55 protein-coding genes and 1 pseudogene (2 of these 56 cut by a window edge) are annotated in these 56,033 nt (G+C 60.4%); 24 read left to right on the forward strand and 32 right to left on the reverse strand.

Features of this window, described 5'->3' with window-relative positions; translation table 11 throughout:
* The 4 genes from coxB to KW062_RS01100 form a co-directional block, all read left to right on the forward strand.
* Positions 1–251 carry the final stretch of a cytochrome c oxidase subunit II gene (gene coxB / locus KW062_RS01085; protein WP_105753504.1) on the forward strand. 877 nt of this gene lie to the left of the window's left edge, so the window shows 251 of its 1,128 coding nt (coding positions 878–1,128); the start codon falls outside the window, past its left edge; it ends in the stop codon at positions 249–251.
* A gap of 82 nt (positions 252–333) precedes the next feature.
* The gene (gene ctaD, locus KW062_RS01090; RefSeq protein WP_027616622.1) at positions 334–1,926 is read left to right on the forward strand and encodes a cytochrome c oxidase subunit I; all 1,593 of its coding nucleotides are present in this window, start codon (positions 334–336) and stop codon (positions 1,924–1,926) included.
* Positions 1,927–1,947: 21 nt separating this feature from the next.
* Entirely contained in the window at positions 1,948–2,505 is a 558-nt protein-coding gene (locus KW062_RS01095) for a cytochrome c oxidase assembly protein (RefSeq protein ID WP_027616621.1), read from the forward strand.
* Positions 2,506–2,538: 33 nt separating this feature from the next.
* Positions 2,539–3,426 (forward strand): cytochrome c oxidase subunit 3, encoded by an 888-nt coding sequence (locus KW062_RS01100; protein WP_027616620.1) that lies wholly within the window; start codon positions 2,539–2,541, stop codon positions 3,424–3,426.
* Positions 3,427–3,432: 6 nt separating this feature from the next.
* On the opposite strand, the gene KW062_RS01105 is transcribed toward KW062_RS01100, so the two are convergent.
* Positions 3,433–3,636: a twin transmembrane helix small protein gene (locus KW062_RS01105; RefSeq protein WP_027616619.1), complete on the reverse strand. Its 204-nt coding sequence runs from the start codon at positions 3,634–3,636 to the stop codon at positions 3,433–3,435.
* Between the two features lie 71 nt (positions 3,637–3,707).
* Here KW062_RS01105 and KW062_RS01110 point away from each other — a divergent pair, with 71 nt between their 5' ends.
* From KW062_RS01110 to KW062_RS01130, 5 genes are read left to right on the forward strand one after another with little or no spacing between them, the layout of a single operon-like run.
* Positions 3,708–4,448, forward strand: a complete 741-nt coding sequence (locus tag KW062_RS01110; protein ID WP_027616618.1) for an SURF1 family protein — start codon at positions 3,708–3,710, stop codon at positions 4,446–4,448.
* Entirely contained in the window at positions 4,414–5,004 is a 591-nt protein-coding gene (locus KW062_RS01115) for a hypothetical protein (protein ID WP_027616617.1), read from the forward strand. The genes KW062_RS01110 and KW062_RS01115 overlap by 35 nt, the downstream gene beginning before the upstream one ends.
* A gap of 10 nt (positions 5,005–5,014) precedes the next feature.
* Positions 5,015–6,094, forward strand: coding sequence for a COX15/CtaA family protein (locus KW062_RS01120; protein WP_027616616.1), 1,080 nt, complete (start codon positions 5,015–5,017; stop codon positions 6,092–6,094).
* The gene (cyoE, locus tag KW062_RS01125) at positions 6,082–6,981 is read left to right on the forward strand and encodes a heme o synthase (protein WP_027616615.1); all 900 of its coding nucleotides are present in this window, start codon (positions 6,082–6,084) and stop codon (positions 6,979–6,981) included. The genes KW062_RS01120 and cyoE overlap by 13 nt, the downstream gene beginning before the upstream one ends.
* The gene (locus KW062_RS01130) at positions 6,978–7,613 is read left to right on the forward strand and encodes an SCO family protein (protein WP_105753503.1); all 636 of its coding nucleotides are present in this window, start codon (positions 6,978–6,980) and stop codon (positions 7,611–7,613) included. Before cyoE ends, KW062_RS01130 begins: the two co-directional genes overlap by 4 nt.
* A 68-nt stretch (positions 7,614–7,681) precedes the next feature.
* On the opposite strand, the gene KW062_RS01135 is transcribed toward KW062_RS01130, so the two are convergent.
* The 3 genes from KW062_RS01135 to KW062_RS01145 all read right to left on the reverse strand — a co-directional run bounded on the left by KW062_RS01135 (position 7,682) and on the right by KW062_RS01145 (position 10,199).
* Positions 7,682–8,455: a MetQ/NlpA family ABC transporter substrate-binding protein gene (locus KW062_RS01135; protein WP_027616613.1), complete on the reverse strand. Its 774-nt coding sequence runs from the start codon at positions 8,453–8,455 to the stop codon at positions 7,682–7,684.
* A gap of 62 nt (positions 8,456–8,517) precedes the next feature.
* Positions 8,518–9,192, reverse strand: a complete 675-nt coding sequence (locus tag KW062_RS01140; RefSeq protein ID WP_027616612.1) for a methionine ABC transporter permease — start codon at positions 9,190–9,192, stop codon at positions 8,518–8,520.
* Positions 9,192–10,199: a methionine ABC transporter ATP-binding protein gene (locus KW062_RS01145; protein ID WP_105753502.1), complete on the reverse strand. Its 1,008-nt coding sequence runs from the start codon at positions 10,197–10,199 to the stop codon at positions 9,192–9,194. The genes KW062_RS01140 and KW062_RS01145 overlap by 1 nt, the downstream gene beginning before the upstream one ends.
* A 172-nt stretch (positions 10,200–10,371) precedes the next feature.
* On the opposite strand from KW062_RS01145, the pseudogene katE reads away from it, so the two are divergent.
* A pseudogene (gene katE / locus KW062_RS01150) lies at positions 10,372–12,570 on the forward strand (catalase HPII); the annotation flags it as partial.
* 27 nt (positions 12,571–12,597) lie between these two features.
* On the opposite strand, the gene KW062_RS01155 reads toward katE, so the two are convergent.
* Genes KW062_RS01155 through zur form a run of 4 tightly spaced genes read right to left on the reverse strand, consistent with a single transcriptional unit; the run spans position 12,598 to position 15,394 of the window.
* On the reverse strand, positions 12,598–13,308 hold the full coding sequence (locus tag KW062_RS01155) for a PA5502 family lipoprotein (RefSeq protein ID WP_105753500.1): 711 nt from the start codon (positions 13,306–13,308) through the stop codon (positions 12,598–12,600).
* A gap of 37 nt (positions 13,309–13,345) precedes the next feature.
* The gene (gene znuB / locus KW062_RS01160; RefSeq protein WP_027616608.1) at positions 13,346–14,134 is read right to left on the reverse strand and encodes a zinc ABC transporter permease subunit ZnuB; all 789 of its coding nucleotides are present in this window, start codon (positions 14,132–14,134) and stop codon (positions 13,346–13,348) included.
* Entirely contained in the window at positions 14,127–14,912 is a 786-nt protein-coding gene (gene znuC, locus KW062_RS01165; protein WP_027616607.1) for a zinc ABC transporter ATP-binding protein ZnuC, read from the reverse strand. Before znuC ends, znuB begins: the two co-directional genes overlap by 8 nt.
* Complete coding sequence (gene zur, locus KW062_RS01170; RefSeq protein WP_027616606.1) at positions 14,912–15,394, reverse strand: zinc uptake transcriptional repressor Zur; 483 nt, start codon at positions 15,392–15,394, stop codon at positions 14,912–14,914. The genes znuC and zur overlap by 1 nt, the downstream gene beginning before the upstream one ends.
* A gap of 57 nt (positions 15,395–15,451) precedes the next feature.
* Here zur and znuA point away from each other — a divergent pair, with 57 nt between their 5' ends.
* Positions 15,452–16,381 (forward strand): zinc ABC transporter substrate-binding protein ZnuA, encoded by a 930-nt coding sequence (gene znuA / locus KW062_RS01175; protein WP_105753499.1) that lies wholly within the window; start codon positions 15,452–15,454, stop codon positions 16,379–16,381.
* A 90-nt stretch (positions 16,382–16,471) separates the two neighbouring features.
* Here znuA and KW062_RS01180 read toward each other — a convergent pair whose 3' ends face one another.
* Entirely contained in the window at positions 16,472–17,422 is a 951-nt protein-coding gene (locus tag KW062_RS01180; protein WP_027616604.1) for a homoserine kinase, read from the reverse strand.
* A 60-nt stretch (positions 17,423–17,482) separates the two neighbouring features.
* Positions 17,483–17,773: a DUF2782 domain-containing protein gene (locus tag KW062_RS01185; RefSeq protein ID WP_105753498.1), complete on the reverse strand. Its 291-nt coding sequence runs from the start codon at positions 17,771–17,773 to the stop codon at positions 17,483–17,485.
* Between the two features lie 74 nt (positions 17,774–17,847).
* On the opposite strand from KW062_RS01185, the gene polA reads away from it, so the two are divergent.
* Complete coding sequence (gene polA / locus KW062_RS01190) at positions 17,848–20,649, forward strand: DNA polymerase I (RefSeq protein ID WP_027616602.1); 2,802 nt, start codon at positions 17,848–17,850, stop codon at positions 20,647–20,649.
* A gap of 418 nt (positions 20,650–21,067) precedes the next feature.
* On the opposite strand, the gene yihA is transcribed toward polA, so the two are convergent.
* A complete protein-coding gene (gene yihA, locus KW062_RS01195) occupies positions 21,068–21,700 on the reverse strand; it encodes a ribosome biogenesis GTP-binding protein YihA/YsxC (RefSeq protein ID WP_027616601.1) in 633 nt (210 codons plus the stop codon).
* Between the two features lie 191 nt (positions 21,701–21,891).
* On the opposite strand from yihA, the gene KW062_RS01200 reads away from it, so the two are divergent.
* From KW062_RS01200 to KW062_RS01230, 7 genes are all read left to right on the forward strand, one after another.
* On the forward strand, positions 21,892–22,182 hold the full coding sequence (locus tag KW062_RS01200; RefSeq protein ID WP_027616600.1) for a c-type cytochrome: 291 nt from the start codon (positions 21,892–21,894) through the stop codon (positions 22,180–22,182).
* A 46-nt stretch (positions 22,183–22,228) separates the two neighbouring features.
* Complete coding sequence (locus tag KW062_RS01205) at positions 22,229–22,834, forward strand: c-type cytochrome (protein ID WP_027616599.1); 606 nt, start codon at positions 22,229–22,231, stop codon at positions 22,832–22,834.
* 199 nt (positions 22,835–23,033) lie between these two features.
* The gene (locus KW062_RS01210) at positions 23,034–23,663 is read left to right on the forward strand and encodes a thiol:disulfide interchange protein DsbA/DsbL (protein ID WP_105753497.1); all 630 of its coding nucleotides are present in this window, start codon (positions 23,034–23,036) and stop codon (positions 23,661–23,663) included.
* Between the two features lie 12 nt (positions 23,664–23,675).
* Positions 23,676–24,554 carry an endonuclease/exonuclease/phosphatase family protein gene (locus tag KW062_RS01215; RefSeq protein ID WP_027616597.1) on the forward strand — a complete coding sequence of 293 codons (879 nt, stop codon included), beginning with the start codon at positions 23,676–23,678 and terminating at the stop codon, positions 24,552–24,554.
* Complete coding sequence (locus KW062_RS01220) at positions 24,551–26,452, forward strand: GGDEF domain-containing protein (RefSeq protein ID WP_105753496.1); 1,902 nt, start codon at positions 24,551–24,553, stop codon at positions 26,450–26,452. Before KW062_RS01215 ends, KW062_RS01220 begins: the two co-directional genes overlap by 4 nt.
* 90 nt (positions 26,453–26,542) lie before the next feature.
* Positions 26,543–27,322 carry an N-acetylmuramoyl-L-alanine amidase gene (locus KW062_RS01225; RefSeq protein WP_105753495.1) on the forward strand — a complete coding sequence of 260 codons (780 nt, stop codon included), beginning with the start codon at positions 26,543–26,545 and terminating at the stop codon, positions 27,320–27,322.
* 73 nt (positions 27,323–27,395) lie between these two features.
* Positions 27,396–29,012 (forward strand): EAL domain-containing protein, encoded by a 1,617-nt coding sequence (locus KW062_RS01230; RefSeq protein WP_027616594.1) that lies wholly within the window; start codon positions 27,396–27,398, stop codon positions 29,010–29,012.
* A gap of 7 nt (positions 29,013–29,019) precedes the next feature.
* Here KW062_RS01230 and KW062_RS01235 read toward each other — a convergent pair whose 3' ends face one another.
* Entirely contained in the window at positions 29,020–30,807 is a 1,788-nt protein-coding gene (locus tag KW062_RS01235) for an ATP-binding protein (protein WP_105753494.1), read from the reverse strand.
* Positions 30,808–30,817: 10 nt separating this feature from the next.
* Positions 30,818–32,164, reverse strand: a complete 1,347-nt coding sequence (gene algB, locus KW062_RS01240) for a sigma-54-dependent response regulator transcription factor AlgB (protein WP_105753493.1) — start codon at positions 32,162–32,164, stop codon at positions 30,818–30,820.
* Between the two features lie 441 nt (positions 32,165–32,605).
* On the opposite strand from algB, the gene KW062_RS01245 reads away from it, so the two are divergent.
* From KW062_RS01245 to KW062_RS01260, 4 genes are all read left to right on the forward strand, one after another.
* Positions 32,606–32,893 carry a hypothetical protein gene (locus tag KW062_RS01245; RefSeq protein WP_027616591.1) on the forward strand — a complete coding sequence of 96 codons (288 nt, stop codon included), beginning with the start codon at positions 32,606–32,608 and terminating at the stop codon, positions 32,891–32,893.
* 71 nt (positions 32,894–32,964) lie between these two features.
* On the forward strand, positions 32,965–33,129 hold the full coding sequence (locus KW062_RS01250; protein WP_002555679.1) for a DUF1328 domain-containing protein: 165 nt from the start codon (positions 32,965–32,967) through the stop codon (positions 33,127–33,129).
* A 784-nt stretch (positions 33,130–33,913) separates the two neighbouring features.
* Entirely contained in the window at positions 33,914–35,245 is a 1,332-nt protein-coding gene (gltP, locus tag KW062_RS01255; protein ID WP_027616590.1) for a glutamate/aspartate:proton symporter GltP, read from the forward strand.
* 98 nt (positions 35,246–35,343) lie between these two features.
* Positions 35,344–36,573: a nucleoside recognition domain-containing protein gene (locus KW062_RS01260; RefSeq protein ID WP_027616589.1), complete on the forward strand. Its 1,230-nt coding sequence runs from the start codon at positions 35,344–35,346 to the stop codon at positions 36,571–36,573.
* Between the two features lie 34 nt (positions 36,574–36,607).
* Here the strand turns inward: KW062_RS01260 and KW062_RS01265 are convergent, their stop codons facing one another.
* From KW062_RS01265 to KW062_RS01305, 9 genes are all read right to left on the reverse strand, one after another.
* A complete protein-coding gene (locus KW062_RS01265) occupies positions 36,608–37,246 on the reverse strand; it encodes an ABC-type transport auxiliary lipoprotein family protein (RefSeq protein ID WP_027616588.1) in 639 nt (212 codons plus the stop codon).
* On the reverse strand, positions 37,243–38,181 hold the full coding sequence (locus KW062_RS01270; RefSeq protein ID WP_027616587.1) for an MlaD family protein: 939 nt from the start codon (positions 38,179–38,181) through the stop codon (positions 37,243–37,245). Before KW062_RS01270 ends, KW062_RS01265 begins: the two co-directional genes overlap by 4 nt.
* Position 38,182: 1 nt before the next feature.
* On the reverse strand, positions 38,183–38,986 hold the full coding sequence (locus KW062_RS01275; RefSeq protein WP_027616586.1) for an ABC transporter ATP-binding protein: 804 nt from the start codon (positions 38,984–38,986) through the stop codon (positions 38,183–38,185).
* Positions 38,983–40,128 carry an ABC transporter permease gene (locus KW062_RS01280; RefSeq protein ID WP_033865956.1) on the reverse strand — a complete coding sequence of 382 codons (1,146 nt, stop codon included), beginning with the start codon at positions 40,126–40,128 and terminating at the stop codon, positions 38,983–38,985. Before KW062_RS01280 ends, KW062_RS01275 begins: the two co-directional genes overlap by 4 nt.
* 54 nt (positions 40,129–40,182) lie before the next feature.
* On the reverse strand, positions 40,183–41,226 hold the full coding sequence (locus KW062_RS01285; RefSeq protein ID WP_105753492.1) for a DUF5924 family protein: 1,044 nt from the start codon (positions 41,224–41,226) through the stop codon (positions 40,183–40,185).
* Positions 41,227–41,301: 75 nt separating this feature from the next.
* The gene (locus KW062_RS01290) at positions 41,302–42,681 is read right to left on the reverse strand and encodes a M16 family metallopeptidase (RefSeq protein ID WP_027616583.1); all 1,380 of its coding nucleotides are present in this window, start codon (positions 42,679–42,681) and stop codon (positions 41,302–41,304) included.
* Between the two features lie 79 nt (positions 42,682–42,760).
* Positions 42,761–44,419 carry a Na/Pi cotransporter family protein gene (locus KW062_RS01295; protein ID WP_027616582.1) on the reverse strand — a complete coding sequence of 553 codons (1,659 nt, stop codon included), beginning with the start codon at positions 44,417–44,419 and terminating at the stop codon, positions 42,761–42,763.
* A 216-nt stretch (positions 44,420–44,635) separates the two neighbouring features.
* Positions 44,636–45,403, reverse strand: a complete 768-nt coding sequence (locus KW062_RS01300; RefSeq protein ID WP_027616581.1) for a TerC family protein — start codon at positions 45,401–45,403, stop codon at positions 44,636–44,638.
* An 86-nt stretch (positions 45,404–45,489) separates the two neighbouring features.
* Positions 45,490–46,797, reverse strand: coding sequence for a CitMHS family transporter (locus tag KW062_RS01305; RefSeq protein WP_027616580.1), 1,308 nt, complete (start codon positions 46,795–46,797; stop codon positions 45,490–45,492).
* Positions 46,798–47,119: 322 nt separating this feature from the next.
* Here KW062_RS01305 and KW062_RS01310 point away from each other — a divergent pair, with 322 nt between their 5' ends.
* Entirely contained in the window at positions 47,120–47,521 is a 402-nt protein-coding gene (locus KW062_RS01310) for a GFA family protein (RefSeq protein ID WP_105753491.1), read from the forward strand.
* A gap of 9 nt (positions 47,522–47,530) precedes the next feature.
* Here the strand turns inward: KW062_RS01310 and KW062_RS01315 are convergent, their stop codons facing one another.
* The 10 genes from KW062_RS01315 to KW062_RS01360 all read right to left on the reverse strand — a co-directional run.
* Entirely contained in the window at positions 47,531–49,492 is a 1,962-nt protein-coding gene (locus tag KW062_RS01315; RefSeq protein ID WP_105753490.1) for a DUF7844 domain-containing protein, read from the reverse strand.
* The gene (locus KW062_RS01320; protein ID WP_027616577.1) at positions 49,489–49,809 is read right to left on the reverse strand and encodes a DUF2388 domain-containing protein; all 321 of its coding nucleotides are present in this window, start codon (positions 49,807–49,809) and stop codon (positions 49,489–49,491) included. Before KW062_RS01320 ends, KW062_RS01315 begins: the two co-directional genes overlap by 4 nt.
* A 28-nt stretch (positions 49,810–49,837) precedes the next feature.
* Complete coding sequence (locus KW062_RS01325) at positions 49,838–50,146, reverse strand: DUF2388 domain-containing protein (RefSeq protein ID WP_105753489.1); 309 nt, start codon at positions 50,144–50,146, stop codon at positions 49,838–49,840.
* 103 nt (positions 50,147–50,249) lie between these two features.
* Entirely contained in the window at positions 50,250–50,567 is a 318-nt protein-coding gene (locus KW062_RS01330) for a DUF2388 domain-containing protein (RefSeq protein WP_027616575.1), read from the reverse strand.
* Positions 50,568–50,742: 175 nt separating this feature from the next.
* A complete protein-coding gene (locus KW062_RS01335; RefSeq protein WP_027616574.1) occupies positions 50,743–50,952 on the reverse strand; it encodes a DUF1127 domain-containing protein in 210 nt (69 codons plus the stop codon).
* Between the two features lie 270 nt (positions 50,953–51,222).
* Positions 51,223–51,438, reverse strand: coding sequence for a DUF1127 domain-containing protein (locus KW062_RS01340; protein ID WP_027616573.1), 216 nt, complete (start codon positions 51,436–51,438; stop codon positions 51,223–51,225).
* Positions 51,439–51,757: 319 nt separating this feature from the next.
* A complete protein-coding gene (locus KW062_RS01345) occupies positions 51,758–53,251 on the reverse strand; it encodes an acetyl-CoA hydrolase/transferase family protein (RefSeq protein WP_027616572.1) in 1,494 nt (497 codons plus the stop codon).
* Between the two features lie 180 nt (positions 53,252–53,431).
* Complete coding sequence (locus tag KW062_RS01350) at positions 53,432–54,868, reverse strand: NAD(P)(+) transhydrogenase (Re/Si-specific) subunit beta (protein WP_027616571.1); 1,437 nt, start codon at positions 54,866–54,868, stop codon at positions 53,432–53,434.
* On the reverse strand, positions 54,868–55,191 hold the full coding sequence (locus KW062_RS01355; RefSeq protein WP_003187010.1) for an NAD(P) transhydrogenase subunit alpha: 324 nt from the start codon (positions 55,189–55,191) through the stop codon (positions 54,868–54,870). The genes KW062_RS01350 and KW062_RS01355 overlap by 1 nt, the downstream gene beginning before the upstream one ends.
* A gap of 15 nt (positions 55,192–55,206) precedes the next feature.
* Positions 55,207–56,033 carry the 3' portion of a Re/Si-specific NAD(P)(+) transhydrogenase subunit alpha gene (locus KW062_RS01360; protein ID WP_027616570.1) on the reverse strand. It continues 295 nt past the right edge of the window, so 827 of the gene's 1,122 nt are visible here — the last part of the coding sequence; its start codon lies beyond the right edge, outside the window; the stop codon is at positions 55,207–55,209.

The following is a 56,033-nucleotide window of genomic DNA, read 5'->3' on the forward strand; positions in this document are numbered from 1 at the left end:
AAGGCCAGGGTCTGCCGCCGATGTTCCCGGCACTCAAGGGCTCGAAAATCGCCACCGGTCCGAAGGACGCTCACCTGAGCATCGTCTTCCACGGCAAACCGGGAACCGCCATGGCGGCGTTCGGCAAGCAGCTGTCGGAAGTCGATATCGCCGCCGTCGTTACCTACGAGCGTAACGCCTGGGGTAACAACAAAGGCGATATGGTCACGCCGAAAGACGTGCTGGCCCTGAAACAGGCGGAAAGCAAATGAGCCGCTCGATTGCATGTTCCCGTGAACGCCTGGGGCTCAACCCCCCAGGCCGCCCAGCCCATTGGTTTGCAGGAGAAAGGACATGAGCGCAGTGATCGATGACCATGGTCATGCCGGCCATGACCACGCCCATGGTCCCGCCAAGGGCTTGATGCGCTGGGTGCTGACCACCAACCACAAGGACATCGGCACCCTGTACCTGTGGTTCAGTTTCATGATGTTCCTGCTGGGCGGATCGTTTGCCATGGTGATCCGCGCCGAGCTGTTCCAGCCCGGGCTGCAGATTGTCGAACCGGCCTTCTTCAACCAGATGACCACCATGCATGGCCTGGTGATGGTCTTCGGTGCGGTGATGCCGGCGTTTGTCGGCCTGGCCAACTGGATGATTCCGCTGATGATCGGGGCGCCGGACATGGCCCTGCCGCGGATGAACAACTTCAGTTTCTGGCTGCTGCCGGCAGCCTTCCTGATGCTGGTCTCGACCTTGTTCATGCCCGGTGGCGGACCGAACTTCGGTTGGACCTTCTACGCACCGCTGTCCACCACCTACGCCCCGGAAAGCGTGACCTTTTTCATCTTCGCCATCCACCTGATGGGTATCAGTTCGATCATGGGCGCGATTAACGTCATCGCGACCATCCTCAACCTGCGCGCCCCGGGCATGACCTTGATGAAGATGCCGCTGTTCGTCTGGACCTGGCTGATCACCGCCTTCCTGCTGATCGCGGTGATGCCGGTACTGGCCGGTTGCGTGACGATGATGCTGATGGACATCCACTTCGGCACCAGCTTCTTCAGTGCCGCCGGTGGCGGTGACCCGGTGTTGTTCCAGCACGTGTTCTGGTTCTTCGGTCACCCCGAGGTGTACATCATGATTCTGCCGGCGTTCGGCGCCGTCAGCTCGATCATTCCGACCTTTTCGCGCAAGCCGCTGTTCGGCTACACCTCGATGGTCTATGCGACGGCGAGCATCGCTTTCCTGTCGTTCATCGTCTGGGCGCACCACATGTTCGTGGTGGGCATCCCGTTGGTGGGTGAGCTGTTCTTCATGTACGCCACGTTGCTGATCGCGGTGCCCACTGGGGTAAAGGTGTTTAACTGGGCCAGTACCATGTGGCAGGGATCGCTGACGTTCGAGACGCCCATGCTGTTCGCCGTGGCGTTCGTGATTCTGTTCTCGATCGGTGGCTTTTCGGGGTTGATGCTGGCGATCGCTCCGGCGGACTTCCAGTATCAGGACACCTACTTCGTGGTGGCGCACTTTCACTACGTGCTGGTGCCGGGCGCAATCTTCGGGATCTTCGCCTCGGCCTACTACTGGATGCCGAAGTGGACCGGCCACATGTATGACGAGACCCTCGGCAAGCTGCATTTCTGGCTGTCCTTCATCGGCATGAACATGGCGTTCTTCCCGATGCACTTCGTCGGGCTGGCGGGCATGCCGCGGCGGATCCCGGACTACAACCTGCAGTTCGCCGACTTCAACATGGTCTCGTCGATTGGCGCGTTCATGTTCGGCGCCACGCAGATTTTCTTCCTGTTCATTGTGATCAAGACCATTCGCGGTGGCCCACCCGCCCCAGCGAAACCCTGGGATGGTGCCGAAGGCCTGGAGTGGGAAATTCCATCGCCAGCGCCGTATCACACCTTCACTACACCGCCAGATGTGAAGTGAACGGCGCGGAGGATCGACACCATGGCTGACTCGATCTCGATGAAAAAACTAGTCACCCGGCTGTTGCTGGTGGTGGTGGCGATGTTTGTCTTTGGTTTTGCCCTGGTGCCGATTTACGACGTGATGTGCAAGGCGTTGGGCATCAATGGCAAGACCGGTGGCCAGTACACGGGTGAGCAGCAGGTGGATGCTTCGCGCCAGGTGCGGGTGCAGTTCCTGTCGACCAATGCCATCGACATGGTCTGGGATTTCTATCCCAAATCCGATGACATCGTGGTCCATCCGGGGGCGGTGAACGAGATGATCTTCATCGCGCGTAATCCCAGTGACCACCCCATGAGCGCCCAGGCGGTGCCGAGCATTTCGCCCAGCGCTGCGGCGATGTACTTCCACAAGACCGAATGCTTCTGCTTTACCCAGCAAGTGCTGCAGCCCGGTCAGCAGATCGAGATGCCGGTACGTTTCATCGTTGACCGCGATATGCCCAAGGATGTGAAGCACCTGACGCTGGCTTACACGCTGTTCGATATCACTGCACGTCATCCGCCCGTGGCCGTCGCCGAGAAGACCGGTGGCTAGACGTTCAAGCGTGCCCGATAAGGAGAACAATAAATGGCAACTCATGAGCACTATTACGTACCCGCCCAGAGCAAATGGCCGATCATCGCCACCATCGGCATGTTCGTCACGGTGTTCGGCCTGGGCACCTGGTTCAACGACCTCAAGGCGGCGCGCCCGGAATCCCACGGCCCGCTGATCTTTTTCGTCGGCGGTCTGCTACTGGCCTACATGCTGTTTGGCTGGTTCGGCGCGGTGATCAAGGAGAGTCGTGCGGGGTTGTACAGTGCGCAACTCGATCGCTCATTCCGCTGGGGCATGAGCTGGTTTATCTTCTCCGAAGTGATGTTCTTCATCGCCTTCTTTGGCGCGCTGTTCTACGTGCGCCATGTCTCGGGTCCGGCGTTGGGTGGTGAAGGCACCAAAGGCATCGCCCACATGCTCTGGCCGAACTTCCAGTTCGTCTGGCCGCTGCTGGAAAACCCGGACTCCAAACTGTTCCCGCCACCCAAGGACGTCATCAGCCCCTGGGGCTTGCCGCTGCTCAATACAGTCATTCTGGTGACGTCCAGTATCACCGTGACCATCGCCCACCATGCTCTGAAAAAAGGCCATCGCGGCGCGCTGAAAATCTGGTTGGCCCTGACCGTATTGCTGGGCTGCGCGTTCCTCGGCTTCCAGGCTGAAGAGTATATCCACGCTTATAAAGAGCTGGGCCTGACCCTCGGTTCGGGCATCTACGGCGCGACTTTCTTCATGCTCACCGGTTTCCATGGCGCCCACGTGACCATCGGCACCCTGATTCTGTTCGTGATGCTGATGCGGGTCCTGCGCGGGCATTTCGATGCCGAGCACCAATTCGGCTTCGAAGCCGCGAGCTGGTACTGGCACTTTGTGGACGTGGTGTGGATCGGCTTGTTTGTCTTCGTCTACGTGCTTTGAGGCCGTTTACCAGGGGGCATGAGAGACCAGCTGGCCGCTGAAGAAGCCCCAGGCGATCAGGCCGACGGTGACGGCGGCCAGGCCAACGCGAACACTCAGGGCGATCACCAGGCGATGTGAGCTGCTGTCGTCCTTGACCAGAAAAAACAGGCCGCTGAACAGGCTGACAACCGTGGCAATCAGCATCAGGACGATGGCTGCTTTGAGCATGGGGACACTCCGGGGGAAACGCGTATGCATTTGAGTATAGCCAGCTCGCCCGCTGACTTTCTGGCGCGGCCATGAAGCATTTCCGCCCGGGTCTCGTGCCGAGCCTGGTGGTGGCGCTGTTGCTGCCGCTGCTGGTCTCGCTCGGCTTCTGGCAACTGGCCCGTGGCGAGCAAAAAAAGCTGCTCATGGACAGTTACGCCGAACGCCGGGCGGGCGAGCCAGTGGCCGTCGCTGAGTTGCTGCACAGCTCTGATCCGGCCTTCAGGCGGGTCAGCCTACACGGCCATTTCGACGTCGAACACAGCGTGCTGCTGGACAACCGGCAGCGCGATGGCAAGGTCGGCGTCGAGTTGCTGCAGCCATTTCTCGATCAGGCCAGCGGCCAATGGCTGTTGGTCAATCGCGGTTGGTTGCCGTGGCCGGACCGGCGCACACCGCCGGCATTCAGCACACCCGAGCAGGCATTGAGCCTGACCGCGTGGGTCTATGTCGCTCCCGGTACCACCTTTCAACTGCATGCCGATCCCCTTCAGGCCAACTGGCCGCGGCTGGTGACGGCGATCGCCCCGCAAAAGCTCTGGGACGAACTGGGTCGCAGCGGTTTCGCCTACGAAATTCGCACAGAAGCCGGGCCTGCGGCCTACCAGGCCGACTGGCCAGTGGTGTCCATGGGCCCGGAAAAACACCTCGGTTATGCCGTGCAGTGGTTCGCCATGGCGCTCGCACTGTTCGGCCTCTATCTCTACCTCGGATGGCACAACGCAAGGGAGAAAAACCATGGGAGCGGCCATGAATCCACCCAACATGTCTAATGCACAGGCGCCTCAACGGCGGCGTGGACGTTGGCAGTTGATCCTGATTGTGCTGATGGTGATCGGTCCGATGATCCTCGCCACCGGCATGTACAAATTGCAGTTCTGGGTGCCGGACGGGCGCAGCTATCACGGCGAACTGATCGGCAATGGCCAGGGGCGCGCCGACCTGGGGGTGCAGGCGGACGAGCAGCGCTGGCAGATGCTGGTGACGGCGCCGAAGGAGTGTTCGGTCGATTGCCAGCAACTGGTGTACCTCGCCCGGCAGATCCAGGTCGGCCTGAACCGTGATGCTGCCCGCGCCAGTCACGCCCTGGCGGTCGCCCAGCCGTTGAGTGCCGATTACGACGCCAAGCTCAAGCGCGAGTACCCACAACTGCAGCGCTATCCGCTGGACCTTGGGACCTACAACAAAGCCGTGGAAGGCAAAAGTGCGGCGCAACTGTGGATCATCGATCCCCACGGCAACCTGGTGCTGCGCTACGGCCCCACCGTCAAAGGCAAGGACCTGCTCAACGACCTGCGCCACCTGCTGAAACTGTCGAATATCGGATAAGGGCATCGTCATGGCCAAACCTGGATTTCGCCTCGCGCTGTTTGCCACCTTGCTGGCGCTGATTGTCGTGTTGCTGGGGGCCTACACTCGGCTGACCCATGCCGGCCTTGGCTGTCCGGACTGGCCGGGGTGCTATGGGTTTATCAGCGTACCGAAAAGCGAAGCCCAACTGGCCCATGCCGAATTGCACTTTCCAGATACCCCGGTCGAGGCCCACAAGGGCTGGAACGAGATGATCCACCGTTATTTCGCCGGGACCCTGGGCCTGCTGATCGTGTTGCTGGCGGCGCGTGCCTGGACTCACCGCAAGCATCCCGATCAACCGCTGAAACTGCCGTTGTTCCTGATGGCGGTGGTGTTCGCCCAAGCGGCGTTCGGCATGTGGACCGTGACCCTCAAACTGTGGCCGCAGGTGGTGACCGGGCATTTGCTCGGCGGCTTCGCCACCCTGAGCCTGTTGTTCCTGTTGACCCTGAGGTTGTCTGGCGTGTTGCCGGCGCTGATCGTGCCGCGCCGCTTGCAGTATTGGGCAACTGCTGGTCTGTTGCTGGTGATCGGTCAGATCGCCCTGGGTGGCTGGGTCAGTTCCAATTATGCGGCGGTGGCGTGCATTGATTTCCCGACCTGCCATGGTCAATGGCTGCCACCGGCGGACTTCGCCAACGGCTTTCATCTGACCCAGCATATCGGCCCCAATTACCTCGGCGGACAGCTCGACAGTGATGCGCGCACCGCCATCCACCTGACCCACCGCATCGGCGCCTTGCTGGTGACCCTGGTGTTGCTGGGCCTGGCCTGGCAACTGAAAGTGGTCGGCATGACTCGCCTGGCCGGCCTGGTGTTGCTGGCGCTGGCCACGCAGATCACGCTGGGCATCAGCAATGTGCTGTTTCACCTGCCCCTGCCGGTGGCCGTGGCACACAACGCCGGAGGCGCGGCGCTGTTGCTGACCCTGGTGCTGGTCAACTACCACGCCCGCACCAGCCTGGTCCGGGTCGAGCAACAGGCGCTCGGACGCTGGCGCTTCAGCCCGCGTAAACATGCGGCTGGGCCGATAACCATAAAAGGAGAAATGCCATGGCGACTCTGATCGGCGAACGGCCCCGGCAGGCAATCTGGCGTGACTACCTGGAGCTGACCAAGCCCAAGGTGGTGGTGCTGATGCTGATCACTTCGCTGGTCGGCATGTTCCTCGCGACCCGGGCCGGCGTGCCGTGGACGGTATTGATATTCGGCAACCTGGGCATCGCCTTGTGTGCCGGCGGCGCGGCGGCGGTCAATCATGTGGTAGATCGGCGAATCGACGCCGTCATGGCCCGCACCCACAAACGGCCATTGGCCGAAGGCCGGGTCTCACCGTTCGGGGCCTTGACCTTTGCCCTGGTGCTGGCACTCAGTGGGCAAGCCCTGCTGCTGGCCTTCACCAATCCGCTGACGGCTTGGCTGACCCTGGCTTCGCTGTTGGGCTACGCGGTGATCTACACCGGCTTCCTCAAGCGCGCCACCCCGCAGAACATCGTGATCGGCGGGCTGGCCGGTGCTGCCCCGCCTTTGCTGGGCTGGGTCGCCGTCACCGGGCACCTCAGCGCTGAGCCGCTGCTGCTGGTGCTGATCATTTTCGCCTGGACCCCGCCACACTTCTGGGCGCTGGCGATTCACCGCAAGGAGGAGTACGCCAAGGCCGATATCCCGATGCTGCCGGTGACCCATGGCGAGCACTACACCAAGGTGCACATCCTGCTCTACACCTGCGCCCTGCTGGCAGTGAGCCTGATGCCCTATGTGATCCATATGAGCGGCCTGTTGTACCTGGCCTGTGCACTGGGGCTGGGAGCGAGGTTTCTGCAATGGGCCGTGGTGCTGTACCGTGGCACTCGGCCGCACGCGGCGATCAACACCTTCAAGTACTCTATTTACTACTTGTTCCTGCTGTTTATCGCCCTGCTCGTAGACCACTATCTGATGTTGAACCTATGACCCGAACCCAGAAAACTGTCTTCATCCTTGTTGCCCTGATTGCCCTTGTCCTCGGGCTGACCATCAACAAGGTCCTGTCCGGCAAGGGCCAGGGAGATCCGACCGCGCTGATCGATGCCGGGATCATCCTGCTCCCGCAAAGCCGCAACCTGCCGGACGTGCAGATGACCAACCAGGACGGCCAGCCGGTCACCATCAATGAGTTGAAAGGCAAGTGGAGCCTGCTGTTCTTCGGCTACACCTTCTGCCCGGACATCTGCCCGACCACCCTTGCCCAACTGCGTCAGATCAAGAGCGAGCTGCCGGCGGATGCGGGCGACAAGCTGCAGATCATCTTGGTCAGCGTCGACCCTCATCGCGACACACCGCAGCAGCTCAAGCAATATCTGGGTTACTTCGATCCACAGTTCATCGGGCTGGCGCCGAAATCGGTCGAAGAACTGCAGACCGTGGCCAACGCGCTGAGCATCCCGTTCATTCCGGCGGATACCAGCAAGCCCAACTACACCGTCGATCACAGCGGCAATTTGGCGGTGATCGGCCCGGATGGCACCCAGCGCGGATTCATCCGTGCGCCCTTGAACAACGTCAAGCTGGTGGCGCAGTTGCCTGTGATGGTCAGCCGTCAGTAATCGAGTCGTTTATCAGGCACAAAAAAGGGGCGCATTGAATGCGCCCCTTTTTAGTTGTATCGCTCAGATCAGAACGCCGGCACTACCGCACCTTTGTACTTCTCCAGGATGAACGCTTTGACTTCCGGGCTGTGCAGGGCAGCTACCAGTTTCTTCATGGCGTCGCTGTCCTTGTCGTCCGGGCGGGCAACCAGGATGTTCACGTAAGGCGAGTCCTTGCCTTCGATGACCAGCGCATCCTTGGACGGATCCAGTTTGGCTTCCAGCGCGTAGTTGGTGTTGATCAGCGCCAGGTCAACCTGGGTCAGCACGCGCGGGATAGTGGCGGCTTCCAGCTCGCGGAATTTCAGGCCCTTGGTGTTCTCGGCGATGTCCTTGACGGTCGCCAAGATATTCTTCGAGTCCTTGAGCTTGATCACGCCGGCGTGGTCCAGCAGCAGCAGGGCACGGCCGCCGTTGGTGGCGTCGTTCGGAATGACCACGGTGGCGCCACCTGGCAACTCGGCCAGCGACTTGTACTTGCTGGAGTATGCACCCAGGGGCTCGATGTGCACGCCGGCCACGCTCACCAGGTTGGTGTTCTTGGCCTTGTTGAATTCATCGAGGTACGGCTGGTGCTGGAAGAAGTTGGCATCCAGGCGCTTTTCCGCGACCTGAACGTTCGGCTGCACGTAGTCGGTGAAGACCTTGACCTTGAGGTCCACGCCCTCTTTGGCCAAGGCCGGTTTCACGAACTCAAGGATTTCTGCGTGCGGTACCGGGGTGGCGGCAACGGTTAGGGTTTCTGCAGCCTGGGCGGAGAACGCAGCAACGGCTGCGAACGCGACGAGTAGTTTTTTCATCCAGCAAACTCCTTGTGAAGCGCCCTTTCGGGCGCCTGCCGGCGTAATGCCGACGATTGCATTTATTTTCGGGAAAAGTGCACCACCAGCTTATCGCCGACGGTTTGCAGTACCTGGACCAACACCAGCAACAACACCACGGTCACCACCATGACGTCGGTCTGGAAGCGCTGATAGCCGAAACGGATGGCCAGGTCACCCAGGCCTCCGGCGCCGACCACACCGGCCATGGCCGTGTAGGACACCAGCGTGATGGCCGTCACCGTGATCGCCGCGAAGATGCCCGGACGGGCTTCCGGCAACAGGGCATTTGTAATGATCTGGCGTGTCGTGGCGCCCATTGCCTGGGTCGCCTCGATGATGCCGCGATCGACTTCGCGCAGGGCGGTTTCCACCAAGCGGGCAAAGAACGGTGTAGCACCGACCACCAGTGGCGGAATCGCCCCGCCGACGCCCAGCGAGGTGCCGGTGATCAGTACGGTGAACGGAATCATCACGATCAGCAAAATGATGAACGGCAGCGAGCGCAGAATGTTCACGATCAGCGACAGCAGCGCGTAGACACCCTTGGCTTCAAGCAATTGGCGTGGGCTGCAGAGGAACAGCAGCACACCCAGTGGCAGTCCGAGTAATACGGTGAACAGCAGCGAGCCGCCGAGCATCAGCAAGGTGTCGCCGGTGGCCAGCCAGATTTCGTACCAGTCGATATTGGCGAAGAAACTTGTCAGCAGTTCCATTAGCGCAGCACCTCCATATGGACTTCGGCCGCAGCAAAGAGGGCGAACGCCGCTTCCATGTCACCCCCGGTGATGGCCAGGGTCAGTTGCCCGTAAGGGACGTCTTTGATGCGGTCGATGCGACCGGCGAGGATGCTGTAGTCGACCCCCGTTTCGCGGGCGATGGTGCCCAGCAGCGGCGCATAGGTGGCATCACCCTGGAAGGTCAGGCGCACGATACGCCCCGGCACGTGAGCGAAATCATCGCGCTGTTCGCCTTCGTCGACCTGCTCGTCTTCCTGGACGAAGCGCTTGGTAGTCGCATGCTTGGGATGCAGGAACACTTCGGCCACCGGGCCCTGTTCGACGATCCGGCCGGCGTCCATTACCGCAACTTGGTCGCAGACCCGGCGAATCACGTCCATTTCATGGGTGATCAGCACGATGGTCAGTTTCAACTCGCGGTTGATCTCCGCCAGCAGTTGCAGGACGGATGCAGTGGTTTGCGGGTCGAGGGCGCTGGTGGCTTCGTCGCACAGCAGGATTTTCGGTTTGGTCGCCAAGGCGCGGGCGATACCGACGCGCTGCTTTTGACCGCCGGACAGTTGCGCCGGGTATTTTTTGGCGTGGTCGGACAAACCAACTCGCGCCAGCAACTCGGCCACACGGCGGTCGATGTCGCTGCGCGAGAGTTCGCCGGCCAGGGTCAGTGGCAACGCGACGTTGTCGGCAACCGTCTTGGAGGCCAGCAAGTTGAAGTGCTGGAAAATCATCCCGACTTGCTGGCGGAAACGGCGCAGGGCCGTGGCGTCGAGCGCAGTGATTTCTTCGCCGTCGACGGTGATTTTGCCGCCACTGGAGTCTTCCAGGCGGTTGATCAGGCGCAGCAGGGTGCTTTTCCCGGCGCCGGAGTGGCCGATCAGGCCAAACACCTGACCGTTATCAATCGTCAGACTGGTCGGATGCAGGGCGGGAATATCCTTACCGGCGACGCGGTAGGTTTTATGGACGTTTTGAAACTCGATCACGTAGCGAACCTTGTGGGGCGCGTTGGAAAAGGATCAGCGGTTAGCCGGGGGGCGCATTTTAGCCTGTCCGTATAGAGGTTCTTAGCATTTATTTCGTAAACAACCTTTCATTTGGCGATAACGCGATCAAAGGTCATAAAAAAGGAACGGTGCCGAAGCCCGTCAGTCACTACTTCAGCAACTGAAAAACGCCCGCTGTCGACGGGCATCCCAATCGAGGAGTTCAGGACTGATGAGTAGTAAAAAACCGGGTGCCGACCAAAGCCAGCTGGCGGGTACCCATACCCCGGATCGCGCCAACAGCAATGCCAAGCTGCAAAGCTTGGAAACCTTCCGCTCTGATGCCACCGAGCAGGCTCTGCGTACTAATCAGGGGGTCAAGGTCGCCGATAACCAGAATAGCTTGAAGGCCGGCGCACGCGGGCCGTCGTTGCTCGAAGACTTCATCATGCGTGAGAAGATCACCCATTTTGACCATGAGCGAATCCCCGAACGCATCGTGCATGCCCGCGGCACAGGCGCCCACGGCGTCTTTCAGTGCTACGAGAACCATGCTGAATTGACCAAGGCCGGTTTCCTGCAGGACCCAGGACAAAAAACGCCGGTGTTCGTGCGCTTTTCCACGGTGCAGGGGCCGCGCGGGTCCGGCGATACGGTGCGCGATGTCCGGGGCTTTGCGGTGAAGTTCTTCACCAAGCAAGGTAACTTCGACCTGGTCGGCAACAACATGCCGGTGTTTTTCATTCAGGATGCGATCAAGTTTCCTGACTTCGTCCATGCGGTAAAACCCGAGCCGCACAACGAAATTCCTACGGGTGGCTCGGCTCACGATACCTTTTGGGATTTCGTATCGTTGCAGCCGGAGTCGGCGCACATGGTGATCTGGGCCATGTCCGACCGGGCTATCCCGAAAAGCCTGCGCAGCATGCAGGGCTTTGGCGTGCACACCTTTCGCCTGATCAATGCCGAGGGCAAGGCGCGCTTCGTCAAGTTCCACTGGCGGCCCACTGCTGGCACCTGCTCGCTGGTCTGGGATGAAGCGCAGAAGCTCGCCGGCAAGGACACGGACTACCACCGCCGCGACCTCTGGGAAGCCATCGAAATGGGTGATTATCCCGAGTGGGAGTTGGGAGTGCAGGTCATCGAGGAGGAAAACGAGCACGCCTTCGATTTCGACATCCTCGACCCGACCAAGCTGATCCCCGAGGAGCTGGTGCCAATTACCCCGCTGGGTAAGATGGTGCTCAACCGCAACCCTGACAACTTTTTTGCCGAAGTCGAGCAGGTCGCGTTCTGCCCGGGCCACATCGTGCCCGGCATCGATTTCTCCAACGACCCGCTGTTGCAAGGCCGGCTGTTTTCCTACACCGATACCCAGATCAGCCGGCTTGGCGGGCCGAATTTTCATGAGATCCCGATCAATCGGCCAATCACGCCTGTGCATAACGGACAGCGTGATGCCCTGCATCGCACCACCATCGACAAGGGGCGCGCCTCCTACGAGCCGAATTCGATTGATGGCGGCTGGCCGAAAGAAACCCCGGCGGCTGCGGTCGACGGCGGATTCGAGAGTTCTGCCGAACGGATCGATGCGAACAAGATCCGCCAGCGCAGCGAGTCATTTGGCGATCATTTCTCTCAGGCCCGGTTGTTCTTCAACAGCATGAGCGAGCATGAGAAAGAGCACATCATTGCCGCCTACAGTTTTGAACTGGGCAAGGTCGAACGCGAGTTCATCCGGGCGCGGCAGGTGAATGAGATCCTGGCCAACATCGATCTGGATCTGGCGGCACGCGTGGCGCAGAACCTAGGGTTACCGGCGCCGAAAACCGGGACTGTCGAGGTTCGCGAGACTTCGTTGGAGCGCTCGCCGGCGCTGAGTCAGGCCAACCTGTTGCCGGAAACCATCAAGACGCGAAAAGTCGCGATTTTGGCAGCGAACGGAGTCGATGCGGCGGCGATCAGTGCCATGAAGAAGGCGCTGGAAGCTGAAGGGGCGCACGCCAAACTGTTGGGGCCGACCTCGGCGCCGGTGACTTCGGCGGATGGCAAGGCGCTGGCGGTGGATGCGTCGATGGAAGGCATGCCTTCAGTAGCCTTCGATGCGGTGTTCGTCCCGGGTGGTGCGGCGTCGATTAAGGCGTTGAGCACCAACGGAGTGGCCTTGCACTACGTGCTGGAGGCTTACAAGCACTTGAAGGCCATTGCGCTGCAAGGTGAAGCCAAGCAGTTGCTGGATGTATTGAAGTTAGAGGTCGATGCCGGGCTGATCGTCGGGGCGGATGCCAAGTTGACCAAGGCATTTTTTGCCGCCATTGGCCAGCATCGGGTCTGGGATCGCGAGGAGAAGGCCAAGGCCGTTCCCGCCTGACTCAGCCATTGCCCTCGATTGCCACGATTAATCCTTGCGCGGTGTTAACACCATCTGCGCAGGGATGTGGCGCAGGATCTGCCGCTGGATCTTCAGGTCGAAGTCGGGGTCGAGTTTTTTCACCCGCTTGGTCAGCAGGGTTGCGAGCCACGGGTAATCTTCGGTGCGCGGTGCCTGAATGCTGACGGCGCATTGATAATTCACCACATCGGCGGCGATCGCGTCCAGTTGTCGCCGAAGTTTTGGGCTATCGGTGATGTTCAGCGCAACGGTGGTGCTCTCGGCGGTCGGGTCGATGACCTTGGCCTTTGGCTTGGCGGCGGCGGCCTCAAGGGCGGCCTCGGCCTGCTCCAACTCAGCCCTGCGCGCTTCGGTAATGGCGCCGTTAACACCGCCGGTCAGCGCCGGTGCCTTGGGCATGAGTGCGCGAGCGCGGCTTAGGGCCGTCGCGGCAGCGTTCACATCACCCTTTTGCAGGACGATCTGACTGCGCTGCAGGTAAGCTTCGGCCAATTGACGCTGATACTGCTCCAGCGAGGGATCGTCGGGTGTCTGCGCTTGCAGTGCCGCCAGTTGATCTTCGGCAGTCGCCAGCTCACTGCTGGCCAGGCTCTGTTGCAACTGGGCAATCGCCGTCGTCCGAGCGTCCGGGACTTCGGGGGCGGGGGGTGTGCTCTGGCAGGCGCCCAGAAGTACAAAGGCAACAAGGAGCAGATAACGGGAGGCGAACGGCTTCATTCCTGCGACTCTCTGATTGCGCAAAAAACGAGCAAGTCTACACCCCTCGACGGGGCAGGACAAAACTCAGCAGAAACAGCGCGGCGGCGGCGACCACAATCGACGGGCCGGCCGGCGTGTCCTTGAACCAGGACAACGCCAGGCCACCGCAGACCGCGAGTATACCCAGCACGCTCGCACCAAGGGCCATTTGCTCCGGCGAGCGAGCGTGGCGTTGTGCCGCAGCGGCCGGAATGATCAGCAAGGACGTGATCAACAGCACTCCGACGATTTTCATCGCGACCGCGATCACCACGGCAATCAGCAGCATCAGGGTCATCCGCAGAGCGGGTACCGGCAGGCCTTCGACCGTTGCCAGCTCTTCATGCACCGTAATCGCCAGCAGCGGTCGCCACAGCGCGGCCAGCAAAATCAGCACCGCCGCGCTGCCGCCGAGGATCCATGCCAGATCGTTTGGGCTGATCGCCAGCAAGTCGCCAAACAGATAAGCCATCAGGTCAATCCGCACTTCATGCATGAAGCTTAGTACCACCAGGCCGAGGGAGAGCGTGCTCGGCGCAAGAATCCCCAGCAAGGTGTCGGAGGCCAGTGGTTGGCGCTGCTGCAGGGTTACCAGCAGGACGGCGAGCAACAGACAGCCAACAGTCACCGCAATGGTCGGACTGACATCCAGCAAAAAGCCCAATGCTACGCCCAACAAGGCGGCGTGGGACAGGGTGTCGCCGAAATAGGCCATGCGCCGCCAGACCACGAATGATCCCAGCGGGCCGGCAACGATAGCGAGGGCGAGGCCTGCGAGCAGGGCGTACAACAGAAAATCAGCCATGCTTGCAGCCATCTCCATGAACGTGGGTATGAGCGGCGGGCGCCGCGCTGACGACCGAGCCATGCAGGTCATGGGCGTGGTCGTGATGGTGGTGGTAGATCGCCAGGCTTGGCGCATTCTTGCCAAACAACTCGACGAATGCCGGGTCGCCGCTGACCTGTTCCGGATGCCCGGAGCAGCACACGTGACGGTTTAGGCAGACCACCTGATCGGTGGTGCTCATCACCAGGTGCAAGTCATGGGACACCATCAACACGCCGCAACCGTGGCGATCGCGCAAGCGGGTGATCAGGCTGTACAGCTCGGCCTGGCCGGCGACGTCGACCCCTTGCACCGGCTCGTCGAGCACTAGCAACTCAGGTTCGCGCAACAGCGCACGGGCCAGCAGCACGCGCTGCATTTCGCCGCCGGAAATGCTCTGCACCGGGCTATCAATCACCTGCTCGGCACCGACTTCGCCGAGTGCCGCGAGGGCACGCGTGCGGTCGACACCGGGGACCAGGCGCAGAAAGCGCAGGACTGACAGCGGCAGGGTCGGGTCAACATGGAGTTTTTGTGGCATATAGCCAACCCGTAGCTTTGGCTTGCGCCACACGCTGCCGCTGTCGGGCTTGAGCAGACCCAGCACGGCGCGCACCAGGGTGGTTTTGCCAGCGCCATTGGGGCCGATCAAGGTCACGATCTGACCTGGCTCGACGCTCAGCTCGATATTGTCCAGTACGTTTTGCCCGGCGAAGGTCACTGCAACCTGGTTCAGGCGAATCAATGCAGTGCTCATCAGGCCCCCTGGCAACCCGCGCAGAGACCAACGACCTCGACGGTCTGGCCTTCGACCACGAAACCGACGTCGCTGGCGCTGTGGATGATCGCGTCGCTGATGGATTTCTGCTCCAGCTCGATGGCTGCATGGCATTCGCGGCAAATCAGGAACTGGCCCTGATGGGCGTGGCCCGGATGGTTGCAGCCGACAAAGGCGTTGAGCGACGAAATGCGATGCACCAGGCCGTTGTCCAGCAGGAAATCCAGGGCGCGGTACACAGTGGGCGGCGCGGCGCGGCGGCCGTCCTGCTCGCTGAGTACCGCGAGGATGTCATAGGCGCCCAGCGGCTTGTGGCTCTGCCAGACCAACTCCAGCACGCGCCGGCGCAAGGCGGTCAGGCGCAGGCCCTGGCGTGCGCAAATGGCATCGGCCTCGGACAGCGCGGTGTGCACGCAGTGCGAATGGTCGTGGGGGCGGCTGGCGAGCGGTGTTTTAGGCATGAGCGGCGACGAGTTTTGTGAGAGACGTTATTATGTTACCCGTTCTCGCCTCTTTGAGTGGTCATCGTGTCCAGACTTTTTGCCATCCTTGTCACATTTACTGCCAGTTTCCTCGCGATCAGTGCCGCGCAGGCCGAGGTCAAGGTGCTGACCAGCATCAAGCCGGTACAGTTGATTGCTGCAGCGGTGCAGGATGGCGTCGGCGTTCCCGAGGTGCTGCTGCCACCGGGTGCGTCGCCGCATAATTACGCCCTGCGACCTTCCGACGTACGGCGCGTGCAGTCGGCTGACCTGCTGTACTGGATCGGCCCGGACATGGAAGGCTTCCTCCCTCGCGTGCTCAAGGGGCGCAATTTGCCATCGGTTGTGTTGCAGGACCTGCCGGGTCTGAAGTTGCGCCGGTTTGCCGAAGACAGTCATTCCCATGCAGAAGAGGCCGACGACCACGATCACGACCATCGTCCGGGAAGTCTCGACGCTCATTTATGGTTATCACCAGTCAATGCGCGGGTAATTGCCGGCAAAATCGCCAACGATCTGAGCGCTGCCGATCCGGCCAATGCCGCGCGCTATCAAAGCAACCTCAAGGCCTTCGACGAGCGCCTCGATGCGCTGGACCTGCGGTTGAAGGCGCGTTTGGCAGCCATTGAAGGCAAACCCTACTTCGTCTTCCACGAAGCTTTTGATTATTTCGAAGACGCCTACGGGCTCAAGCATGCGGGGGTGTTCAGCGTGGCTGCCGAAGTGCAGCCGGGCGCCCAACATGTGGCGGCGATGCGCGCGCGCCTGCAGGAAGTCGGCAAGACCTGCGTGTTCAGCGAACCGCCATTGCGCCCACGCCTGGCCGAGACCCTGGTGGCGGGCTTGCCGGTGAAATTGGCTGAACTGGATGCGCTGGGTGGCTATACCCCGGCGACTGCCCAAGGGTATGAGCAGGTGCTGGAAAAGCTTGGGAATGATCTGGCGGGGTGTCTGGAGTCGCTATAACGCTGGAATCGGCGTCGCCGCAATCGCGAGCAGGCTCGCTCCTACAGGTGATCGACACAACCCCCTGTAGCGAGCCTGCTCGCGATGCTTTTAGAGGGCAAACGGCAACGGCGTACTGACCTGCTGACGCTGAACTAAACGCTGTTCAAATTCCATCGGGTCGTGAATCAGCACATCCTGACCGGCAAAAGATTCGGCGGCGATCAGGCGCGACAGCCAGAAGCGCACGCAGGCAACGCGCAGCATGGTCGGCCACAGCTCGGCCTCGGCCGCAGTGAAGGGTCGCAGCGCGGCATAAGCCCCCAACAAAGCCCGCGCTCGTGGACCATCAATCTGGCCGTCGTCGTCCGAGCACCAGTCATTCAGGGCGATGGCTACGTCATACAGCATCGGACCCGAGCAGGCGTTATAGAAGTCGATCAGTCCGGTCAGGTGCGTGCCTTCGAACATCGCATTGTCGCGGAACAGGTCGGCATGGATGTTGGCGCGAGGCAACGCGAGGATTTTGCTCTTCTGCTCGCTGATTTCGTCCAGTGCCCGTTGCAGCAGTTGCCGCGACTCATTGCCCAGGTGCGAAAGCAATTGCGTGCCTTCTTGCTGCATCCAGTCCAGGCCGCGGTCGGTCTTGCGTTTGATCATCTTGTCCTGGGTGGCCAGGTGCAGATGCGCAAGCAACTCGCCGACTTGGGCGCAATGCTGTGCATTGGCAACCTTGATGTGCTTGCCCGCCAGCCGCGGCTGTAGCAACGCAGGTTTGCCGGCCAGCGTGCGCAGGGCGACGCCGTCAGTGGTGCGCAGAGCGTAGGGAACGGGCAGATTGGCATCGTGCAGGACATCGAGCAGTTCGATGAAAAACGGCATCTCCTGCACCGGCCCGCGCTCGACCAGGGTCAGGACAAACTCGCCCTGCTCCAGGCTGATGAAGAAATTGGTGTTTTCACTACCAGCGGCAATCCCCTGGAAATCGAGCAGGCGGCCGAGCCCGTACGGGGCGAGAAAGGTTTCCAGCTCGGGCCGAGCCAGGGGGGTGAACACAGACATGGTTAAAAACTGCTCAGTTCGGGCGCGGCGATCAAGCCAGCGCCGATTAAAATTAAGAAACTACTTCCACTCAAAGATCTTCCACGCCGGGATCAGCATATCCGGCTGATCCGAGCGTATGAAGCTTGCATCCGTGCCGTCCGAGCGCACCAGGAAGTACGGCTTGCCGCCCTTCGGAGTGACCTTGATCGCGTACAGGAAACCGTTTTGGCGGTACTCCTGAATGGTCTTGTCGCCTTCGGTGCGGATGGTCACTTCCGGATCCGGAGTCGGAGCATCGTCCGCCGCCATGGCGGCCAATGGAATACAACCAAACAAACCAGCCAGCAACAGGCGATTGAGTGTGCGCATGATAACCTTGTCCCTTTGTCGTCAACGGTCCCGCTATTCTAGCGCCGGACCCGCCGAAAAGGTTGATCCTGCTCATGAGCCAAGCGCCCCTCGTCCTGGTGGACGGTTCTTCGTACCTGTACCGCGCCTTTCACGCGCTGCCACCTCTGACCACGTCCAAAGGCCTGCCTACCGGCGCGGTGAAGGGCGTGTTGAACATGCTCAAGAGTCTGCGCAAGCAGTACCCGGATAGCCCGTTCGCCGTCGTATTCGATGCCAAGGGTGGGACCTTTCGCGATGACATGTACGCCGAATACAAGGCCAACCGTCCCAGCATGCCGGACGACATGCGCGTACAAATCGAACCCCTGCACGCCAGCGTCATCGCCATGGGCTTCCCGCTGCTGTGCGTCGAAGGCGTCGAAGCCGATGACGTGATCGGCACGCTGGCCCGCAGCAGCGCAGCCGCTCAGCGTCCGGTGGTGATCTCCACCGGCGACAAGGACATGGCGCAGTTGGTCGACGGGCACATTACCTTGGTCAACACCATGACCGGTAGCGCCATGGATGTGGCTGGCGTGAAGGAGAAATTCGGCGTCGCTCCCGAGCAGATCATCGACTATCTGGCCTTGATGGGCGATTCCTCCGACAACATCCCCGGCGTTCCGGGTATCGGGCCGAAGACTGCATCGGGCTTGCTGGTGGGGGTTAACGGCGGCCTGGTCGAGCTGTATGAACAGCTCGATATCGTCCCGACCCTGCCGATTCGTGGGGCGAAAACCCTGCCTGCCAAGCTCGAGGAACACCGGGAGATGGCGTTCCTTTCCTATCAGTTGGCGACCATCAAGGTCGATGTGCCGCTGGACGTCGGCCTGGACGACCTGCACCTGCGCGAGCCAGACCGGGAAAAGCTCGCCGAACTCTACGCCCTGCTCGAGTTCAAGAGCTGGCTCGACGAACTGCAGCGCGACGCCAAACGGGTCGAACTCAAGGCTGCTGCCGAGCCGGCGCCGGTGGCGGATCTGCTGAGTGCGGTGGAGCCCGAAGAGGCGGCACCTGCGCAGGCACAATACGAGACGATCCTCGATCAAGCGCGTTTCGACGTCTGGCTGGAAAAATTGCGTAACGCCCCGCTGTTCGCCTTCGACACCGAAACCACCGGGATCGATGCCCAGCAGGCGCAATTGGTCGGCCTGTCGTTTGCGGTCAAGGCCAACGAAGCGGCCTACATTCCGCTGACCCATTCCTACATTGGTGTGCCTGAGCAACTGGACCGCGATACAGTCCTGCGCGCTCTCAAGCCGCTGCTGGAAGACCCGCAGAAGCTCAAGGTCGGCCAGCATGCCAAGTTCGACATCAACATCCTGGCCAACTGTGCCATCGGTGGCGATCAGACTTGCGGCATCACGGTACGCGGCGTGGCATTCGACACCATGCTCGAATCCTACGTACTCAATTCCACCGCGACCCGGCACGATATGGACAGCCTGGCGCAGAAGTACCTGGACCACACCACTGTGAGTTTCCAGGACATCGCCGGCAAGGGCGCCAAGCAGCTGACATTCGACCAGATCGCCCTGGAGCAGGCTGGTCCGTATGCCGCCGAGGATGCCGATGTGACCCTGCGCCTGCATCAGGCCTTGCACGAAAAACTCACGGCGATTCCTAGCCTGGCCAGCGTGCTCAGCGATATTGAAATGCCTCTGGTGCCGGTGCTGGCGCGAATCGAACGCCAGGGCGCACTGGTGGATGACAAACTGCTGGGTGAGCAAAGCGTCGAACTGGGCGAGAAGATGATTGCCCTGGAGCGTGAGGCCTTTGAAATCGCTGGCGAACCTTTCAATCTCGGCTCGCCCAAGCAGTTGGGGGTGATTCTTTACGAGAAACTCGGCTACCCGGTGCTGAAGAAAACCGCCAAGGGGCAGCCCTCCACGGCTGAAGAAGTGTTGGCCAAGCTGGCGGAAGAAGACTACCAGCTGCCGAAAGTGCTGATGCAGTACCGCTCCATGAGCAAACTCAAAAGCACTTACACCGACCGTCTGCCGGAGCAGATCAACCCGCGTACCGGGCGGATTCATACCTCCTATCACCAGGCGGTGGCCTCCACCGGGCGCCTGTCGTCCAGCGATCCGAACCTGCAGAACATTCCGGTGCGTACCGCCGAGGGGCGGCGCATTCGCCAGGCATTCGTCGCGCCAGCGGGCTACAAACTGCTGGCTGCGGACTATTCGCAGATCGAGCTGCGGATCATGGCGCACCTGTCCCGTGACGAAGGGCTGCTCAATGCCTTCCGCAATAATCTCGACGTGCACACCGCCACTGCCGCCGAAGTCTTCCGGGTCGAGCTCGAGCAGGTCAGCATCGAGCAGCGGCGCAGCGCCAAGGCCATCAACTTCGGCCTGATCTACGGCATGGGCGCGCAGAAGCTGGGCAAGGACATCGGCGTCGACACCAAGCAGGCCAAGGCCTACATCGACACCTACTTCGCCCGCTATCCGGGTGTGCGTGAGTATATGGATCGCACCCGTGCTCAGGCCGCGGACCAGGGCTATGTGGAAACGATTTTCGGACGTCGCCTCTATCTGCCGGAAATCAACTCGAACAAGCCGCAGGAACGCGCGGCGGCTGAGCGCACCGCGATCAATGCGCCGATGCAGGGCACGGCAGCCGATATCATCAAAAAGGCCATGGTGGCTGTGGATAACTGGCTGACCAGTTCCGGCCTGGATGCCAAAGTCATTTTGCAGGTACACGATGAATTGGTGCTGGAAGTGCGCGAGGACCTGGTCGATCAGGTTCGCGAGGAAATTCGTGGGCACATGAGCGGTGCGGCGAACCTGGATGTGCCGCTTTTGGTTGAAGTGGGTGTAGGAAACAACTGGGATGAGGCCCATTAAGGGCGTTTTTCAGGGAGTTTTTGCGTGAGTTGCCGCGGCATAGTGTCGCGGTAATGGGCTCGAAAAGGCTTAGTTCGAAAAATTCTTGGGGTTATTCCCAATCGATTTTGCCCGCCTGCGGAACTAAACCAGTGAATTGCCACTCAGAGTTACTGAATGGGTGGTGAAGCCCTTCGATGCTCCTATGTTGTGTTAAGTGTTGGCAGATATCTGGACCCCGCCCTAGCGGTCCGGAGTACTTAAACCCCGAACTCTCCCTCCCCATATGAGTTTCGGGGTTTTTTTTGCCTGGAATTCGACCCTGTTCTCAAGGAGCGAGCCTGCTCGCGAAAAACCTGAGGGCGCGTCGCACCTTCAGGATGTCCGCGTTATCGTTTGGCGTTTTTCGCGAGCAGGCTCGCTCCTACAGTTGTAGGTGTTATTCCGCGCCTTTGTCAGCCAGTTCCATCCAGTCCGCCAATACAGTGTAGGCCTCTTCCAGGCCCAGGCGTTTTGGTGCTGAAAACAGTTGGATGGTCACGGTTTCGCCCCAGCCTTTGCGGATCTCGGCCTGGACTTTAAGCAGGGTGTTTTTGGCCGCGCCATAGGTCAGCTTATCGGCCTTGGTCAGCAGTACATGCATCGGCATGCCGCTGGCTACGGCCCAATCGAGCATCAGCAGGTCGAAGTCGGTCATTGGATGACGGATGTCCATCATCAGGATCAACCCCTTCAAACTCTCGCGGCTGCCCAGGTAGGCTTCCAGGTGGCGCTGCCAGTGCTGTTTCAGTGGGATAGGAACTTTTGCGTAACCGTAGCCCGGAAGGTCGACCAGACGCCGTTCTTCGTCTAGCTTGAAGAAATTCAACAGTTGCGTGCGCCCTGGGGTTTTCGAGGTGCGTGCCAGGCTGGCATGGGTGAGGGTGTTCAGCGCGCTGGATTTGCCGGCGTTGGAACGCCCGGCGAAGGCGACTTCGAAGCCGTCGTCGTCAGGGCATTGATCGACTTTGGCGGCGCTGAGCATGAAAGTGGACTGTTGGCACAGGCCGAGGATGGGGTTCTTGAGTTGCATGGGATTTCCGATGTGGGCGGTGCCGAGAATGGTCGCAAAGAGCAGCGTCGTTTCCGTTTCAGTAACGCCAGTATATAATGCCGCAGATTTTGTGTGCGCTTTGTCCCAGCGTAGGATGAAGTTCACGAGAGCGACAGACCTTGATTGCGCATTAGAACGCAGCACGCTCTCAACCCTGAAAAGGTCGTTTTATGACGAAATGGCTGCTGGCTATCGGTGTCTTGATGCCGCTTTGTAGCGCGCAGGCTACACAGGATCCGGAAGCCGTGTACAACCGTGTTTGTGGGGCCTGTCATTCCGGCCAACTCCCAACGGCGCCTCGCAAGGGCGATCAGGAAGCTTGGGCGCCGAGACTGGCGCAAGGTATGGAGACGCTGGTGCAACACGTGACCCAGGGTTTCAAGGCGATGCCGCCGCGTGGTTTGTGCATGGACTGCAGTGCCGAGGATTACCGAGCCATCATCCACTGGATGAGCGAGTGATCCCGGTCCATAACTCTTTAACCCTTAGCCGTAGTTGGATTAGCTGATGAACAAATTGATCGTGAGTCTGCTGTTGACCGTGGGGATCTCCGGCATTGCCCATGCTGCAGGTGATGCGAAAGCTGGTCAGGCGAAGGCCGCAGTGTGCGGTGCCTGCCATGGCCCAGATGGCAACAGCATGGCGCCTAACTTTCCAAAACTGGCGGGTCAGGGTGAGCGTTACCTCGACAAGCAACTGCACGACATCAAGTCGGGCAAGCGCACTGTTCTGGAAATGACCGGCCTGCTGACCAACCTGAGTGATCAGGACCTGGCGGATATTGCGGCGTACTTCGCCAGCCAGAAAGGCAGTGTAGGCGCAGCAGATCCGAAAGTCGTGGCTCGCGGTGAAGAACTGTTCCGCGGCGGGAATCTGGAAAAAGGTATGCCATCGTGCACCGGTTGCCACTCCCCTAACGGTGTCGGCAACGCAGCAGCGGGCTTCCCGCACTTGGGTGGTCAGCATGCTCAGTATATCGCCAAGCAATTAACCGATTTCCGCGAGGGTAACCGTACCAACGACGGTGATGCGAAAATCATGCAAAGTATTTCGGCCAAGCTGAGCAACAAGGACATCGAAGCGGTGTCCAGCTATATCCAGGGCCTGCACTAAGGCCCCTTGAGCGAGCGTGGTGCGTGAGGTTCTACCCGCGCCACGTTAACGCTCGATTAATCCTTCGATGCAAGCATAAAAAGGGTGGCTTTGGCCGCCCTTTTTTGTGGCCGCTGCCGTTACACTAGAGAACTCAAGCCCGCCATGACCTGTCAGAAGCAAGGTCGCGCGAGGCACTCAAATTGTCCAGGAGTAAAGCATGCGTAAACTGATTCTCAGCGCCGCACTCGTCACCGCCAGCCTGTTCGGCATGACCGCCCAGGCGGCCGAACCGCTGGAAGCCGGTAAACAATATGTCGAACTGAGCAGCGCTGTTCCGGTGGCTGTGCCGGGCAAGATCGAAGTCGTGGAGTTGTTCTGGTATGGCTGCCCGCATTGCTACGCGTTTGAGCCAACCATCAATCCATGGGCGGAAAAACTGCCAGCCGATGTGAACTTCGTGCGTATTCCGGCGATGTTCGGTGGCATCTGGAACGTTCACGGCCAGTTGTTCATCACCCTCGAAGCCATGGGTGTCGAGCACAAGGTCCACAAGGCCGTGTTCGAAGCCATCCACGGTGGCAAGAAGCTCGCTACCCCGGAAGAAATGGCTGAGTTCCTCGCCGGAGAAGGCGTCGACAAGGACAAGTTCCTCAGCACCTACAACTCGTTCGCTGTCAAAGGCAAGGTCGAGGATGCCAAGAAGAAGGCCCAGGCCTATCAGATCTCCGGCGTACCGACCATGGTCGTCAACGGCAAGTACCGCTTTGACCTGGGCAGCGCCGGTGGTCCGGAAGCTGCCTTGAACGTTGCCGATCAACTGATCGCCAAGGAGCGCGCCGCTCAGTAAGCGGCGCACGCCATGCGTCGCTGGGGCACTGAACGCCTCGTTGGCCTGCATGATCCGCGGGTCAACGAGCACCATCTGGAGTCTTCTGGCTTGCCCGAAGACAGTCGGCTGCGTCTGCTCAGCTTCAATATCCAGGTGGGCATCAGTACCGAGCGTTATCGGCACTACCTGACCCGGGGTTGGCAGCACCTGCTGCCGCACACCGGGCGCGCCGACAATTTGCAAAAAATCGGCAACCTGTTGAACGACTATGACCTGGTAGCGTTGCAGGAGGCTGATGGCGGCAGTCTGCGCTCAGGCTACGTCAATCAGGTCGAGCACCTGGCCCAGCTCGGCGCCTTCCCCTACTGGTATCAGCAACTCAATCGCAACCTCGGACGGCTCGCCCAGCACAGCAACGGCGTGCTCAGTCGACTGCGCCCGTGGGCGATTGAAGATCATCCGCTGCCAGGCCCGAAAGGCCGTGGGGCGATCCTGGTGCGTTTCGGTGAAGGCCCCGAGGCCTTGGTGGTGGTGATGATGCACCTGGCGCTCGGCGCCCGTGTGCGCACGATGCAACTGGCTTACATTCGCGAGTTGATCGGCAACTACAAGCACCAGGTGCTGATGGGCGACATGAACACCCATGCCAGTGATTTGCTGCAAAGCTCGCCACTGCGCGATCTCGGTTTGCTGGCGCCGCAAGTCGAGGCGACATTCCCCAGTTGGCGTCCGCAACGCTGCCTGGATCACATCCTGCTCAGCCCGAGCCTGACCCTCGAACGGGTCGAAGTGCTGGCGCAGCCGATTTCCGATCACCTGCCGGTCGCGGTAGAGATTCGTCTGCCGGGTTCGCTCACGGCCGATGCATTGCCCGCGTTGAGTCCTGCCCTTCGCGGAACCCCTGAATGAGCGACGAAGCAAACCGCTGGAAAGAGAAGTACCTCCAAAGTATCGAACAACAGGAAAAACTCGAACGGCGCTGGGACGCACGTCTCGACCTGCTGCGTCGCGGACTGGTGCGTAGCACATTGGCGGCTGAGGGGACGGACCGTGCAGTTGACCAGTGCATGAAGGAAATGCGTGAAGTCATCCGCACCGACGACATGGATGCCGGCCTCGCCGCCCTGCTGCCGCGTCTGGAAAAGGCCGTACTGGATTCCGAGCAGCGACGCGAAACCCGTGTCGATCAGATCGCGACGGCGTTGGCCGAGCTGGTCAAACAGCTACAAGGCCTGCCACTGCCGCGTGAGGTCAGCCGGCCGCTGAAGACCTTCGCCAAGCAACTGGACGGACGCGTGGGACAGGCGCGCGAGATTCCGCTGTTACTGGGTGAGCTGAGTGGTTTGCAGGGGCGGGCGCTCAGTCTGTTGGAGCAACCCACCGAGCCGAATCGTCCCGGCTTGTTGCAGCGCCTGTTTGGCGGGCGTGAGCTGGATGTCGAAGTCCGGGATGAATCCACGCCAGCGACCGTGACTGCAAGCGCACCGCTGGCTCCCGTGCATCAGGCTCAGGAGCCTTCTACTGCGGCTGGCGAGGCCGCAGTGGACGCTGATGTAGCCATACTGGAAGAGCCCGCTGTCGAGGTTTCCATGCTCACGTCAGCGATGACATCCGACATGACGTCGCCCGCCATCGAGCCGATCCAGGAGCCGCAGGAGACGCTGGCACTGTCGCCAGCGATGGTCGAGAACCCCGCCGAGCACGACCCGGAGCGCGCTGAGCAGGAGGCGCTCTACGCCCTGCCGGATTCACCCGAGCCTTCTTACAGCTCCGTGGCCAAGCATATCGAGGGGACGCTGCTGGGGCTGCTGGATGATTTGTCGCTGCCCGAACGACATCGTCCGCAGGCCGAAGCGATGCGTGAACGCCTGAAAAACGGCTTGAACTGGTATGAATTGCTACCGATTCTCGACGATCTGGCGGTACTGATGCTGGCCATCACCGACAGCGGCCAGCACGAGTTCGAGGTGTACCTCAAGCAACTCAACGAGCGCCTGGAGTCGTTCCAGAGCAATCTGCAAGCTGCCAGCGAGGGACATGCCGACAACCGCTCCGCAGCGCAGCAGCTCGATTCGCAGATCCGCGAGCAGGTCGATGGTCTGCAGAGCAGCATGCATCAGGCGGCAGACCTGGCGGGTCTCAAGCAGGTGCTGGAGAACCATCTCGAAGGCCTGCTGGGTACCATGGACGAGCACCGCAAGCAGCGCGATCAACGTGAGCAGGAAGTCGCCTTACGCCTGCAAGGCCTGGCGGACCGGGTGGCGAGCATGGAACATGAGGCCCAGGGCTATCGCGAGCACCTTGAAGAGCAGCGGCAGAAGGCTCTGGTCGATCCCTTGACCGGGTTACCCAATCGGGCCGCCTGGAGCGAGCGCCTGCAACACGAAATCGGCCAATGGCAACAGCATGGCAATACCCTGTTGCTGGCGATGCTCGATCTCGATCATTTCAAGCGAATTAACGATAACTATGGTCACCTGGCTGGCGATAAAGTGTTGAAGATTATCGCCACGGTGTTGCGCAAACGCCTGAGGGGGGTGGACTTCATTGCCCGTTTTGGCGGTGAAGAGTTCGTTCTGCTATTGCCGAATACGCCGCAGGCAGCCGGAATAAAACTGTTGCAGTCGTTGCGCGCGGCCATCGAGGCCTGCCCATTTCACTTCAAGGGTGAGCCAGTGACCATCACGGCTTCGATCGGTGTCTCCGCCTTCCGTGCCGGTGAGCACAGCGATGTGGTGCTCAAACGGGCCGATCAAGCCTTGTACCGGGCGAAGGATGCCGGTCGCAACCGGGTCGAGCCGGGCTGATCCATTTGTCCCTTTTTGTTAAATCCCCGTAGGGGAGGTGGGCAGTACGTTACACTGTTGCATTACTGCCATCAGCGTACTGCCTTCACCATGAAATTTCTCGCCCTGCTTGTTTCCCTTCTCGTCCTGGCTGGTTGTGCCAGCGGTCCGCGTATCGACACCAGTCATCCCTCGGTCAATCACGACAGCCGCGTGCAGTTCGTGGTGGTTCATTACACCTCTGCTTCTCTGGAGCGCTCGTTGGCATTGTTGACCCACGGCGAAGTCAGCAGTCACTACCTGGTCGGCGACGACAAGAACGCCACCATCTTTAAGTTGGTAGACGAGAATCTGCGTGCCTGGCACGCCGGCGAAAGTGAATGGCAGGGCCGGACCTGGCTGAACTCCAGTTCCATCGGTATCGAGATCGTCAATCCGGGGTTTCGCGATACGCCAACAGGACGGGTCTGGTATCCCTACAGCGAAGCTCAGGTGCAATCCTTGATCTTCCTGCTCAAGGACATCAAGCAACGTTATGGGCTCAACCCGCGCCAGATCATCGGACACAGCGACATTGCACCCCTGCGCAAGCTCGATCCGGGGCCGTTGTTCCCATGGAAGCGCCTGGCTGACGCAGGCGTGGCGCTCTGGCCGAATGAGCAGGCGGTAGCACGTCAACAGGCGGTATTCGCGACCCAACTGCCGAGCATCAGTTGGTTCCAGGAACAGTTGTCCCACTTGGGCTACACCACGCCCCAGACTGGCGAGCTGGATGTCGCAACACGGCATGTGTTGGCGGCCTTCCAGATGCGTTTCCGGCCATCACGCTTCGACGGCGCTCCGGACGCGCAAAGTGCCGCGATCCTTCAGGTGTTGAATCAGACAAAATAATGACGCCCGCCCGACGGTCCGGGCGAAATTCCCATCAGTAGCTATAACTCATTGGTAATCCTTTGGATGTTCAATGATGGCGGCCGCCCGAGAGACCTTGCGCAGTTGGTTTTATCGCCCCTGGACCTTGGCGATAGTGGCGGCTGCCCTCAGCGCGGTGTTATTGCTGGCGGGTAGTTTGGGCGTGGCCTTGCGTCAGGTGCAGCAACGCGAAAGCGAGCAGATGAACAGCCAGGGCGAACGCTTTCTGGAGCGCCTGGAGCAACTGTTCGGGCAATTGCGCGAAGGCCTGGACGATCTGGAAGCCCAGCCGTTGCGTGGCTGTGACATGAAAATGTTCAGCACCTTACAGCAGGTCAGTTTCAGCTACCGCTTCGTCTATGAAGCGGCCTACATCGACAAGACCCAATTCTGCTCCAACCGACCTCATCAGGAAGCCCTGTCGGCGATCCGTCCGCCTGACATCAAGGGGCCGACCTACAGCTATTGGCTGAACACCTCCACCGAACCCGACGAAAACCGCGCGGCCTTGATGTTGGGTCGAGGTAACTTTCGGGTAGCGACCTCGCGCGGGCACTTGACCGACATGGTCGACCTGACGCCCGGCAGCAGTCTGTTGGTGATTCTCGACCACGGCACCCGTGCAATTCCGGTGCTGGGCGCCCCGCAAGCCTGGCCACCGTCCGAGCCCTGGTCACCGTTCAGCAGTGAGCCTTTGCAGATCACCCAGAACAGGCTGATCTACCGCATGCCCACCAATAACCCCGAATACCAATTGGTGCTGATTTCCCCACGCACCGCCATGCACCTGCCGACGCTGTGGTGGTGGCTGGTGCCGGCGAGCCTGGTATTGGGCCTGAGCATCGGTGCGCTGGTGTTTCTGTTGGCCAGGCAGCGGCAGTCGATGGGAGGGGAGCTGCAGGGGGCGCTCAAGCGCGGCGAGCTGCAGGTTTTGTATCAGCCGATCTTCGACCTGCGCGATCGCCAATGCGTCGGTGCTGAAGCCCTGCTGCGCTGGCGTCGACCGGACGGCACGCTGACCAGTCCGGACCTATTCATCCCCATGGCAGAGGACAGCGGCCAGATTCGCCAGATCACTGACTTTGTCCTGCAGCGACTGTTGGAGCAACTGGGCCAGTTATTGCGTGCCAATCCGCACTTGTATGTCTCGGTCAATCTGGCGGCCTGCGATGTGATGGTGCCAAGGATTGGTGAGGTCATGGCTCGCCTGCTGGATCTGCATCGTGTCGAGGCCCGACAGATTGCGTTCGAGGTCACTGAGCGTGGCCTGATCGACGTCGTGGTGGCGCGGGAAAACCTGCAAGCCCTGCGCGATGCCGGACATCAGGTGTTGATTGATGATTTCGGTACCGGTTACTGCAGCCTGGCTTACTTGCAGACCTTGCCGGTGGATTGCCTGAAGATCGACAAGGCCTTCATTGATGCGCTGGGTCATGACGCGGCCAGCAGCGGGGTCGCGCCGCACATCATTCGCATGGCCCATGCCCTGGATCTCAAGGTGATCGCCGAAGGCATTGAATATGAAGCCCAGGCGATGTACTTGAGCAGCGAGGGCGTCAACTATGGCCAGGGTTGGTTGTTCGCCCATGCATTGAGCGCCATGCAGTTGATAGAGCTGGTGACGCGAGGACGTCGGCAGGGCCCGCGACGCATCGACGACGAGGCCTGAGCGGCCTTTACAGAGGTAGCGCCATGTAGAACTGCGTGCCCTGCCCTGGGCGCGAGTAAACGCCCATGCGCCCGCTGTGCAACTGAACGATTTCCTTGCACAGGGCCAAGCCGAGCCCGGCGCCACCCTTCTTGCGTCCGACCTGAACGAACGGCTCGAATATACGTCCCTGCTGGCCATAGGCGATGCCTTCGCCGTTGTCTTCGACGCTGACAATTACCCGTTCGCCATGGCGGCGTGCTTGAAGACGGATTTGTCCGTTGGTGCCGGTGTGACGCAAGGCGTTGTCGATCAGGTTGTCCAATACCCGGTCGAGTTGAGCCTGGTCGGCCTGCAGGCGTGGCAACGGACTTTGAATTTCCAGCAGCAGTTCAATGGATTGCGCGCGTGAGCGGTCGACGAAACGCTCGCGCGCCTGTGCCAATAGATCGTCGATGTTGCAGGGCGCCAGGGTGAGTTTTTGCAGGCCGTTTTGATACCGGGAGAAATTCAGCAGGTCGTTGATCAGTTGCATCAAACGCTGCATTTCTTCCTGCACGGTATCGAGCAGGTCTTTTTCACGGGAGTTTTCCGGAAAATGCGCGCGTTCGCGAAACAGGCCGAACGCCATGTGCATGCCGGTCACAGGCGTGCGCAATTCATGCGAGGCGCGCAGGACAAATTCGCTACGCACCCGTTCGAACGCGCGCTGTTCGGTGACGTCATGCAGCACCATCACAGCGCCCAATATGTGGCCTTCGGCAGGACTGACCGGGGTCAGGCTGTAGGTCAGCAGTCGCGATTCGCCATCGACTTCGATACTCAAATCCTCGGGTGCGCGCTCCAGGGAGCCGCCGCGCAATACCAGGCGCAGTTGTTCGTCGAGCTCCGGGCGTTGCAGGGCGGTGCCCAAACCGACGCCGAGACGATCATCCTCCCAGCCCAGCTGGCGTTGAGCCACTGGGTTCATGTGCTCCAGGCGGCCTTGCCGATCGATCATCAGCAGGCCGTCATCAATGCTGTCGAGTACCGCTTGCAAGCGTTGCTGACCGGCGAGTAGTTCGTCGACATTGGTTGCCTGATGCTCGCGCAATGCCTGGGCCATGATCCCGAAACGGCGTGTCAGTTGGTTCATTTCCGCTGACTGGGAGATCGGCAGGGTGACATCAAAGTTGCCCTGGCCGATGTGGTCCGCTGCCTTGGCCAAGGCTTCGATTGGCCCACCAAAACGTCGGGCAATGCCGTGGGCGGTAACGAAACCGATGATCAGCACAGCCAGGGCAACCAGTCCCAGCGAACCGGCGACCAGCAACGCACGCTCCCGGGCTGCGCGTTGGGTGTTGTTGATGTTCTCCAGTGCCAGCTTGTGTTCGTTGATCAGGCCATTGCGCAGGATGTCGAATTTCTCCGTGAGCTCCTCATTGCCTCTCAAGCTGGCAGTCGGTTGCTGCGCATTGAAGGCCTTGAGGAAGCTCAGGTAGTCGTCACGGGCCTGCTGGAAACCATGGTGGCCGTTATCGAGGGTGTTTTCATGGGCAATGCCCTCCTCCAGCAGCTCGAAATAATGCCGTTCGACTTTTTCCAGCGCCGCCAGATCCGGCTTGTCGTCCAGCATGATCATGAACTGGTCGCCCAGGCTCTGGCGCAATTTGAGACCCAGGTCGAGGGTGATGAAGTTGTCGCGAATCAGCACTTCCTGATTGCTGGCCATTTGCATCACGCTCACCAGGCCTAGCACCAGCCCCAGCAAGGCCACCGTCATCAGCGCCGAGATGCTGAGAAACAGTCGGGTGCGCAACTTCATCGCCAGCTTCATGAGGAGGCGCTCATAAGTTGTACTGTTTGCGTTTGCGGTACAGCGTCGAGGCGTCGATGCCCAGGGTTTTCGCCGCCTGATCAAGGGTCGCGGCACTGGCGAGGACCGCACCGATGTGGGCCTTTTCCAGCTCATCCAGGCTCAGGGCCGCCCCGATGCGAGGAGCGTTGTTGGTGGGTTGCTCGGCCATCCCCAGATGGCTGATCTCGACCCGTTCCTGCGGGCAAATGATGCTTGCCCGTTCAACCACGTTGCGCAATTCGCGGATGTTGCCGGGCCAACGGTAGCCGAGCATTGCCTCGCGAGCCTCATCGCTGAAGACGCGAGCGGGCCGCGCGTACTCCTTGACGAACCGGGCCAGGAAACGGTCTGCCAGGGTCAGAATGTCCTCGGCACGCTCGCGCAGTGGCGGCAGGTGCAAGGTGATGACATTCAAGCGGTACAGCAGGTCTTCGCGAAAGCGCCCGTCGCGGACCATGTCTTCCAGGTTGAGGTTGGTGGCGGCGAGGATCCGCACGTCGGCGCGGCGAGTCACCGGGTCGCCAACCCGTTCGTACTCCTTGTCTTGAATGAAACGCAGCAACTTGGGTTGCAAGGTCAGGGGAAAATCGCCGATCTCGTCGAGAAATAGCGTTCCGCCATCGGCCTGGTTGACTCGACCCAGGGTGCTTTCGCTGGCGCCGGTAAACGCGCCGCGGCTGTGACCGAACAGCTCGCTTTCCATCAGTTCAGCGGTCAAGGATGGGCAGTTGATCGTTACGCAGGACTTCTTCGCCCGTTTGCTCCAACCGTGAATCGCGCGAGCCAGCTCACCCTTGCCGGTACCGGACTCACCAAGGATCAGGATGTTGGCGTCGGTGCTCGCCACCTGGCGAGCCGTTTCCAGTACGACTTTCATGGCCGGGCTATGGGAATCGAGGCCGTCACTGGGCTTGCGCATTTCGCCTTCAAGCGCTTCCAGGCGGGCGGAAAGCTGCCGGACTTCCAATTGCTTGGCGGTCGCCAGGCGCAATTGGTCGGGGCTGCAAGGTTTGACCAGGTAATCGGCGGCGCCCGCCTGGATGGCGTCGACGGCGGTGTCCACGGCGGAGTGAGCCGTCACAATCACCACGCGCATCCATGGGGCCTGGATTCGCATTTGGGCCAGTACGTCGAGACCGTTGTCTTCACCCAGGCGCAGATCGAGAAAGCACAGATCGAAGACCTGACGCTGCAGCAGGGCATCGGCCTGAGCGGCGCTGTTGGCCGTTGCAACGTTGTAGCCTTCGTCTTCCAGGCAGTAACGGAAGGTACGCAGGATGGCGGATTCATCGTCCACCAGCAGAATGCGGCCTTGGTGCTCGTTGGCAGATTCCATTTTTCCTACGCTCCTTAAATGAATGATCTTAGTTAGTCACGCCCGAATCGGGCAAGTTGCATGGTTTATTCTGGGCGCTTGCGCGTCGGACGCGGTAGTCCTTTGCCGAAATTGTAGGTAAGTCTCTAATTTTTATCGGTTTTCTTGCAAAAGTGCTTTGTCTGACCTACGACTGCCTATTTTTCTGACATCTACGTCCCCTCATCCATTCCAAAATATTTTCGATTTCCTACGATTTCATCGGGCAATTCGCACGACTCTCCATCATGCATCGTGCAGGATGCGTTCGGATTCAATTGGGGATCATATGTAACTTATTGATTTTATTGATTATTTATCCGTGACGATTTTTGGCATGCAGGCTGCAATGTATTGATCAACCCGGGGCGATCAAGAAGCCGCCCTCAAACCGATTACCACCAGTGTGGGAGGAGTTTCAGGATGATTCGCCAACGTGCCGCCCAATTGCGTTTTTCGCCACTGTATCTCCAGCAAGGTCTGTTCACGGTGCTAGCGCTGGTGATCACCTTGATTGGCGGCCAGCAATTCATGCTCTGGCAACACAGCCAGCAACCTGATGCTGCGATTCCTGCTACTCATCATTTCACCCAGACACACTTCAGTGCCGTCAGCAGCCGGTCTGCGGAAGCTGGCGCTGTGCGAATGCTGGACGTCGACCAGGCGCAGGGCGCCTTTGACGTGCCACGGCAGGAACGCTGGATTTTCTAAGTGACAAACCCGATGCCATCTGAAGGCATGGGGAACAGCAAGACCTCAAATAAAGCGTAAGGAGAATCATCATGTTGAGCTGGGCAATCACATTCTTGATCATTGCCATTGTCGCCGCTGTTCTGGGCTTCGGTGGTATCGCGGGCACCGCCACGGGTATCGCCAAGATTCTCTTTGTCGTGTTCCTGGTGATGTTTGTTGTGTCGTTCTTCTTCGGCCGTCGTGGTCGAGGCTGACCTGAGGCCTCGAATGCTAGGTGCTGGCCGCCACCCTTGGGGTGGCAGTGCCAGTGCAAGCGGCAAGGAAGCGATGTTGTTAAAGCGAATTGAAAACCGAAAGAGTTGGGCGCCAATTCTTTCCTTTACGCCCACCCGAGGAGGGTGTGTGTATGACCAAGGGGCCGGGACGTTCTGATTGCTGCAGGATCGGAGTGACCTACGGGTACAGGGAGTGCCTGCGAAAAGGGCCGGGTCAGGCAAGCAGCGCCGTCTATCTACCTACCGGTTATGGTGGAGTCGATAGACGGCGTACTTATGTGTGCGGAAATTGATCCAACGCATTTGCAGCTATTTCAATCAGCACTATCGTCATCCCCAAGCGTTTCCTCGTGTTTCCTGGTGACCGTATATCGAGAAATTTTCGACTAATTTCTGATCATTTTTCGACGCGTCGCGTAGGGAAAATCTCGTTTTTTTGTACATAATTGACTGATCAATTAATCACCAGTCTCCTCTGCGATGGCCGGTACACGGCACTTATGCCTGCCGAAATGTCGCATTCGAACCGGTTGGGACGGCCGTTTTGTTTGAAAAAACTCATGCCGATTCGGCATAGGGTAGGCGTTTACGGCATTAGACGCGGTGTCCTTGCATCGGAATAGTTGCGCCTTTTTTCGCCTGCCGAAGAGCCGTAACACGCGCCTCGGGCGACCTTATACGGGGGCCGATGCACGAACTTCTACACCATTGGGTGTTGCAGTTCTGGCATCGGTCCGAGATAAACAAAAGTAAGGGTAATGATATGAAGAAGGCAAAGCTTAGCCTCGCCTGGCAGATCCTCATCGGTCTGGTCCTGGGTATAGCAATCGGCGCACTGCTCAACCATTTCAGTGCTGAAAAAGCCTGGTGGGTCAGTAACGTCCTGCAACCAGCGGGCGATATCTTTATCCGTCTGATCAAGATGATCGTGATCCCGATCGTGATTTCTTCTCTGATCGTCGGCATTGCCGGTGTGGGGGATGCGAAGAAACTCGGGCGCATCGGTCTGAAGACCATCATTTACTTTGAAATCGTCACCACCATCGCCATTCTGGTGGGTCTGGTACTGGCCAACGTGTTCCACCCGGGCGCCGGCATCGACATGAGCACCCTGGGTACCGTGGATATTTCCAAGTACCAGGCGACGGCGGCGGAAGTCCAGCATGAGCATGCGTTCATCGAAACCATCCTCAACCTGATCCCGTCGAACATCTTTGCCGCCATGGCGCGTGGCGAGATGCTGCCGATCATCTTCTTCTCGGTACTGTTCGGTCTCGGTCTGTCGAGCCTGCAGTCGGACCTGCGCGAGCCGCTGGTGAAGATGTTCCAGGGCGTATCGGAAAGCATGTTCAAGGTCACTCACATGATCATGAACTACGCCCCGATCGGCGTGTTCGCACTGATCGCCGTGACCGTGGCCAATTTCGGCTTCGCGTCCCTGCTGCCGCTGGCCAAATTGGTGATCCTGGTTTACTTCGCCATCGCCTTCTTCGCCTTCGTGATCCTGGGCCTGATCGCTCGCCTGTTTGGCTTCTCGGTGATCAAGCTGATGCGCATCTTCAAGGATGAGCTGGTGCTGGCTTACTCCACCGCCAGCTCCGAGACTGTGCTGCCGCGTGTGATCGAGAAGATGGAAGCCTACGGTGCGCCGAAGGCCATTTGCAGCTTCGTGGTACCGACCGGCTACTCGTTCAACCTCGACGGTTCGACCCTGTACCAGAGCATCGCGGCAATCTTCATCGCCCAGCTGTACGGCATCGACCTGTCGATCAGCCAGCAGTTGCTGCTGGTTCTGACCCTGATGGTCACCTCCAAGGGCATTGCTGGCGTGCCGGGCGTCTCCTTCGTGGTGCTGCTGGCGACCCTGGGCAGCGTTGGCATTCCGCTGGAAGGCCTGGCGTTCATTGCCGGTGTCGACCGTGTCATGGACATGGCCCGTACCGCACTCAACGTAATCGGCAACGCCCTGGCGGTTCTGGTTATCGCGCGTTGGGAAGGTATGTACGACGATGCCAAGGGCCAGCGCTACTGGAACTCCCTGCCGCACTGGCGCAGCAAAGACAAACTGCCTGCGGGCGAGGCGTCGAAGAACTGATCAGCGCTTGGTGATCATGCAAACCCCGGAGAAATCCGGGGTTTGTCGTTTCTGTACACCCCGCTATCATTCGCCGCATCTTCTGGGGGATATGACTGATGCTCAATGGCCTGTGGCTTGGCTTTTTCATCGTGGCGGCCATTTCGGCCATGGCGCAGTGGCTGGTCGGCGGCAATGCCGGAATCTTTGCCGCCATGGTCGAGAGCATTTTTGCCATGGCCAAGCTGTCGGTGGAAGTCATGGTGCTGCTGTTTGGCACCCTGACCCTGTGGCTGGGCTTTTTGCGGATCGCCGAGAAGGCAGGCATCGTCGAGTGGCTGGCCAAGGCCCTGGGACCGCTGTTCCTGCGCTTGATGCCGGAAGTGCCGCCGGGCCACCCGGCCATCGGCCTGATCACCCTGAATTTTGCCGCCAACGGCCTGGGCCTGGACAATGCGGCCACACCCATCGGCCTCAAGGCGATGAAAGCCCTGCAGGAGCTCAACCCCAGCGCCACAGTGGCCAGCAATGCGCAGATCCTGTTCCTGGTGCTCAATGCGTCGTCGCTGACCCTGCTGCCAGTCACTATCTTTATGTACCGCGCCCAGCAAGGCGCGCCGGACCCGACGCTGGTGTTCCTGCCGATCCTGCTGGCGACCAGTTGCTCGACCCTGGTGGGGCTGCTGTCGGTGGCCTTCATGCAGCGTTTGCGCCTGTGGGACCCGGTGGTGCTCGCCTACCTGATTCCCGGTGCCCTGGCCCTCGGCGGCTTCATGGCGCTGCTGGCAACGCTCTCGGCCACCGCCCTGGCTGGCCTTTCCTCAATCCTCGGCAACCTGACGCTGTTCGGCCTGATCATGCTCTTCCTGGTGATCGGCGCGCTGCGCAAGGTCAAGGTCTACGAGGCCTTCGTCGAAGGCGCCAAGGAAGGTTTCGACGTCGCCAAGAACCTGCTGCCGTACCTGGTCGCCATGCTCTGCGCGGTGGGCGTACTGCGCGCCTCCGGGGCGCTGGATTTTGGCCTCGACGGCATTCGCCATCTGGTCGAGTGGGCGGGTTGGGATACGCGTTTTGTCGACGCCTTGCCGACCGCAATGGTCAAGCCGTTTTCCGGCAGCGCCGCGCGGGCGATGTTGATCGAGACCATGAAGACCTCGGGCGTGGACAGCTTCCCGGCGCTGGTGGCCGCGACCATCCAGGGCAGTACCGAAACCACCTTCTACGTGCTGGCGGTGTACTTCGGTGCGGTGGGTATTCAGCGGGCGCGGCATGCGGTGGGCTGCGCGCTGCTGGCGGAGCTGGCTGGGGTGCTGGCGGCGATCGGAGTGTGCTACTGGTTCTTCGGTTGAACCACTGACCCGCAGAATCCTGCAGGTCAGCCATTCAAGGCTTGGCGGGCACGTTCTTCTGGCCCTGTTCCACGGTCCAGGCAATCACTTGGCGGGTCAGTTCATCCCCGGCCCGGCCGAATCCGCTGACCACGCCAGGTACCTGCACGTCACTCACCGGTTGGCGGACCTCGAAGCGCTTGCTGGCGAGGATACGTTGGTCGGTGCCGCGCACCAGCAACGCATCCAGGCGGATCACCACCTGCACACTGTTGCCCTGATATTCGGTCTGGAACGCCTGCAGGTTGCCGGCCAGTTCCAGATCGGTCTGCAAGTTGGCGTCGTCAGTGCTCAGCAGTTGCACCCGACCATCCTCGGCAAAGCCGTCGAGCAGGCGGTTGCGCAGCAGCATCGGTGCCCGGTCGCTCCAGCGCGAGGCCTTGTAACTGCTGATCAGGTCGCCCTGGGGAATCACCGCGATGCGTGAGCTGTTGAGCACATCGCTGGCTTGCGGCTTGGACACTCGCAGCGACCAGCTGACGGCGGGCGCCTGTGTCGCCGACCCAGGGCTGTGGGCTGCCGGCAGGCGATAGACGTCCTGCGGGTCGCCCTTGGGTAAAATCGAACAGGCGCCGGTCAGCGCCAGGCTGGCCAGCAGCGTCCCGTGGGCCAGGGTGCGGAAGACGCGCTTCATGGGGTGAACTCCTTGTCTGTCTCGTGGCCGAGCAGGTAACCGCTGGGATTGGATTCCAGGCGCCGGGAGATGGCCCGCAACGAGCCCAGGGTGTCGCGCAGCTCGCGTATGGCCGGGGCCAGGCTGTTGAGCCCCTGCATGCCGTTGCCCAGCGCTTCCTGATTATTGGTCAGCAGGGTATTGATGGTGGCCGTGCTCTGCTCCAGGGACTTCATCGCCTGCTCGGCGCTGCCGAACATCTGCTTGCCATTGTTGTTGAGCAACCCATTGGCGTTGCGCATCAGCAAGGTGGTCTGTTCCAGCGCGGCGCTGGCCTGCTTGCCGATAGACGCCAGTTGGCGCATGGCCTGCTGGATATCGCCACGCTGATCGTTGATGGTGCCGGTGGTTTGCTCGAGGTTTTCCAGGGTCTTGCTCAGGCGCTCGACGTTTTGCGGCGAGAGTACCTGGTTGGCGTTGTACAGCAGTTGATTGACGCTGCTCATCACGTCGTCACTGTTGTTGAGCAAGCGTGCGATGGGCGACGGCGAGGCGACGATGACCGGTAGCTTGCCGTTGTTGCCACGCAATTCCGGGCTCTGCGGTGTGCCACCGCTGAGCTGGATCAGCGACGTGCCGGTGATACCGGTCAATGCCAGCTTGGCTTGGGTGTCTTCCTTGATCGGGGTCTCGCCACCGAGGCGGATGCGCGCCAGCACCCGGCGCGGGTCCTTGGGGTCGAGGCGCAAACTGACCACGTCGCCGACCTTGATCCCGCTGTACTGCACCGCGCTGCCCTTGGACAGGCCACTGACCGCTTCGTTAAAGACCACCTCGTAGTCCTTGAACTCGGTGTCGACGCTGGACTTGGCCAGCCACAGACCGAACAGCAAGGCACCGGCCACGACCAGGACGGTGAACAGGCCGATCAATACATGATGGGCTCGGGTTTCCATGTCATACCTCGTTGGACGGTGAAGCGGCCGTCAGCGCCGCGCGGCCACGGGGGCCATGAAAGTATTCGTGAATCCAGGCGTCATCGGTTTCCGAAACAACATCGATGGCATCCGCCACCAGCACTTTCTTCTGTGCCAATACCGCCACCCGGTCAGTAATGGTGTAGAGGGTGTCGAGGTCATGGGTTACCAGGAACACGCTCAGGCCCAATGCATCACGCAGGGTCAGGATCAACTGGTCGAACGCGGCTGCGCCAATCGGGTCGAGGCCGGCGGTGGGCTCGTCGAGAAACAGGATATCCGGGTCCAGCGCCAGGGCCCGGGCCAGCGCCGCACGCTTGATCATGCCGCCGGACAGCGAGGCCGGGTATTTGTCGGCGGCTGACAGCGGCAAACCGGCCAGAGCCAGTTTGACCGCCGCCAGGTGCTCAGCGTCGGCGCGACTCAGGCCTGCGTGCTCGATCAACGGCAGCGCGACGTTCTCGGTCACGGTCAGTGACGAGAACAAGGCGCCCTTCTGAAACAGCACGCCGAAGCGTCGTTCAATCAGCGAGCGCTCGTGTTCCGGCAGGCTGGGCAGGTTCTTGCCGAACACCTTCACACTGCCCTCGCTGGGCTGGCGCAAGCCGATGATGCTGCGCAGCAGGACCGATTTACCGCTGCCGGAGCCGCCAACCACGGCAAGAATCTCGCCCTTGTACAAATCCAGGTCGAGATTTTCGTGCACGCTCTGCTTGCCGAAGCGATTGCACAGCCCACGCACTTCGATCACCGCCTCGCTGGGCGCACGGGGTACTCGACTCACCAGCCCATCTCCATGAAGAACAGCGCGGCGACCGCATCCAGCACAATCACCACGAAAATCGACTGCACCACGCTTGAGGTGGTGTGGGCGCCAACGGATTCGGCGCTGCCGCTGACCTTGAAGCCTTCCAGACAGCCAACCGCGGCAATCAGGAAGGCAAAAATCGGCGCCTTGACCATGCCGACGAGGAAGTGCTGAACGCCGATGTCCGATTGCAGCAGCGCGAGGAACATTGCCGGCGAAATGCCCAAGGAAATCGCACACACCACCCCGCCGCCGATAATCCCTGAGAGCATCGCCATAAAGGTCAGCATCGGCAGTGCCACCAGCAGCGCGAGAACCCGGGGCACCACCAGCAACTCCATGGGATCGAGACCCAGGGTGCGGATGGCGTCGATTTCTTCATTGGCCTTCATTGAACCGATTTGCGCGGTAAAAGCACTGGCGGTGCGGCCCGCCATTAGGATCGCGGTGAGCAGCACGGCGAACTCCCGCAGGAACGAAAACGCCACCAGGTCGACGGTGAAAATGGTCGCGCCGAAATTGGCCAGCACCGTGGCGCCGAGGAACGCCACCACGGCGCCCACCAGGAAGGTCAGCAGGGCGACGATGGGCGCGGCGTCGAGCCCGGTTTGTTCAATGTGCGCCACCACCGGGGTGATGCGCCAGCGCGAGGGGCGAAATAGGCCGCGGGCGATGGTTTCGAGGATCAGGCCGACGAATCCGAGCAGTTGCAGGGTGTCCTTCCAGACGGTGTCCACTGCCCGGCCGATCCGTGTCAGCAACTGAACACCGACGCTGATTTCCGGCTCCTTGACCGGAATACAGAAGTCGCTCATCGAGCAATAGACCGTCTGCAGCAACGCCCGGTCGGCGCTGGAGAGGCTGCAATCGGGGTGTTCGGCGGATTTGCCGAGGCGTTCGGCGCCCAACAGCTCAACCAACAGCGAAGCGCCGGCGGTGTCGAGCGCGCCGAGACTATTGAGGTCGATGTGGGTGCGCTCGTCGTATTGGCCCTTGAGGGTTTCGCTCAGGTGTTTGAGGGCTGCGTAGTGGGCGAGCGTCCAGTCGCCGCTAACCCTTAGTTGGGTTGGGCTTTGCGAGGTGTCGAGTTGGGCATTGCCGGCGATCGTATTGCTCATAAGCTCCGTGCTTGTTCAGCTGATACGCAGTGCTACGTAATAGCACGATCCTTGTTACTTTGCCTGGTTCGCCGGTGGGTTGTCTTGACCTGTGTCGCTGACCACGAAGCGCAGCACGCCAATCACCTGACCATCTTCGGTCAGGACCCGCACCTGCCATTTACCGGCCGGGTTGGGCGGGAAGTTCTTCTTGTGAGTCCAGGCACGGTAGCCTTCCTTGCGACCGCCGTGAATATCCAGGGCAATGCGGTCGACTTCCTTACCGTTGAACGTCCACACGTGATAAATCCGCTCGTCCAGGCCGCGCGGCGCATTGATGGCGGTGTAGGCATACAGGCCATCGCCGCGTAGTTGGCCGACGTTGACTTCATCCAGGCTGTCGCCGGGCGTGCGGTCTTGCAATTGCGTGCTGATCGCCACTTCAGTCATCCACAGGGTGGCCGGTGGCACCCAGGAGCGCATGAACCAGCCAGTGGCGCCGATGGCGACGGTGATGCACAGCACGCTCAGGCCGCCGCGCAAGGTACGTATCGGAAAGATCGAGGCCAGGCTGGGGAAGGACAACAGCATGGCGATGCCCAGGGCCAGCTTGAAACTCTGCGCGGTGGTCAGGTGGAGGATGATCGGCAGCGCCGTGAGCAAGGCGGCGAACAGCGTCAGCGTATGCATGGCCAGGAACAGCCAGCGCCGCGGCGCCAGCCACTTGTAGTAGAGCGGATCGGTGATGGAGATCAGCGCCGCAGCGCCCAGCAGCCCTGTAAATACCAGCTGTCCGCTGTTCCAGGTAGTGGTGATGAAAAAGAATGGCAGGACGAAAAACAGGCTTTCCTGATGGATCATCTGCGTCGCATAGCGCAGCAACGGCTGGGGGATTTCGCGCTTGAAGACCTTGGCGAACAGCTGGGTCAGACTGTTCTCCAGCATCAGCCAGACCCAGCTGACCAGCATGATGATCGCAATCCAGGTCGCCAGGCCTTGTTGGCGGTCGACCAGGATGAAGCTGCCAACCCCCGAGATGAAACCGCCGAGCGCAATGACTCCCGGGTAGCGCTTCATCAGTTCGAGGATGCGCTGTACGTAGAGGGTCAAATTCGGCATGGGACAGTTCACAGTGGTTGTAGGAAAACCCTCACAGGATACCGCCGGGATACCCATGTAGCGAGAAACCAGACGTTATCGATGCCGATGATGAAGGTGCCAGCCCAGCAGGCCGAGGAACATCAGCGCAACAGCCGCTCCCAGGATCCAGACCAGTTGGTCGTAACTGAGCAGCGGCTTTTCGATGCGCAGGTAACCGGGTTGTTCGAGTAACTGTTTCAGGGCCAGGTTAGCTTGCTTGAGCGTCACCGCACGCAGGCGTCGAACCGGGTCGGCAAAGCGCCCGTCGTCATAGTCGGCCAGGGCACTCCAGTAATAATCGGCCAGGGCGCTATTGCCCTGCACAGCCCAGGCCTGGCGGGCGATGGCGGCCTGTTTGAGGCGCTCGAAGGCCACCGGATCAAGACCGTTTTTCAGCAGGTCTTCCTTGAATGCTTCCAGCACTTGCTGCGCTTGCGCCAGGTTGTCGCGCTCCAGATCGGCATTCAAACTCATGAAACCTACGCCGCCGAAGACTTCGCGCTCGGCCGAAGGTCCATAGGACAGTCCGTGTGCCAGGCGTAATTGGCGGTACAGCGCCCAGTCCAGGTAGTCCTTGAGTAGGGAAAAGGTCTCGTCGTATTGGTCGTCGAGGACCGGCTCGGGAAACAGCCAATGCAATTTGGCCGAGTCGCCAAGCCAGCCATGGATAAGATTACGCTCGGCTTCGGCGGGCTGTTGCAGTTGGGGCAAGTCTGGGTGCTGGCGGGGATCGACCGGTTTGAGCCGGCCATAGGTGCGCTCCAGGTAGGCCGGCAGCAGGCGGTCGAGATCACCGACGATAATCAGCGTCATGTTATTGGGGGCGTACCACTGCTGGCGCACGTCCTCAAGCTGTTCGCGGGTCAGCGGCTGGACATCGGGTCGTTCCCTGCACTTGAGCCCCAACTCCATCGCCAGTTGATTGCTTGCGTTGTGGCTCAGGTCCTGGCGATCGAGCCAGCGCTGCAAATGCGAGGCGTGCCCGCCATCTTCACGCTCGACCACCTGTTTGGCGGCCTGGACGGCATGGTCATCAATTCGAGTCTGGGTCAGCAGGGCCAGCAGCAGATCGAGTACCTTGCGCTGGTTTTTCGCTGGAGCCTCAATCACAAAAGTGGTGTCGGCGTTACTGGTGTAGGCATTCCACTCGCCACCCAGGCCTTGCATGCGCTCCTCGAGCCCGCCCTCACCGCCCGCGTCGATGCCGCTGAACAGCACGTGCTCCAACAGATGCGGCAATTCCTTTTCGGTACAGGAAAAGTCGTCGAGCCCGACGCCGACCACCAGGCGAATTGCCACGTGCCCACGCTCGCTGCTGGGTTTGAGCAGGATTTGCAGGCCATTGCGCAGCACATAACCTTCGACCTGCAAGCGGTCCAATGCCCAGGTAAAGCTGGACCCAAACAGCAGGCATGCAAACAACAGACAACGCATAACGACTTTCCTGGCGGGTAGTTGCGGGGCGAAGAGTTTTCCCCAGGTTTTGCAAATGACTACCGGCAACACTAGACGTTCAGGGTGAATGGGTGATGTCGGCCAAGTCATCGACGGCCAGTGCTCCGGTTTCCGAGGTTTCCAGGACCGCGTAGGCGCTGCTGCAGAATAGAGAGTTCAAGCGTTTCATATCGGCGATCAGCTCCAGGTGCAGCGAGCTGGTTTCCAGGCTTTGCACGATTTTGCGTTGCAGGCGGCTCACATGGGCATGGGCCAGGCGTCTTTCCTGCGCACGGAAGCGGCGCTTCTCGCGCAGCAGTTGCCGGGCACTTTCCTTGTCGGCGCTGAGAAACACTGACAGCCCCAGACGCAGATTGGCGATCAGTTGATGGTGCAAGCCGGTGAGCTCTTCCAGTCCTATGTCGGAAAACGAACGGCGCTGTGAAGTCTTTTGCTGTTGGACCTTGCGCAGCATGCGTTCGATCAGGTCCGAGGCAAGCTTCAAATTGATCGCCAGTTCGATGATTTCCGCCCAGCGTCGGCTGTCCTGCTCGCTCAAGTCTTCTCGGGGCATCTGCGCCAGATACAGCTTGATCGCGCTGTACAGCCCTTCGATGTCATCACTGAGACGGCGCATTTCCTGGGTCACGGCGGTTTGCTTGCCGCGCAACACGTCGAGCATGGCTTCGAGCATGTTATCGAGCAGGTCGCCCATGCGCAGAGTCTCGCGCGCGGCATTGGCCATGGCCAGGCTCGGCGTGGCCAGGGCCGTAGGGTCCAGGTGCCGGGGCTTGGCCAGGCCATTGGCTTCCGGACGCTCCGGTAGCAGCCAGGCGCACAGTCGCGCCATCGGGCTGACGGTAGGCAACAGCACCAGGCAGCGCGCGGTGTTGTAGAGCAAATGGAAGCCGATCACCAGACCCTGGGCGCTGTAGTCGAGGCTGTCCATCCAGTGCACCAGCGGGTCGAGTACCGGGATGATCAAGAGCAGGCCGATCAGCTTGTACAGCAGGCTGCCCAGCGCCACCTGGCGGCCAGCGGCGTTCTGCATGCTAGTGCTGAGAAAGGCCAGCACCCCGCTGCCAATGTTGGCGCCGATCACCAGGCCGATGGCCACTGGAAGGCTGATCACCCCGGCACCGGCCAGGGTTGCGGTCAGCAGGACGGCGGCCAGGCTGGAGTAGGAAATCATCGCGAACAGCGCGCCGATCAGCGCATCGAGGAGGATGTCGCCGGTCAGCGAGGCAAAGATGACTTTGACGCCCTGGGCATGGGTGATGGGCGCCGCGGCTTCGACAATCAACTGCAGTGCCAGGATGATCAGCCCCAGACCAATCGCCACCCGGCCCATTTGGCCGACCCGGGTTTGTTTGCGTGAAAGGAACAGGATCACGCCGACGAAAATCAGCAACGGCGACAGCCACGACAGGTCGAGGGTCAGCACCCGCGCCATCAGCGCGGTCCCGACGTCGGCCCCGAGCATGGTCGCCAGGGCCGGGGTCAACGCCATCAGGCCTTGGCCGACAAACGAGGTCACCAGCATGGCTGTGGCATTGCTGCTCTGGACCATGGCGGTCACCAGGATCCCGGCGATAAAGGCCAGCCAGCGCTTGGACATGTTGCGCCCAATGACATGGCGCAGGTTAGAGCCGTAGACCCGCAGGATGCCGGTTCGGACGATGTGCGTGCCCCAGATCAGCAAGGCCACGGCGGATAACAAATTGAGCAGGGTCAGCATGACAGGCCCCCTGGTTGAATAGCGTCCCAAAGGGACAAGTCAGCAGTACCGCGCGTTTTTTCTACATTCTGTACTTAAGCTGTAGTTGGCTTACGGTCTGGACGCCAGCATCGCATAGCTAAAGAGTGCATTGAAACAAAACTGTCATGAAAACAGCTTCATGCAGGCGTGAAAAAGGGGCCTGCGAAGGCCCCTCTCCATGACAACCGGCTTCAATTACTGACCCGGGATGTCCTTGCGCAGTTTCACAGGATCCTGCTGCTTCCTCTTTTTCGCGATGGCAGTGCGCAACTTGATGTTGATCGCTTCCACCGCCAGCGAGAAGGCCATGGCGAAGTACACGTAGCCTTTTGGAATGTGCACTTCGAACGATTCGGCGATCAACACCGTACCGACCACCAGCAGGAACGACAGTGCGAGCATTTTCAGAGACGGGTGTTTGTCGATGAACTCGCTGATGGTACCGGCCGCCAGCATCATCACCAGGACGGCGACGACGATTGCCGCGACCATTACCGGCACGTGGGAAACCATGCCTACCGCGGTAATCACCGAATCCAGGGAGAACACAATGTCGATGATCGCGATCTGGATGATGGTGTAGAGGAAGTTACCGCCTTTGCCGCTAGGCTCGTCAGAGGTTTCGTCTTCACCTTCCAGCGCGTGGTACATCTCCTGGGAGCTTTTCCACAGCAGGAACAGACCACCGAAGAACAGGATCAGGTCACGCCCGGAAATGCCCTGGCCGAACAGCTCGAACAGATCGGCGGTCAGTTGCATGACCCAGGTGATCGACAGCAGCAACAGGATGCGGGTGACCATCGCCAGCGCCAGACCGAAGATCCGTGTGCGCGCCTGCATGTGCTTGGGCATGCGGCTGACCAGGATCGAGATCATGATGATGTTGTCGATGCCCAGAACAATTTCCAGAGCCGTCAGTGTGAAGAAGGCAACCCAGATTTCCGGGTTGGTCAGCCATTCCATGTGTATTCCTTTGTGGATGTGTTAAACCGCGACGCCAGCCGCTTCAAGCCTCGAAGTCTAGCTGGCGGCGTGGTGAGTTGATGCTCTTATAGAGTGCTGAACAGCGGAAAAATCCCCATCAGCAACGCTGCGAACATTATGCACAGGCAAACCAGAACTGCCCACTTGAGGGTGAAGCGCTGGTGATCGCCGAACTCGATCCCGGCCAACGCCACCAGCAGGTAGGTCGACGGCACCAGCGGGCTGAGCAGGTGAACGGGTTGCCCGACGATCGAAGCACGGGCCATTTCCACGGCAGTGATGCCGTAGTGACTGGCGGCTTCGGCGAGAACCGGTAACACGCCGTAATAAAATGCGTCGTTGGACATGAAGAAAGTGAACGGCATGCTCACCAGGGCAGTGATCACCGCCAGGTACGGCCCGAGGAAGTCCGGGATGACCGCCAGCAGGCTTTTGGACATGGCGTCAACCATACCGGTGCCGGTCAGGATGCCGGTGAAAATACCGGCAGCGAAGATCAGCCCGACCACCGCCAATACGCTCCCGGCATGGGCCGCGACGCGGTCTTTCTGCTGCTGCAGGCACGGGTAGTTGACGATCATCGCGATACTGAACGCAACCATGAACAGCACCGGCAATGGCAGCAGGCCAGCGATCAGGGCACACATCAGGCCCAGGGTCAGGGCACCGTTGAACCAGATCAGCTTCGGACGACGGGCATCCGGGAACTGCGAAACGCTGATTTCGCTGTGGTCGATTTCATCGCCTGCCAGGTGCAGTTCGCCCAGGCGTGCGCGCTCACGTTTACCGTACATGTAGGCAATTGCCAGGATCGCCACGACACCGGCCAACATCGCCGGGATCATCGGTACGAAGATGTCAGAAGGATCGACATGCAGAGCGCTGGCGGCCCGTGCGGTCGGGCCACCCCATGGGGTCATGTTCATCACGCCGCCGGCGAGGATGATCAGACCGGCCATGATCCGCGGGCTCATGCCGATGCGGCTGTACAGCGGCAGCATGGCGGCGACGCAGATCATGTAGGTGGTGGCGCCGTCACCGTCCAGGGAAACCACAAGCGCCAGCACGGCAGTACCGACCGACACTTTGAGCGGGTCACCCTTGACCAGCTTGAGGATCTTGCGCACGGCCGGGTCGAACAGGCCGGAGTCGATCATCAAGGCGAAATAGAGGATGGCGAACATCAGCATCACCCCGGTCGGGGCCAGCTTGGTGATGCCTTCGAGCATCATCGGGCCGATTTTCGGCGCGAAACCACCGAACAGGGCAAACAGGATCGGCACGATGATCAGGGCGATCAGCGCGGACAGGCGCTTGGTCATGATCAGGTACATGAACGTGATGACCATGGCAAAGCCAAGGAAAGTCAGCATGGGAATACTCCAGGCGTAGCGCGTCTAGGGAATGGCGGACCGGATCGGGTCAGCGCAGAACGGGAAGCACGAGGCGTACGAAGGGAGTCGGGGCGTACAGGCGGGTATGAGCGGACATCAGGATCACCATTGTTGTTGTTAATTGGGCCGGGCGAACTGTTTAAAAGTCGCGTTGGCCAACCGGTCTATTGCCGGCAGTGAGGGCGATCCTAGTCGGCAAACCTTTCAACCAGCTTTCGCATGTAGAAATGTCTGACGAGGTGTTCAGGTAAATCTTACGGGCCTAAAGTAGAACGAAGTCGATGGTCGAGGGAGAGCGGGAATGAACCCAGTGCATGAGGGTGGCTGCCATTGTGGTCGGCTGCGTTATGAAATCAGCGGGCCGTTGCGCGACATTGCCCATTGTCATTGCTCGATCTGTCGGCGGGTCAGCGGTGGTTTGGTGACCACCTGGATCACCCTGCCCCATTCAAGCTTCCGATGGCTGGCGGGGACTCCGGCGCGCTACGACTCTTCGCCCAGTTGCGCGCGTTATTTCTGCGCGGATTGCGGTGCGCATCTGACGCTGATCACCCACCTGAGCCCGGAAAGTATCGACGTGACCATCGCCACCCTCGATCACCCCAAACTGGCGCCCGCAGACCGGCATATCTGGACCGATAGCCGGCTGCCATGGCTGCATCTGGATGAACACTTGCCCGAGGAGCGGGAAGAAACCCTCTAGTCTGGCGAGTCAGGGCAATTCCAATCCACCGGCGGCCTTGTGCAGCGCACGCAGGTGTTCGCCCAACTGCTTGACATTGGCTTCGTTGGCCGCGATCTCTGCTGCGCGCTCCGGTTCCAGCAGGGCCCGAGCCTCTTTGTCCAGTTCTCCGGTCAAGGCCAACAGAGTCTTCTGTCGACTGCTGCTTTCCGCCTCCAGGCGTTGCCACTCATTGGCCTGGGGCAAGCCATACCCGCCTCGATCGAGCAATTCCGCCGGACGACTGAGGAAGCCGCTGTTGAGCAGGATCTGCTGCAAGGTCTGATTGGCGCGGTCCATGCCACCGTTTTCCAGCTCACGGGCGTTCAGGTAGCGCTCTTTCACTTCGTTCTGGGCCAACAACAACTGTTGGCGGAAGCTCGCCTGTTCCAGCAGCAGCAAGGCGGCGCTGGTGCGCAGATCGGCCTGGTCAAACCATTTGCGCCGTTCGGCGGCGCTGCTGCTGAGCCAGTCCTCGACGTTGTCCTGTTTGATCGGCAGGTGCTTTTTCAAGACCTCGAACATCGCTTGATAGCGGTCGCGGAACGAGTCGAAGCGATAACCCAGGCGTAAGGCTTCCTTCGGGTCATCGAGTACGCTGGTGTCCGCCAGGCCTCTGCCTTTGAGCACTTCGAGCAAACCGTTGGGCATGATGCTATCGAGTCCGACCAACTGCGAGTTGTTGCTGCCGCTGCGTAGCAGTTTGAGGTTCTCCACTGCGCAGTTATTGGACAGGAAGAAGTAATTGCCGTCGTAGCTCCAGTGCATTTCCGCCGCGTGCTCGACCGTTTCGTTGATTTCACTGCGTGACAGGTTCAGTGGCACCGATGCCAGGCTGCGCAGTTCGGTCTTGGTGTATTCGTCGATGACCTGGGACAGCGGCAGGATAAACAGGCGCGACGGGTACTTGCCCACCAGGCCGCCCCAGCTCGACAGCTGTACGTCGCCGACAAAGGCGCGGTAGGACAGCACCAGCGAGTATTCGAGGTCGAGCCGGCAATCCGGTCCGCGTGGGCGGCCGGGCGCGCAGATCACCAGGCGCAACATGCTGTGGCCCCAACGGCTGACCAGGTTCTGATTGGCTTCGGCCAGCAGATAGTCGATGGCGTAGACCCGCTCCGGATCGACCTTGCCCAGGGGCTGTTTGGCAAAGTCATTGCCGGCGTTCAAGAAGGCGAACGAAGTGGCGCAGGTATTTTTTGCCGCCGGCGCCCAGCCGAAGTGCGTCTGGTAGTAGCGGTACAGTGCCGGACGGCGACAAGCGTAGCTCGGGTCGAGGAGGAAGTACTCCATGTTGACCGCGACAAACTCCTTGGGACTGCTGGTCTCGTAGAGGTCCGGGCTGCGGGCGATCTGCCGGTTGTGCTGTTCGCGCTCGCCGCGGCGGCCGACGTACTGCTGCCAGCCGGCCAGGTCGAGCAGGCGCGGGTCATCGCTCAGGGTGAAGCGACGGTCGTTCTGGCCGCGGCATTGATCAGGCATGCCGATCAGGCCGGCGCTGTTGTTGCGGCGGGTGCAGCGCTGGATCAGCAGGCGTTCGGAATCGGACCACAGGCGCGCACGGTCATAAATATGGGTGAGTTCGTGAAGGACGGTGGCGAGCAGTTCCCGGCGCACCGTGCCATGGGGGCGATTGGTCTTTTTGCTCGCGGCGCTGCCGTCGGTCAGGCTGGCGAGCAGCTTGCGATTGAGGTCGAGCTCGGACACCAGGGATGCCTGACCGTAGGCATTGGCCGGCATCTTGTCGGTCCAGCCGACATCGATACGCCGGTCCAGTTGCTCGATGAAGCGCGGCGGCAATGCCTGCAGCGCTTCATCCAGCAAGGCCTTGCTGGCCTGTTGTTCGGCTGGGCTCAGGCCCTCGCGCTTGAGCTGCAGTTGCAGGCCGGCGTGCGCCGTGGTGCCGAACAGCAGGACGAAGGTGGCCAGCAGCCAGGCGACGACCGGCCTCACAGTGCGAGGATGGCTTCGGCGAGTACCTGGTCACTGGCATCGCGGGCTTCCGGCACGCGGGTGCGCAAGGTTTCAAAGGCCGCTTCCAGGTGCGCGCCACGGATATCGCCATTGCTGGCAACAAAGCTGGCGGCATCGTCCTGGGCATCGCGCACGACTTTCGAGTCACGGATGGACGTGGTGGTGTCCGAGGTGAAATCCAGGGTGCGCTGGGAGGCACGGATAATGATGTTACTGGTGGCTACCAGGGTGTGGGCCTGGGCCACGTCGGCCAACAACAGCAGGCCTAGGGTGGCAGCAATCAGCGGGCTACGCATGGAACGACTCCGGAATAACAGGGAATAACTATTGGACGAGAATTGCTTGCGCCAGTTCAAGGTCACTTGCATGAAGTTTCGCCGGGGCATGCCGCAGGTGATTCAGGGCAGACTCCAGGCGTGCGCCTCGTAATCGGCCGTTGCTGGCAACAAACGCGGCGGCATCATCGTGCGCGGAGAGCAGCAGTTTATGGTCGAAGGGCGCGGCGGTCACCATGCTTGTGGCATAGGCGCTGATGACCAGGTTCTGCGTGGTCAGGTCCATGGCATGCGCCGGGTTGAACCAGCAGGCGAACAGTGTGGCGGGGACGTAAAGTGCTTTTGAAAGAAAACCCATGGGACTCGACAGTTGGAAGCGAGACCCAAGGCTAGCGCAATGCCTGTGCCAGAGCCAAGCATTGCAAGGCGCGGCAGCGGACTGCCGCGTTTTTACGCGGCAATCAGATGGTCAGGATTGCCTGAGCCAGCTGCGCGTCGGTCGCGCTCAACTGTGGAACCTGCTTGCGGATGTGCTCCAGGGCACTTTCCAGACGCACGCCACGGATTTCACCTTCGCTGGCCACGAAGCTGGCCGCATCATCACGCGCTGCGCGGACGATTTTGTCGTCACGGAACGAAGAGGTGACATCGGAGGTGGCGTCGGACGTGGCTTTCAGCGCGCCGACGATCGCATCAGTGGTCACAATGAAGCTGGTAGCGTGCGCATTGGCAGCCACGGCCAGCAGGGCTGCAGCGCTGAGCAGACGAAGACGGGACATGGGGTAACTCCTGTTTATGAAAAAAATATGGCGCCGAGCACGCCAAGCGATCACCGCAAAATAGGTCGCGCCTGAAAGCTCAGACGTCAGCCACGCAGCAGTCGCCACTTGATATCGATGATAGTAGGCCCTTGGTAAGGCGTTAGAACAGTCTTGTGCTGTTTAGTTGCGCCACTTACTGCCAAAACGAGCGCTCCAGTTCGGCCATGCGTTCGCAGTGGCTGATGCCTATATCGGACAGTTGCTGCTCGTTGAGTTGGGCCAACAAGCGTCGGGTCCGCGCCCTCTCCAGGCTCCTGCCCCAGGCAGCGAACAGTCTGCGGACCAAGCGCCATGCAGCGAGCCGTGGGCGGCGTGGCAGAGGAGTATCCAGTGAACGGTCCATGATCTGATCCTCGCGATAAGGCTGGAAGAGCAGCCTTGGGAGATCATGGTGAGCGATTCGCAATTTATGTATCAGTGACACCTGCGCTGAATTGTACTGGTTCAGTCTGTTGATTTATTAAACTGTACCTGTCGCGAGTATCCGCTTCTGTATCTGTGTTTTCCTGACCCTGAAACGACAAGACCCGTCGCGGTTTCCCGCGACGGGTCTTGTGTGTGCAATTCAAAGTGCTGGCGGTGGACCCAGGGGGTCAGAGCCAGCGACGCTAAGTTAGCGCCAGAACGGCTTGCTCAGCTCTTCGAAGCGTTGTGCTTCGCTAATCCCTGCGTCAGCCAGCAGACGCGAATCCAGGCGAGCCAGTTGATGGCGGCTGGAGATGCGGCGCTGCCACAGCATCAGGTTGGCGAGAACGCGAAGAGGCATGGAAGCCTGGGATTTTGCAGCTTTGTCTTCGAAGAACAGCTCGGAACTGAGTGTACGTTCCATGGTTGACATCCTTCCGCTTGTGGCGGGATTAGGTAGTGGTTTAACTGGTGCCCATGATCCTCTCGTTTGGCCAGTCTCTGTAGATACAGTTCACCTGTATTGTGAGAGACCAGTTAACTGTTAAAGGGTGCTGTGCTGGTCAAAATTGAGGCAACTGTACCTGTGCGCACTAACTTAGTGCGTTTTCGTTGATTTAGCATCGGAAGGTAGGGAAATACGGTAGGAAAAGACCGGTACAGCAGTACAGTTTTTGTCAGGATCGAGCGAGGGAATGGCGGGCTGACGAAAAACTGTTTGCGTCAGCCGCCATCTGTATCAATTACACCGCCAGCATGCGCCCGGTTTCTTCCAGGTTCATGTGCCAACTCAGGGCATCACGCAGGATGTGCGGAGTGTGCCCGCCCAGTGCGCAGGCCTTCTCGAAGTAATCGTTGAGTGCCTGGCGATAGTCCGGGTGCACACAGTTGTCGATCACTGCCCGGGCACGTTCGCGTGGCGCCAGGCCGCGCAGGTCGGCGAGGCCGATCTCGGTGACGAGGATGTCGACGTCGTGCTCGGTGTGGTCAACGTGGCTGACCATCGGCACCACGCTGGATATCGCCCCGCCCTTGGCAATCGACTTGGTGACGAAGATTGCCAGGTGCGCGTTGCGGGCAAAATCGCCCGAGCCGCCAATGCCGTTCATCATTCGCGTGCCGCACACGTGCGTCGAGTTGACGTTGCCGTACAGGTCGAACTCCAGCGCGGTGTTGATGCCGATGATGCCCAGGCGACGCACCACTTCCGGGTGGTTGGAGATTTCCTGCGGGCGCAGCACCAGCTTGTCCTTGTAGCGCTCCAGGTTGCCGAACACATCGGCGTTGCGGCGCTCCGACAAGGTGATTGAGCTGCCGGAAGCAAAGCTCAGTTTGCCGGCGTCGATCAGGTCGAAGGTCGAATCCTGCAGGACCTCGGAGTACATGGTCAGGTCGTGGAACGGCGAGTCGATCAAGCCGCACATCACCGAGTTAGCGATGCTGCCAATGCCGGCCTGCAGTGGGCCGAGTTTGTCAGTCATGCGCCCGGCGTCCACTTCTTGCTTGAAGAAGTCGATCAGGTGATCGGCAATGGCCTGGGTTTCGCTGTCCGGCGGCAGCACCGTGGATGGCGAGTCCGACTGGTTGGTGACGACGATGGCGACAATCTTGTCCGCCGGGATCGGGATTGCAGTGCTGCCGATGCGGTCGTCGACCTGGGTCAGCGGGATCGGCGTGCGGGTCGGCCGGTAGGTCGGGATATAGATGTCGTGCAGGCCTTCCAGATTCGGGTTGTGCGCCAGGTTGATCTCGACGATCACCTGCTTGGCGAAAATCGCGAAGCTGGCGGAGTTGCCGACCGACGTGGTGGGTACGATGTGGCCTTGTTCGGTGATGGCCACGGCCTCGATCACCGCAATGTCCGGCAGCTTGAGCTGCTTGTTGCGCAACTGCTCCACGGTTTCCGACAGGTGCTGGTCGATGAACATTACCTCGCCGGCATTGATTGCCTTGCGCAGGGTGCTGTCGACCTGGAACGGCATGCGACGAGCCAGCACGCCCGCTTCGGTCAGCTGTTTGTCGAGGTCGTTGCCCAGGCTGGCGCCGGTCATCAGGCTGATCTTCAGCGGCGTGACCTTGGCGCGCTCTGCCAGCGCATGGGGCACGGCCTTGGCCTCGCCGGCGCGGGTAAAGCCGCTCATGCCGACGGTCATGCCGTCCTCAATCAGAGCGGCGGCATCGGCGGCGCTCATCACCTTATCCAACAACGAAGGCAAGCGAATACGGTCACGGTACATGGTTGTTATCTCGGGCAACGGAAGCAAGATGCGCAGTCTAGAGATTTCGCAAAAATTCGTCCCGCTACCATGGTCGAATGCCGACCGCCGATTTAGAGCCTTTGGTCGGGTTTCATGGAGTAATAAAAAACCCCAGCCTATTGCAGGCCGGGGTTTTGGGTATTGCGCTGGAGCAATGTTTTATTCGACAGCCTTGACCATGTCCTCGATGACTTTCTTCGCGTCGCCGAAGACCATCATGGTTTTGTCGAGGTAGAACAGTTCGTTGTCCAGACCGGCATAGCCGCTGGCCATCGAGCGCTTGTTGACGATAATGGTCTTGGCCTTGAAGGCCTCGAGAATCGGCATGCCGGCGATCGGCGACTTGGGATCGTTCTTCGCCGCCGGGTTGACCACGTCGTTGGCGCCCAGCACCAGTACCACGTCGGCCTGGCCGAACTCGGAGTTGATGTCTTCCATCTCGAACACCTGGTCGTACGGCACTTCGGCCTCGGCCAGCAATACGTTCATGTGGCCAGGCATCCGGCCTGCAACCGGGTGGATCGCGTATTTCACGGTCACGCCGCGGTGCGTCAGCTTTTCGGTCAGTTCCTTGAGCGCGTGCTGTGCCCGTGCCACTGCCAGGCCGTAGCCCGGAACGATGATCACGGTGTCGGCGTTGGTCAGCAGGAAGGTCGCGTCGTCAGCCGAGCCGGATTTCACCGGACGAGCTTCTTGCGAGCCGGCTGGACCGCCAGCGTCGGCACTGTTGCCGAAGCCGCCGAGCAGAACGTTGAAGAACGAACGGTTCATCGCCTTGCACATGATGTACGAGAGGATCGCACCGGACGAACCCACCAGCGAACCTGCGATGATCAGCATCGAGTTGTTCAGCGAGAAACCGATACCGGCCGCCGCCCAGCCCGAGTAACTGTTGAGCATCGACACCACCACCGGCATGTCGGCACCGCCAATCGGGATGATGATCAGCACGCCCAGCACGAACGCCAGGGCCAGCATCAGCGCGAAGGCGCCGAGGTTGCCGGTCAGCATGAACATGATGCCCAGGCCCAGTGTCGCCAAGCCCAGGATCAGGTTGACCTTGTGTTGGCCGCTGAACTGTACCGGTGCGCCCTGGAACAGGCGGAACTTGTACTTGCCCGAGAGTTTGCCGAACGCGATCACCGAGCCGGAGAAGGTAATCGCACCGATGGCGGCACCGAGGAACAGTTCCAGGCGGTTACCGGCCGGAATCGCGTCGCCCAGTTGCTTGACGATGCCCAGGGACTGCGGCTCGACCACGGCGGCAATCGCAATGAACACGGCGGCCAGGCCGATCATGCTGTGCATGAACGCGACCAGTTCCGGCATCTTGGTCATTTCAACGCGCTTGGCCATGATCGAACCAGCAGTGCCGCCGACCAACAGCCCGACAATGACATAACCGATACCAGCGGTGGCAAGCTCTGCGCCCAGCTTATAGATGAGGCCCACAGTTGTGAGGATCGCCAGCGCCATGCCGAGCATGCCGAACAGGTTGCCGCGTCGCGAGGTGGTGGGGTGCGACAGGCCTTTGAGGGCCTGGATGAAGCAGATCGACGCGATCAAGTAGAGCGTCGTTACGAGGTTCATGCTCATTACTTCGGCGCCTCTTCTTTTACGGCTTTCGGGGCTTTTTTCTTGAACATCTCAAGCATGCGTCGGGTGACCAGGAAGCCACCAAAGACGTTCACTGCCGCCAGTGCGACAGCCAGGGTGCCCATGGTTTTGCCCAGCGGGGTCACGGTCAGGGCGGCGGCCAGCATGGCGCCGACAATCACGATTGCAGAAATGGCGTTGGTAACGGCCATCAACGGCGTGTGCAAGGCGGGTGTAACGTTCCAGACCACGTGGTAACCGACATAAATCGCCAGCACGAAGATGATCAGGTTGTAGATACCGGGGGAGATAAGCTCTTCCATCGTCTGAATCCCTGCTTAGGCGTTTTTGCGGATGACTTGGCCGTCGCGGCACATCAGGCACGCGGCGACGATGTCGTCTTCGAGGTTGATCTCGAACTGGCCTTCCTTGGTGAAAACCAGTTTCAGGAAGTCCAGCAGGTTGCGCGCATACAGCGCCGAAGCGTCTGCACCGACCTGGGCGGCCAGGTTGGTCGGACCACAAATGGTCACGCCGTGGGCCACGATCACCTGATCGGCGACGGTCAGCGGGCAGTTGCCGCCTTGCGCAGCAGCCAGGTCTATGACTACCGAGCCAGGCTTCATTTGCGCAACGGTTTCCGCGCTCAGCAACACCGGTGCCTTGCGGCCGGGAATCAGCGCAGTGGTGATGACGATGTCGGCTTGCTTGGCGCGCTCGTGCACCGCCTGGGCCTGACGCTGCATCCAACTGGCGGGCATTGGGCGTGCATAACCACCGACACCGACCGCGCACTCACGCTCTTCATCGGTTTCGTAAGGCACGTCGACGAACTTGGCGCCCAGGGATTCGATCTGTTCCTTCACCGCCGGACGCACGTCGGACGCTTCGATCACCGCACCCAGGCGCTTGGCCGTGGCGATGGCCTGCAGACCCGCGACGCCGGCGCCGAGAATCAGCACGCGAGCCGCTTTGACGGTGCCCGCAGCGGTCATCAGCATCGGCATGAAGCGCGGATAGTGGTGAGCTGCCAGCAGTACGGCTTTATAGCCGGCAATGTTGGCTTGCGAGGAAAGCACATCAAGGCTTTGCGCACGGGAGGTGCGCGGCGCGGCTTCCAGGGAAAAGGCGGTGATACCGGCCTCGGCCAGCTTGGCAATGGTTT

The organism is Pseudomonas fluorescens, from assembly GCF_019212185.1.
In the GTDB taxonomy this organism is placed as follows: domain Bacteria; phylum Pseudomonadota; class Gammaproteobacteria; order Pseudomonadales; family Pseudomonadaceae; genus Aquipseudomonas.

What these genes read in the sequence shown, in the direction of transcription:
- KW062_RS01350 (WP_027616571.1), bottom strand. Translation starts at nt 54,868, where the DNA reads ATGAGCATGAACCTCGTAACGACGCTCTACTTGATCGCGTCGATCTGC.
- KW062_RS01310 (WP_105753491.1), top strand. Translation starts at nt 47,120, where the DNA reads ATGAACCCAGTGCATGAGGGTGGCTGCCATTGTGGTCGGCTGCGTTAT.
- KW062_RS01140 (WP_027616612.1), bottom strand. Translation starts at nt 9,192, where the DNA reads ATGGAACTGCTGACAAGTTTCTTCGCCAATATCGACTGGTACGAAATC.
- KW062_RS01280 (WP_033865956.1), bottom strand. Translation starts at nt 40,128, where the DNA reads ATGAGCAATACGATCGCCGGCAATGCCCAACTCGACACCTCGCAAAGC.
- KW062_RS01270 (WP_027616587.1), bottom strand. Translation starts at nt 38,181, where the DNA reads ATGGAAACCCGAGCCCATCATGTATTGATCGGCCTGTTCACCGTCCTG.
- KW062_RS01290 (WP_027616583.1), bottom strand. Translation starts at nt 42,681, where the DNA reads ATGCGTTGTCTGTTGTTTGCATGCCTGCTGTTTGGGTCCAGCTTTACC.
- KW062_RS01250 (WP_002555679.1), top strand. Translation starts at nt 32,965, where the DNA reads ATGTTGAGCTGGGCAATCACATTCTTGATCATTGCCATTGTCGCCGCT.
- KW062_RS01180 (WP_027616604.1), bottom strand. Translation starts at nt 17,422, where the DNA reads ATGTCTGTGTTCACCCCCCTGGCTCGGCCCGAGCTGGAAACCTTTCTC.
- KW062_RS01320 (WP_027616577.1), bottom strand. Translation starts at nt 49,809, where the DNA reads ATGCGTAGCCCGCTGATTGCTGCCACCCTAGGCCTGCTGTTGTTGGCC.
- KW062_RS01215 (WP_027616597.1), top strand. Translation starts at nt 23,676, where the DNA reads ATGCGTCGCTGGGGCACTGAACGCCTCGTTGGCCTGCATGATCCGCGG.
- KW062_RS01345 (WP_027616572.1), bottom strand. Translation starts at nt 53,251, where the DNA reads ATGTACCGTGACCGTATTCGCTTGCCTTCGTTGTTGGATAAGGTGATG.
- KW062_RS01295 (WP_027616582.1), bottom strand. Translation starts at nt 44,419, where the DNA reads ATGCTGACCCTGCTCAATTTGTTATCCGCCGTGGCCTTGCTGATCTGG.
- KW062_RS01305 (WP_027616580.1), bottom strand. Translation starts at nt 46,797, where the DNA reads ATGCTGACTTTCCTTGGCTTTGCCATGGTCATCACGTTCATGTACCTG.
- KW062_RS01200 (WP_027616600.1), top strand. Translation starts at nt 21,892, where the DNA reads ATGACGAAATGGCTGCTGGCTATCGGTGTCTTGATGCCGCTTTGTAGC.
- KW062_RS01135 (WP_027616613.1), bottom strand. Translation starts at nt 8,455, where the DNA reads ATGAAAAAACTACTCGTCGCGTTCGCAGCCGTTGCTGCGTTCTCCGCC.
- ctaD (WP_027616622.1), top strand. Translation starts at nt 334, where the DNA reads ATGAGCGCAGTGATCGATGACCATGGTCATGCCGGCCATGACCACGCC.
- KW062_RS01110 (WP_027616618.1), top strand. Translation starts at nt 3,708, where the DNA reads ATGAAGCATTTCCGCCCGGGTCTCGTGCCGAGCCTGGTGGTGGCGCTG.
- KW062_RS01130 (WP_105753503.1), top strand. Translation starts at nt 6,978, where the DNA reads ATGACCCGAACCCAGAAAACTGTCTTCATCCTTGTTGCCCTGATTGCC.
- KW062_RS01245 (WP_027616591.1), top strand. Translation starts at nt 32,606, where the DNA reads ATGATTCGCCAACGTGCCGCCCAATTGCGTTTTTCGCCACTGTATCTC.
- znuB (WP_027616608.1), bottom strand. Translation starts at nt 14,134, where the DNA reads ATGGCTGATTTTCTGTTGTACGCCCTGCTCGCAGGCCTCGCCCTCGCT.
- KW062_RS01235 (WP_105753494.1), bottom strand. Translation starts at nt 30,807, where the DNA reads ATGAAGCTGGCGATGAAGTTGCGCACCCGACTGTTTCTCAGCATCTCG.
- KW062_RS01155 (WP_105753500.1), bottom strand. Translation starts at nt 13,308, where the DNA reads ATGAAGCCGTTCGCCTCCCGTTATCTGCTCCTTGTTGCCTTTGTACTT.
- KW062_RS01205 (WP_027616599.1), top strand. Translation starts at nt 22,229, where the DNA reads ATGAACAAATTGATCGTGAGTCTGCTGTTGACCGTGGGGATCTCCGGC.
- zur (WP_027616606.1), bottom strand. Translation starts at nt 15,394, where the DNA reads ATGCCTAAAACACCGCTCGCCAGCCGCCCCCACGACCATTCGCACTGC.
- KW062_RS01340 (WP_027616573.1), bottom strand. Translation starts at nt 51,438, where the DNA reads ATGGAACGTACACTCAGTTCCGAGCTGTTCTTCGAAGACAAAGCTGCA.
- KW062_RS01330 (WP_027616575.1), bottom strand. Translation starts at nt 50,567, where the DNA reads ATGTCCCGTCTTCGTCTGCTCAGCGCTGCAGCCCTGCTGGCCGTGGCT.
- KW062_RS01225 (WP_105753495.1), top strand. Translation starts at nt 26,543, where the DNA reads ATGAAATTTCTCGCCCTGCTTGTTTCCCTTCTCGTCCTGGCTGGTTGT.
- KW062_RS01120 (WP_027616616.1), top strand. Translation starts at nt 5,015, where the DNA reads ATGGCCAAACCTGGATTTCGCCTCGCGCTGTTTGCCACCTTGCTGGCG.
- KW062_RS01095 (WP_027616621.1), top strand. Translation starts at nt 1,948, where the DNA reads ATGGCTGACTCGATCTCGATGAAAAAACTAGTCACCCGGCTGTTGCTG.
- KW062_RS01115 (WP_027616617.1), top strand. Translation starts at nt 4,414, where the DNA reads ATGGGAGCGGCCATGAATCCACCCAACATGTCTAATGCACAGGCGCCT.
- KW062_RS01325 (WP_105753489.1), bottom strand. Translation starts at nt 50,146, where the DNA reads ATGGGTTTTCTTTCAAAAGCACTTTACGTCCCCGCCACACTGTTCGCC.
- yihA (WP_027616601.1), bottom strand. Translation starts at nt 21,700, where the DNA reads ATGCAACTCAAGAACCCCATCCTCGGCCTGTGCCAACAGTCCACTTTC.
- KW062_RS01105 (WP_027616619.1), bottom strand. Translation starts at nt 3,636, where the DNA reads ATGCTCAAAGCAGCCATCGTCCTGATGCTGATTGCCACGGTTGTCAGC.
- KW062_RS01220 (WP_105753496.1), top strand. Translation starts at nt 24,551, where the DNA reads ATGAGCGACGAAGCAAACCGCTGGAAAGAGAAGTACCTCCAAAGTATC.
- KW062_RS01230 (WP_027616594.1), top strand. Translation starts at nt 27,396, where the DNA reads ATGATGGCGGCCGCCCGAGAGACCTTGCGCAGTTGGTTTTATCGCCCC.
- znuC (WP_027616607.1), bottom strand. Translation starts at nt 14,912, where the DNA reads ATGAGCACTGCATTGATTCGCCTGAACCAGGTTGCAGTGACCTTCGCC.
- KW062_RS01100 (WP_027616620.1), top strand. Translation starts at nt 2,539, where the DNA reads ATGGCAACTCATGAGCACTATTACGTACCCGCCCAGAGCAAATGGCCG.
- KW062_RS01260 (WP_027616589.1), top strand. Translation starts at nt 35,344, where the DNA reads ATGCTCAATGGCCTGTGGCTTGGCTTTTTCATCGTGGCGGCCATTTCG.
- KW062_RS01335 (WP_027616574.1), bottom strand. Translation starts at nt 50,952, where the DNA reads ATGGACCGTTCACTGGATACTCCTCTGCCACGCCGCCCACGGCTCGCT.
- KW062_RS01210 (WP_105753497.1), top strand. Translation starts at nt 23,034, where the DNA reads ATGCGTAAACTGATTCTCAGCGCCGCACTCGTCACCGCCAGCCTGTTC.
- cyoE (WP_027616615.1), top strand. Translation starts at nt 6,082, where the DNA reads ATGGCGACTCTGATCGGCGAACGGCCCCGGCAGGCAATCTGGCGTGAC.
- KW062_RS01265 (WP_027616588.1), bottom strand. Translation starts at nt 37,246, where the DNA reads ATGAAGCGCGTCTTCCGCACCCTGGCCCACGGGACGCTGCTGGCCAGC.
- polA (WP_027616602.1), top strand. Translation starts at nt 17,848, where the DNA reads ATGAGCCAAGCGCCCCTCGTCCTGGTGGACGGTTCTTCGTACCTGTAC.
- algB (WP_105753493.1), bottom strand. Translation starts at nt 32,164, where the DNA reads ATGGAATCTGCCAACGAGCACCAAGGCCGCATTCTGCTGGTGGACGAT.
- KW062_RS01185 (WP_105753498.1), bottom strand. Translation starts at nt 17,773, where the DNA reads ATGCGCACACTCAATCGCCTGTTGCTGGCTGGTTTGTTTGGTTGTATT.
- KW062_RS01300 (WP_027616581.1), bottom strand. Translation starts at nt 45,403, where the DNA reads ATGGAATGGCTGACCAACCCGGAAATCTGGGTTGCCTTCTTCACACTG.
- gltP (WP_027616590.1), top strand. Translation starts at nt 33,914, where the DNA reads ATGAAGAAGGCAAAGCTTAGCCTCGCCTGGCAGATCCTCATCGGTCTG.
- KW062_RS01285 (WP_105753492.1), bottom strand. Translation starts at nt 41,226, where the DNA reads ATGCCGAATTTGACCCTCTACGTACAGCGCATCCTCGAACTGATGAAG.
- KW062_RS01355 (WP_003187010.1), bottom strand. Translation starts at nt 55,191, where the DNA reads ATGGAAGAGCTTATCTCCCCCGGTATCTACAACCTGATCATCTTCGTG.